The following is a 57,671-nucleotide window of genomic DNA, read 5'->3' as shown; positions in this document are numbered from 1 at the left end:
TGGGCCTCGGGCTGTACTTTGAGGAAGGCGAAGGCCCCAAATTCAAAAAGCCCGTGCGCACCAGTGCCGATATCGCTGCCTTGCAAGTGGTGAATACTGCCAAGGACCTGAGTTACGTCACCGACGCCGTCACCACCATTCGCCGGGAGCTGAACGGCCGGGTGCCCCTGATCGGTTTTTCCGGCAGTCCCTGGACTCTGGCCACTTACATGATTGAGGGGGGCTCCAGCCGGGATTTCGCCCGCGCCAAAGAGATGCTCTACAACCGCCCGCAGGATATGCACCAGCTGCTCACCGTCCTGGCAGACTCGGTGATTGATTACCTGAACGCTCAGATCCGTGCCGGTGCCCAGGCGGTGCAGATCTTCGATACCTGGGGAGGGGCATTGAGCCACAGTGCTTACAAAGAGTTCTCGCTGGATTACATGGCCCGCATTGTGCAGGGCCTGACCAAGGAGCACGATGGCCGCCAGGTGCCGGTTATCCTGTTTACCAAAGGTGGTGGGCAATGGCTGGAGGCGATGGCGGATACCGGCGCTACCGCGCTCGGTCTGGACTGGACCACGGATATCAGCAAGGCCCGCGCCCGGGTCGGTGATAAGGTGGCGCTGCAGGGCAATATGGATCCGTCCATCCTGCTGGCGAGCCCCGAGCGGATTCGCGAAGAAGTAAAAACCATTCTCGCGGCGTACGGCAAGGGCAGCGGACATATCTTCAATCTCGGCCACGGGGTTACCCCGAAGGTCGACCCCGCCCATGCCGGTGCCATGTTTGATGCGGTGGTGGAGTTTTCCGGGCAGTATCACAGCGAATAATCCCCGGCGAAAAAGGTCTATTCAGGGGGGGGCGAATATCCGGGCGTTGAATGTGGCGCCAGAAGAGGCGCCTGATCGAATAAAGTTCCCCACTGGCTGCTATTTGTTCAGCGGTGCGTGATGCGTGTCACAATTAAAGTGTCTACTGGGGAGTAGACTTGTGTGACAATTCACCCCGCCCGGGCTTTACTGGGTGGGGTAGGGTCTGTGCCCGGCAAGCATGGACACGGTTGTGAAGAATATTTAAAACAAAAACCATACGGTTAACTCGGCACTTATCTGGTGGCAATCCAACAGGCGAAGGTATTCGTTGAAGACCTGCAGCGAGGCATGTTTGTGTCTCGCCTGGATCGTCCGTGGACGCGCACCCCGTTTGCGTTACAGGGTTTCTATATCCGCGACCTGGAAGAGATCCGCCAATTGCAGAAGTACTGCCGATTTGTGTATGTGGACGTGATCAAAACTGTGGGTGATGTGGGCGTCAAGCTGCGTCAGATAACCCGTGCCGCTGCCGAATCCACGGCAAAAGATCCCCTCAACAAAAGTGTTCCTCGTCGTATACCGGTCGCCATCAACTGCAAGCCGGTCCAGGTTCGCCATAACAGCTATGCCGCCCCCGAGTCGGTGCGCAAAGAGGCGCCCAAAGCACGGCAGCTGCACCAGCGTATTATCGAAGGAATGCATCAGGTGATGGTGCAGTTACAATCCAATCAGCCGCTGCCGACGGCCCAGGTGAATCAAACTGTCTCGCGAATGGTCGACAGTGTGTTGCGCAGCCCGGATGCTTTCTCCTGGCTGGCGCGGGTGCGCGAGAAAGACGAACAGACCTACAGCCACTCGGTACGCGCCAGTGTGTGGGCGGTGGTATTTGGCCGGCATATCGGTTTGCGGCGGCAGGAATTGGTACAGCTGGGAGTTGCCACCCTGCTGAAGGACGTGGGTAAACTTTACCTGGCAGATGCGGTGTTGAAGGCTGAAAAACGGGATCCGCGTGCGGAGCTGGAATACCGGAAGTTTGTCGATTACAGCGTAAAGTTGCTCTCCAGTGACCCGAATATCGACCGCAATGTGTTGACCATCGTTCAGTGCCATAAAGAACAGTACGACGGTAGTGGCTACCCGAAGGGTTTGCGAGGGGGGCAAATCCCGGTGCTGGCCCGTATGTGCGGCATCGTGACTTTCTACGATGAAGCCACCAATCCCCGCGGAGCCGAATTCCCCGTACCCCCTTCCAAGGCGGTGGCGCAGCTTTACGATCTGCGTAATTCGGCTTTCCAGGAGCAGTTGGTGGTGGAATTTATCCAGTCTATCGGCCTCTACCCGACGGGCACACAGGTGGAACTGTCCACCGGTGAGATCGCTGTGGTGGTGGAGCAGAGTCACCAGCGCCGTTTGAAACCCAAGGTAATGCTGGTGACTGACGCGCAGAAAAAGTTGCTCCCCAAGCCGCGCCTGTTCGATATGGCTGCGGACGACGATCGCAAGTTGGCGCGGGTGAAAAAGGGTAAAAAATCCCTTGCCGAGGCGGGGCTGATTACCATCGTTCAGGATATGGATCCCAGCCGTTACCCGGCGATCGATGTAGCGCGGATACGCGATCAATATCTGTACGAACAACGTCTACCAGCATTTGTTGCGCGTTTTCTGCCAGCACGTCTGTCCAGCTGATATCTTATCTCGATCTATTTTTTTGCTGTGCGGTCAGCGGAGCGGCAAGTGTCAGCAGGCTTGCCAGCAGCACAATAAGCGCAAGCGATAGCGCCACACCCATCACATTTACTCCCCGATCCAGCATCATTCCGATCAGCAGCGGCGAAGCTGCCGTTGAAAACACCATGCTCGCCTGCGAAACCGACCGAATTGCCCCCAGATGCGTGCTGCCATAGCGCTCAGGCCACAGTGCACTGCCGGCGGTACCCGTACCCGCCTGGGCGATGCCAATCAGGGCCAGGTAAACATATGGCACCCATGGGGCATCACTGAATGCCAGCAGCACCAGTGCGGTAATCATTGGTATCAGCGCAATAGGCAAGCTGCGCTGTGCACCAAAGCGATCAACCAGGTTGCCTGCGAAAAACAGCGCAAGCAGGTGTCCTGCCGCATAGCCCCCAAAGGCACCGGCCAAAACCGACATTGACCAGTCCCGCTCATCGGCAATGGCGCCCTGGTGAAACAGCACGGCGGTGACCACAAACGGTGTCATCAGCGCGGCGGGCAGCAGGCACCAGAACCCGCGATCGCGGAGTACCTGTGCGCGGGTGTAGTCGCCTTCATTCTGCGAAATTGCTTGAGATGATTGCGGGCTATCCTCTCCGGCATTGCCGGCGAGCCAGAGCAGTGTGGGTAGAATTGCGAGCAGTAACAGTCCCGCAGACAGCAGCCATACACTGCGCCAGCCACTGTGTTGGATGATCAACGAGCCACTGGTTGGCAGCAACGCTTCGGCGATGGGAAATCCCAGTGCGGCCAGTGCAATCACCTTGCCGCGATTGGCGGTGAAGTATCGCCCCGCGGTTGTCATTCCCATATGGGTCATAAAGCCCTGGCCGGCGAAGCGCAGCAGGAAAAATCCCGGCAGCAGCATCCAGGCGGATTGTGCGAACGCCAGTACTAGGCAGCCTCCACACAGCAGCAAAACACCGAGCGCGGCCACGCGCTTCAGTGGCCAGCGATCCACCAGTGTGCCTGCGCCTAACAGAACGAATGCCGATAACAGTGTGGCACCGCTGTAGCTGGCGCCGTACCAGCTGTTGCTCAGATTAAATTCTTCCCGCAGTGCACCGCCAAAAATCGCGATAAAAAATGTCTGACCGAAGCCGGAGGCGGCGACGGCAAGCAAAGCGAAAAACGCGAGTTTTGGGTTGCTGCGGATAAAGGCGGGAACTGGAGGCATGGACACTTGCGAATGTGTTGGTGGTACGCGTGATCGACGTTATGTGGCGGTGCCGCTACCGGGTAGGTGTTTGCGAGACACGCCGTGAACCCATCCATGGGGGCTCTTCTAAAACGTCCCTGTTTTAGAAGGTCTCGCAAACACCTACCCGGTATCGACACCTTAGCGCTGGCTTATGCTCTTCGCGTCGGGGATTGGGGACGCGAATGTCCCTTAAGTAAGGTCTCCAAAATACTCGCCCATTTTCACCGGGGTTTCCGCAGCGAGGCTTTCGAGCCAATTTACCTTATCGGCACCAAATAGCAGCACCACGGTTGAGCCGAGTTTAAAGCGACCCATTTCCTCGCCTTTTTTCAGCGCGATGGGTTTCTGTTCGTCGTAGCGGGTGGTGCGGATCTGGCGTTTGATCGGCGCAACCTGTCCCGCCCAGACGGTTTCGATGGCGGCGACGATCATGGCGCCGACGAGGACCATGGCCATGGGGCCGGCGGCGGTGTCGAAGATACACACGAGACGTTCATTGCGGGCGAACAGGCGCGGGACATTTTCTGCAGTGGTGGTGTTTACCGAAAAGAGTTCGCCGGGGACGTAGATCATGCGCTGCAGTACGCCATCTAAAGGCATATGCACGCGGTGGTAGTCTTTTGGTGACAGGTAAACGGTTGCGAATTTGCCGCCGGTAAATTGTGCGGCCACTTCGGGGTCGCCGCCCACCAGTTCGAGCAGGCTGTAGTTCTGGCCTTTGGCCTGGAAGATTCTGCCATTGTGAATTTCGCCCAGCTGGCTGATGGCGCCATCGGCGCAGCCGGCGATGGTGTTTTCACCTTCGACGATGGGGCGGGCGCCGTCTTTTAGCGCGCGGGTGAAGAAGTCGTTGAAGCAGGTGTAGGCGGTGTAGTCTTCTTCGAGTGCTTCACTCATGTCGACTTGGTATTTTTCCACAAACCATTTGGTGAATGGGTTTTTGATACCGCCGATGCGGGTTTCTGCGAGCCAGCCAGCCGCGCGCGAGAGCAGGTGCTGGGGGGTGATGTATTGCAGGAAGATAAACAGTTTCGGGTGCATTTGGGTTTGGTGGTCCCGTTTATTTGAGTTTGGTGCCAGGCCCTTTGGGAGCTCTGGATATGTCGTGTGGCGGTCAGGCACCTGCCCTTCGCATCTAATCGTTTTACTTCGTTAGAAGGTATGAATCCGTCATTCCCGCGAAAGCGGGAATCCAGTGAACAGTGGCACTGAATCAACTCTCAACCGGCGTATCCGGTAAATTACCCCACTCACTCCAAGACCCAGGGTAGGCCTTGATCGGAAAGCCGAGTGATTTTCCCACCAGCCAGGTAAACGCCGAGCGGTGGTGACTCTGGCAGTGGGTGGCAATTTCTTTCTCACCATTGATGCCGAGTGCGGAGAGAAATTCTTTCGCATCGGTGCGAATACGCAAATCCCGCTGCGGGTCCATCAACTGCGTCCATTCACAATTAATCGCGCCCGGAATATGCCCGCCGCGCATGGCGACGATACGCTCGCCGGTATATTCCGCCGGTGAACGTGCATCCCAGACTTGCAGATCGTTTTGATTCAGGCGCTGCTGAATCTGTTCCGCGTCGATCATCGGCGCATCGTCGGCGATCTGAACGTTAATGTTACTGGGCGTGATAGTTGCGTCTTCGGTGGTCAGCGGCAGGCCGGCATTTTTCCACGCGATCATGCCGCCGTTGAGGTAACTGTACTTCTTGTGGCCGATCACTTCGAGGGTCCACAGCAATCGCCCAGCCCAGCCGCCGCCTTCGTCGTCGCAGGCGACGATGTGGGTTTCCGGGGAGAGACCGATGGCGCGCATGACTTCGGTGAGGCGCTCTACCGAGGGCAGTTTGCCCGGCGCGGGCGGGGTGCCGGCCATGAGGGCCTGGAACGGGAGGCCGATGGCGCCGGGGATGTGGCCGGCGTGGTAGTTGGCTGGGGCGCTCAGGTCGATTACGCGGATTTCCTCGTATTCGAGGAGGGGGGCCAGTTGCTCCGGTTCCAGGATCAGGGGGATTTGGCTCACTGGGGGTTCCTAATGTTCTGTGGCGGTTGCTTATTCACTTTCCAGGCTGTTGCGCAGGTGCAGGAAGCTGTCCATACGCCGCTGGCTGATGTCGCCACGCTCCAAGGCTTGCTGGATGGCGCAGCCGGGTTCGCCCTGGTGGTTGCAGTCGCGGAAGCGGCAGTGGCCGATAAACGGGCGGAATTCCACGTAGCCTTCCAGAAGCTCCTGTTCGCTCATGTGCCAGATGCCGAACTCGCGGATACCGGGGGAGTCTATCAGATCGCCGCCGCTGGGCAGATGAAACAGTTCCGCGGCGGTGGTGGTGTGGGTGCCTTTGCCGGTGGCTTCCGAAAGTGCGCCGGTGCGAGCGTCGGTGCCCGGTAGCAGGCCATTGATCAGGGAGGACTTGCCGACGCCGGATTGACCGACAAATACGCTGGTGCCCTGAGCGAGGGTTTCCAGTAGTCCGTCCAGGCCTTCGCCGGTCTTTGTGGATAACTCCAGTACTGGATAGCCCAAGTCGGGATAGGGGGCGAGCAGTTCCTCGAGCGCTGCACGATTGCTGTCGTCGATCAAGTCGATTTTGTTCAACAACAGCAGCGGCTGGATGCCGGTGGTTTCCGCGGCCACCAGGTAGCGATCGATGGCGTTGGCGAAGGGCTCGGGGTAGGGGGCGATAACGATCAGGATGCGGTCGATATTGGCGGCGACGGTCTTCATGTCACCGTAGCGGTCCGGGCGCTGCAGCTCGGAATGGCGCGGCAGGCGCGCGCCGACGACACCGAGGCCGCCGGTGGATTCGCCGGTGGCGGGGTTCCACGCGACCTTATCGCCGGTGACCAGTGTGTCGATATTGGCGCGAATATGGCAGCGCTGTCGCAACTCGCTGTCGGCATCGCTCTCTACAAGTACTTGGCTGCCGTAATTGGCGATGACCAGCCCGGTTTGCTCTGGCCCCAGGTCGCCCTCTTCGGCGGCCTGGTCGAGATTCTCTTCCCGTTTGCGCGCGCGAGCCTCCCGCTCCTGCTGGATTTTGGCGATACGCCACTGCTGGCGGCGGTTGAGTTTGCGCTTGCTCATGAGGGTTCGGTTTGTGGAAAGCGGCGGATTATAACTTGCATCGATAGGTGGTTGCGGTACCTTCCCCGCTATCCTCACTTTTACTCGTCATTCAAATGGCATTTCACCGCGAACAGCGGCTGTTAAGGAGACTATTGTGGATCAGAATAATCTGATCTGGATCGATCTGGAAATGACCGGCCTCGATCCCGAGAAGGAGCGCATCATCGAGATCGCGACGGTGGTGACGGATTCCCGCCTGAATGTGCTGGCGGAGGGGCCGGTAATGGCGATCCACCAGAGCGACGCGCTGCTGAATGCGATGGATGACTGGAATACGGAACAGCACGGCGGTTCTGGGCTGGTGGCCCGGGTGAAGGAGTCTAAGATCAGTGAGCACCAGGCGGAGCGGGAGACGATTGAGTTTCTCGGCCAGTGGGTGCCGGAGGGCGCCTCACCTATGTGTGGCAACTCCATCGGCCAGGATCGTCGTTTCCTGGTGAAATACATGCCGTTGCTGGAGCGCTACTTTCACTACCGTAATCTGGATGTGAGCTCGGTCAAGGAGTTGGCTCGGCGTTGGCGCCCGGATGTGCTGGATGGGGTGAAGAAGACTTCATCGCATCTGGCGCTGGATGATATTCACGATTCGATTAATGAGCTTAAGCACTATCGTGAGCACTTTTTTCGTATGAGTTGAGGTTTGGTGGTTTCTTAGTGCTCTGTTTTTGCTTTGGTGGCGGCGGAGCGCCGGGGATCTGTTTTCAAAACCGCTGCAAGTACATCCATGTAAGCTGTGTCGGCGACGTTCCTGTCGCCGACGCTTTTGAAAACAGATCCCCGTCACTCCACCTGCAATTCAAGTTTTTAGCTCAGTAAGCTTTTACGGAATCCCGCGCCGATATTCCTTGCGAAGCTTTGCAGCGAGATATGAAGGACAGGTGCCGGGGGCGGGTTTTCAGGAGCGTCGCAAACAGGATGTTTGCGCCGCAGCGCCCAGGGATGGGTTCACAGCGGTCCTGAAACCCCGCCCCCGGTGCCTGGCCGCCACCAAAGCAAAAACAGAGCACCCAATACCACCGAACCAGAAAGTTACTAAGAAGCCCGTTTGATCTTCCGTTTTCGCCGCCGCCCACTACGCAGGCGCTCCAAGGCCCACTCAATGTGTTCTGCGACCAGCGGCGTTGCAGATTCAATCGAACTCTCCAAAACCTCGAAAATCTCCGGCGCCGGATCGGCATTGCCCAAAGCAACGGCCAGATTCCGTTGCCAGCGCTCAAACCCGATCCGCCGAATCGCCGAACCTTCCGTTTTCTTTAGGAATTCTTCCTCGGTCCAGCGGAATAAATGCACAAGCGCACCGCTATCCAGCCCGTGTCGGGGGTGAAAATCCTGTTCGCTGGTGGGGGTGGCGAACTTGTTCCAGGGGCAGATGATCTGGCAGTCATCACAGCCGAACACCCGGTTGCCCATGGCCTCGCGGAATTCTTCCGGGATCGGGCCCTTGTTCTCAATGGTCAGGTAAGAAATACAACGGCGCGCATCCAGGGTGTAGGCATCGACAAAGGCATCGGTGGGGCAGACTTTCAGGCAGGCGGTACACTCGCCACATTGATTGGGCTGCTCGCTCACATCCACCGGCAGTGGCAGATTGGTGTAGATTTCACCGAGGAAAAACCAGCTGCCCGCCTGGCTGTTGATCACCATACAGTTCTTGCCAATCCAGCCAAGCCCCGCCTTTTCCGCCAGTGCGCGCTCCATCACCGGCGCGCTGTCGGTAAAGGCGCGACCCTTCGATGCGATACCGCGCTCCTCGCAATAGCGGTCAATCTGTTGCGCCAGTTGCGCGAGGCGCTTGCGAATCAATTTGTGGTAATCGCGGCCGTTGGCGTAGCGGGAGACGTACGCCTTGTTCGAGTCTTTCAGTACCTGCACCGGCTGGGTATCCGGTGGTAAATAGTCCAGGCGTGCGCTGATCACCCGAATAGTGCCTTCTTCCAGCAGCTCCGGTCGCCAGCGCTTTTCCCCGTGGGTGCCCATCCACTCCATATCTCCCTGATAACCCGCATCCAGCCAGGCCTGCAGGCGCTCGCCGTGCCGGGTCAATTCACAGTCGGTGATGCCCACCTGCTGAAAACCCAGTTCCCGCCCCCACTGGCGGATCTGCCCGACGAGATCGGCCATGGCTTCTTGGGAAGACTGTGAGTGGTCGGGATTGGTCATGGAGTGGTGCTTGTGCCGGGGTAATGTGAAATTGGCGGGGCCGCGTGCGGCGGTTCCGGGGTTGAGGCGGTATAATTGCCGGTATTTTGCCACAGTTTAAAATTTGACCACAGTCGGAAGCAGTACGGATTTATGGATAGCCAAAACTCTATCACCGCGGAAGGTGCGCGCGCGCAGAAACCCTCGCAGAAGTTAGCGCAGAAACTCTACAGCGCCGCGGCCGTGCGCCAGCTGGATCAGTTGGTGATCAGCCAGCAGCAGATCCCCGCTATTGCGCTGATGAAACGCGCCGGTCGCGCGGCCTTCGATTGCCTGCGCAGCCGCTGGCCGGAGGTGAGCGCGATTCAGGTGTTCTGTGGCGGTGGCAATAACGGTGGCGATGGCTATGTGATTGCCGGGCTGGCCGCCCAGCGTCAGATTCCGGTCACGGTGTTTGTGGGGGTGCCCGCGGACAAGCTCAAGGGCGAGGCCCTGGAAGCCTACGGATTTGCCGAGCGCGAGGGCGCGAAATTGGTGAACAGCCTGAATGAAATGCCCGCAGCGGAGAAAAACACCGTGTTGGTGGATGCCCTGCTGGGCACCGGTTTCAGCGGCGCGCTGCGCGCACCCATGGACGCGGCGGTTGCACATATCAATGGCTCCGGTGCGCCGGTGCTGGCGGTGGATCTGCCTTCCGGCCTGAATGCGGACAGCGGATTTGTCGAAAGTGACGATTGTGCGGTGCATGCGGACGCCACCGTTACCTTTATCGGCCGCAAGGCGGGCCTGTTCCTGGGGCGCGGCCCGGCGCTGACCGGAGAGGTGGTTTTTGAAGGCCTGGGTGCGGCCGCAGAGATTTATTCACAGGTGCCGTCCCTGCTCACTCGCCACACGGGCGAGAGCCTGAAGCGGCTGCCCGCGCGTGCGGTGGACAGTTACAAGAATCAGTTCGGCCATGTAATGATCGTCGGTGGCGACCACGGTTTTGGTGGCGCGGCGATGATGGCGGCGGAGGCGGCCGCTCGCGCTGGCAGTGGCCTCATCTCTCTGGCCACGCGTCCGGAACATGTAATGGCGTCGCTGACCCGCCGCCCGGAGGTGATGGCACACCCGGTAGTGTCCGGACAGGAGCTGGAGCCACTGCTGGAAACCCCGGATGTGATCGCCGTGGGCCCGGGCCTCGGTCAATCCCCGTGGAGCGAGCAGCTGCTGGCCCGCGCCGGTCGCGCCAAAGCTGCGCTGGTAGTGGACGCCGATGCACTGAATATCCTCGCCGGTGGCCGCGTGCTCGCCGGTGTTAAACGCGATGACTGGGTGTTGACCCCGCATATTGGCGAGGCCGCGCGATTGTTGGGTATTTCCAATGCCGAGGTCAGTGCTGACCCGGTGGCGGCAGCGGGTGCGATTCAGGAAAAATTCAGCGGTGTGGTGATATTAAAAGGCGCAGGCACCGTGATTGCCCACGCCGATGGGGTGGATGTGATCAACACCGGTAACCCGGGCATGGCATCCGGTGGTATGGGTGATTTGCTCACCGGGGTGATCGCCTCACTGATTGGCCAGGGTATGGATTTGCCGGCAGCGGCGCGTCTTGGTGTCTGGTTGCACGGCGAAGCTGGCAACCGCGCTGCAGCGGATGGCCTGCGCGGATTGCTGGCCACAGACCTGTTGCCGCATATTCGCGCCCTCGTCGATTGAGGGGGCGGCAGTGAACAACCAGCCTGTGGAAACAACACTGTACCTGGCCGACGAGGCGGCTACCGTCGCCGCCGGTGAGGCGCTGGGGCAGGCGTGCCTGGATACCGGTATGGCCGATGGCCTGGTATTTTTTCTCGGTGGCCAGCTGGGCGCTGGAAAAACCACCCTCAGCCGCGGTGTATTGCGTGCATTTGGGCATCGCGGCGCGGTAAAGAGCCCCACCTATACGCTGGTGGAACCCTACGAGTTTTCCACAGAGCGGGTGTATCACTTCGACCTGTACCGTCTGGGCGATGCGGAAGAACTGGAATACATGGGGGTGCGGGATTATTTCGGCCCCGGTAGCCTGAGCCTGGTGGAGTGGTCGGAGCGAGGTGCGGGCGTGTTGCCGGCGCCGGATCTGCAGATTGAGATTCGGCTGCAGGACACGGGTCGCGCGCTAAAATTGATTGCAGTCAGTGAGGCCGGTGTCTCGGTGCTGAGCAAGGCGGTGTTTGCAGAGAGCTGATCGCTGCACCAGGACTGAAACCAGGTCAGAATAAAACCGAAAGCGTGCAGACGATTTACAGGGCAATAAAAATGATCGGAGCAGGGTTGCCGGTGGGACACAAGCAGTATCTATTTTTATTCTCGCTGCTGGCGATGCTGGTTGTAATACCGGCAGTCGGCGCGGAAGTCGAGGGGGTACGCCTGTGGCGCGCCCCGGATCACACCCGCTTGGTGTTCGACCTGGACGGACCGGCGGAACACAAGCTGTTCACTTTACAGAACCCGGACCGGGTGGTTATTGACGTGAGTGGCGCCACGCTTTCTGCTGCTGTGGATAACTTACCGCTGACCGATACTCCTATTGCCGGCGTGCGCCACGCCACCAAAAACAAACGCGACCTGCGCGTGGTGCTGGATCTCAAACAGCCGGTCAACCCCCGCAGCTTTGCCCTGCGCCGCCACGAGGCCCTGCCTGACCGCCTGGTAATCGACCTGCACGATCGCGACAAGGTGGAAGAGAAAACCATCGAGCAGGTACAGGTCAGCGGCCAGAAAGACATCGTCATCGCCATCGATGCCGGTCACGGCGGCGAAGACCCCGGCGCCCTCGGTCCAGGTGGATTGCGGGAAAAAGATGTGGTGCTGGCGATCTCCAAATATCTGCAGAAATCCATCGACAGTAATCCGGGCTTTTCCGCCAAGCTGGTACGTACCGGTGACTACTACATTCCCCTGCGCGACCGCGTGAAAAAGGGCCGCCAGTTGCGCGCCGACCTGTTTGTTTCCATCCACGCGGATGCGTTCACGCGCAAAGACGCCCGCGGTGCCGGTGTCTATGCGGTCTCTTCCCGCGGCGCCACCAGTGAAACCGCGCGTTTCCTGGCCCAGCGGGAAAATGAGTCGGATCTGATTGGTGGTGCGGGTGACCTGAGTCTTAGTGACAAGGACGATACCCTGGCGGGGGTGTTACTGGATCTGGCGATGACGGCGACGATGAACGCGAGCCTGGATATCGGCACCAGTGTATTGAGTTCGTTGGGCAGTTTTACGCATCTGCACAAGAAGAAGGTGGAGCAGGCGAACTTCTCGGTACTGCGCAACCCGGATGTACCGTCGATTTTGGTGGAGACCGGCTTTATCACCAACCCCCAGGAAGCCCGTCGCCTGCGTGACCCGATGTTCCAGCGACGCATGGCGGAGAAGCTCAGCGAAGGTATCGTAGCCCACTTCACCTCCCGCCCACCGGCAGGCAGTTGGCTGGCGGCGAATGCCAGCCGTATCGATCGCAAGCACACCATTGCCCGAGGTGATACCCTGTCTGGCATTGCTGCTCGTTACAACATTTCCGTTGCAGATCTGAAGAAGGCCAATGGCATGCAGACTTCGATGATTCGGGTGGGGCAGACTTTGACTATCCCTTCGGGTTGAGCACCGTGGTCCCGGCCTGCAGTAGCTTTGCTTTAAAGGTCCTCCGGAGGCGCCAAAACACTGGGTATGGGTTTTCAAAACCGCTGTGAATACGTCCATGTACGCTGCGTCGGCGACGTCCCTGTCGCCGACGCTTTTGAAAACCCATCCCCAGCATTTTGGCTTCGCATATGCCCCGCAGGTAGCTTCATCCTTCCGCTAACGAAGTAGTGAGATTCGAATTTAGCGGGAGTGCCGGGGTGTTGTTTTTGGAAGCGTCGCAAACAGGATGTTTGCGACGCAGCGCCCAGGGATGGGTTCACAGGGGGGCGCCTAGCTCGGTTCCAAAAACAACACCCCGGTGCTCCGGCGCCACAAACTCCAATAGAACCCCGAAGAATGTGGCAAAGGGGTTAGCCGAAACACCAAGATCCAATGCCAGAAAATATCCAATTACTTTCCCCAAGACTTGCTAACCAGATCGCCGCCGGTGAGGTGGTGGAGCGGCCCGCGTCGGTGATTAAAGAGCTGTTGGAAAACAGCCTCGACGCCGGTGCAACACGGCTGGAAGTGGATCTGGATGCGGGGGGCACCAAGCGCATTATGGTGCGGGACAACGGCAAGGGGATTGAGAAAGACGATCTGCACCTGGCCCTGGCCCGCCACGCCACCTCGAAAATCCACGCCCTCGAAGACCTGGAAGCGGTAGCGACCCTGGGCTTCCGCGGCGAGGCCCTCGCCAGTATTTCATCCGTCGCCCGCCTCACATTGACCAGCAGCCGCGAGGAAAGCGGCAAGGGCTGGGTAGTGTCTGCAGAAGGCCGCGAGATGGAAACCCAGCTGGCGCCGGCCGCGCATCCCCGCGGAACCACGGTAGAAGTGCGGGACCTGTTTTTTAACACCCCCGCGCGGCGAAAATTTTTGCGCACGGAAAAAACCGAATTCAATCGCGTCGACGAAACCATCAAGCGCCTCGCACTCTCCCGTTTCGATGTTTCCATCAGCCTGCGCCACAACGGCAAGGGCGTGCACAACCTGCGCGGCGGGGCCAGCCGTGCAGAAATGGAGCGTCGCGTTGCGCAGTTGTGTGGTCCGGCGTTTATGCAGAATGCGCTGCATATCGAAATGGAGCGCAGCGGCCTGCGCCTGTGGGGGTGGGTGGCGGAGCCGGCGTTTTCCCGCTCCCAGGCTGATCTGCAGTTTTTCTATGTGAACGGCCGCGCGATTCGCGACCGGGTGGTGAGCCATGCGGTGCGCCGGGCGTTTGCCGATGTGCTGTACCACGGTCGCCATCCGGCGTTTGTACTCTATCTCGAACTGGATCCGGCCTCGGTGGATGTGAATGTCCACCCCACCAAGCACGAGGTGCGCTTCCGCGACAGCCGTCTGGTGCACGACTTTCTGTTCGGCTCCCTGCACCGGGCGCTGGCGGATGTGCGCCCGGGCGCCCGCGAAGAGGGCGAGGAGCAGGTTGCTTCGCCACAGGTTTCCGGCGTGGCCGCGGGAGAGTTCTCTGGGCAGGAGCGGATGCCATTATCCTCGGCGCCGCCCCAGCCAGCTCAGCAAGCTGGCGGGTTTTCTGGTCAGGGGTACGGTTCGCAATCGTCACCGCAGCGTATCCAGCAACAGATGCAGGGTTACGGTGAACTGCACAAGCCGTTCGAAGGGGGTGTGCAGGAAGCGCCGGCAACTGCCCCGGCCGCAGGTGCCTGGTCGCAACAGCTGCCCGCAGAGTCCGAAAGCGAAGCGCCACCGCTGGGTTTCGCCATCGCCCAGCTCCACGGCATCTATATTCTGTCCCAAAACGAGCACGGCATGGTGGTGGTGGATATGCACGCGGCCCACGAGCGTATCGTCTACGAAAAAATGAAAACCGCACACGCCGCTGGCGGCATTCAGGCACAGCCGCTGCTGGTGCCGGTAAGTCTGGCGGTGAGCGAGCGCGAGGCGGACTGCTTTGAAGAGCGCGAGGAAGTGTTCACTTCCCTCGGTTTTGTACTGCAGCGCGCGGGCCCGGAAACCCTGATGGTGCGCCAGGTGCCTACCATGCTGCACGGTGCCCCGGTGGAACAGCTGGTGCGGGATGTGCTCAGCGACCTGTTGGCGGAAGGCAGCAGTGACCGCATCGGCAACCAGATCAACGAGATTCTCTCTACCATGGCCTGTCACGGCTCCGTGCGCGCCAACCGCAAACTGACCATTCCGGAAATGAACGGCCTGCTGCGGGATATGGAGCGCACCGAGCGCAGCGGCCAGTGCAACCACGGCCGTCCCACATGGACTCAAATCAAATTAGGGGATATGGACAAGTGGTTTATGCGAGGTCAGTAAGTTGAACGCTTCGGCTGAACGCCGCCCCCGTGCCATTTTCCTGATGGGCCCGACCGCTTCCGGCAAGACCGATCTGGCCATGGCGATCAGTGATCAATTGCCGGTGGAGTTGATCAGTGTGGATTCCGCGCTGGTGTACCAGGGGCTGGACATCGGCTCCGCCAAGCCCACGCCGGAAGAATTGACCCGTTACCCTCACCGGCTGATCGATATTTGCGATCCCGCCGAGAGCTATTCTGCGGGTCGCTTTCGCGGCGACGCGCTGGCGGCGATGGAGGAAATCAGTGGACGCGGAAAAATTCCGCTGCTGGTTGGCGGAACCATGCTCTATTTCAAGGCTCTATTGCAGGGCATGGCGGAAATGCCGGAGGCCGATCCGCAGTTTCGTGCGGAGATAGAAGCGCGCGCTGCGCGCGAGGGCTGGCCGGCGCTGCATGCGGAATTGCAGCAGGTCGATCCAGAGCTTGCCGCCGAGTTGCACCCGAATCACTCGGTGCGAATCGAGCGCGCACTGGAGGTGTATCACCTGACCGGCAAGACCATGACCCAACTGCGCGTGGAGCAGGAGCAGACCTCGCCGGTGGCGCACTTCGATGTGCAACAGCTGGCGATCGTGCCGGAGGATCGCAGTATCCTGCACCGGCGCATTGCCGAGCGCTTCGAGCGCATGCTGGAGAATGGCTTTATCGACGAGGTGAAAGCACTGCGTGCTCGCGGTGATCTGCACAAGGACCTGCCGGCGATTCGCGCGGTGGGCTACCGCCAGGTATGGGAGTACCTGGATGGCGATACCGATTACGATAAGATGGTGGCGGCGGGTGTCGCAGCCACCCGGCAGCTGGCCAAGCGTCAGTTGACCTGGTTGCGGCGCTGGCCCGACTTGAACCGGATCGGCGCCCAGGAGCCTGGCGGGAAAGTCCGCAAAATCGATGAAATGTTGCCAGAGGCCTTGAAATTTCTTGGTTGAGCAGCCATAACGTGAGTGGGCCGGTGTATCCGTCCCAAATCAGTCAGTTATTCACAGAGCCTTGTTAATTTTTGGCTCTTTTTTATACGCCTCATTACCATGGCCGTTTCTTCAGTCCGCGGGATTCGCGGACGCGATCGTGCGTCATCTGGCGACTTATCTTTTGGCAAGGAGAACAAAGATGTCAAAAGGGCACAGCTTACAAGACCCTTACCTGAACGTTTTGCGTAAAGAGCGTATCCCGGTTTCTATCTATCTGGTCAACGGCATCAAGCTGCAGGGCCAGATCGAATCTTTTGACCAGTTCGTAGTACTGTTGAAAAACACCGTAAGCCAGATGGTTTACAAACATGCAATTTCCACCGTTGTTCCCTCCCGTGCCGTGCGTGTGCCGCTGATGAATCCGGCAGGCCAGGGTGGTGAAGGTGGTGCCCCGGAGGGCGGTGAGCGAGACAGCTTCGGCGGTTAATCCGTCAGTTGTTGAGATGCAATGTTCTGAAGAGCGCCGCGGTCAGCGGTGTCGGCTACAGTGCCTGCCATCCCGCAAAATTGCGTAAAGTTGTATTCAGCGCCCCGGCTCGTCCGGGGCGTCTGTTGTTCGGCGCCGGTGCATCCATCACCATGTGCGGCCCCAACTATTGATTCCAAGAGAATAATCCTTGTTTTTTGATCGCCCGGAATCCGGAGAGCTGGCTGTGCTGGTGCATCTGGAGCTTTCTGCTATCGACAGCCCCGACGACCCACGGGAGTTTGAAGAGCTGGCACTGTCTGCCGGTGCCGACCCGGTGGCATTCATCTTTGGCCAGCGGGCCACTCCCGACCCCAAGACATTTGTCGGCCGCGGCAAGCTTGAAGAGATCCGTGAGACGGTCACCAAGCACGACGCTGCGCTGGTGATTTTCGATCACACACTCTCTCCCAGTCAGGAGCGGAACATCGAGCGCGAGCTCAAATGCCGGGTGCTCGACCGCACCGGGCTGATTCTGGATATCTTCGCCCAGCGCGCGCGCACCCATGAAGGTAAGCTGCAGGTCGAGCTGGCGCAGCTGCGTCATATGTCCACTCGCCTGGTGCGGGGCTGGACCCACCTTGAGCGCCAGAAGGGCGGTATCGGTTTGCGCGGTCCCGGTGAGACCCAGCTGGAAACCGACCGCCGGCTGTTGCGTGCGCGTATCGACTCCATTGAGAAGCGCCTGGACAAGGTGCGTCGTCAGCGCGACCAGGGGCGCCGCGCCCGCTCCCGTGCAGAAGTGGCTACGGTCTCACTGGTGGGTTACACCAACGCCGGCAAATCCACCCTGTTCAATCGCATCACCGATGCGGATGTGTATGTGCAGGATCAGCTGTTCGCGACCCTGGACCCGACCATGCGCCGGGTGGACCTGCCAAATGTCGGCGCGATGATCCTCGCCGACACCGTAGGTTTCGTATCACACCTGCCACACCGGCTGGTAGAAGCCTTCCGCGCCACCCTGGAAGAGGCGGCCAATGCCACCCTGTTGTTGCACGTAGTGGATGCTGCGGCAGAGAACCGCCTGCATTTGATTGAAGAGGTTCAGACGGTACTCGAGGAAATTGGCGCGGCGGATTTGCCCCATCTGCTGGTGTACAACAAACTGGATCTACTGGCGGATGCCGAACCGCGTATCGATCGCGACGATCAGGGGGTGCCCCGTGCGGTTTGGCTGTCGGCAGTCACCGGTGCTGGTTGTGATTTACTGGTCGAGGCCATTGCCGAGCGGCTCGGTGAACAGATGGTGAGTGGCGCCATCGTTATTCCACCGCAGCACGCGCGCCTGCGCGCGCAGTTGTTTGAAGGGAACGCGGTTCAGGAAGAAAACTACCGCGATAATGGCGACGTAGAATTACAGGTACTGCTGCCGCGCGCGGAGTTGCAGCGCCTGATGGCACCTTTCCGCGAGGTGTCCAATCCACCCCAGTGGCTACCGGAAAAACCGGAAGATGAGCCAAAGCCAGAAGATTGGGAAGTGGACTGAACGGATCCCGCTGCTCGGCGCGACCTAGGCAATCAATGCTAGAATTTGCGTCAGCTAATGATTAATAAATTGCAGAGTTGGAGTTGATAAATGGCCTGGAACGAACCGGGTGGTAATAACAAGGACCCTTGGGGTGGCGGCAATCGCAACAACGATGGCCCGCCGGATCTGGATGAAGTGCTGCGTAAGATGCAGCAGAAGCTGAACGGCCTGTTCGGCGGCAAACCTTCCGGGGACGACGGTCGTCCCGGTGGCAGTGCCAGCTTCCCGTGGTCACTGGTACTGATTGTACTGGCCGTGGTCTACGGCCTGTGGGGTTTCTACCAGGTGGATGCGAATGAATCTGCGGTGGTCTTGCGCCTGGGTAAATACCACAGCACCGAAACCGCCGGTCTGCACTGGAACCCGCCGCTGATTGATAATGTCACCAAGGTCAACATGACCGAGGTGCGTACCGAGCGCACCAATGGTCAGATGCTCACCGAAGACGCGAGTATTGTCGATGTGGTGCTGCAGGTGCAGTGGCATATCGACGACGCCGAATCCTTCGTGCTGCGTGGAGCGGACCCGCTGAAAAGCCTGCAGGAAGCCACCGACAGCGCCCTGCGCCACGTGGTGGGTTCGCAGACTCTGAACGGGGTTATCTCCCAGAATCGTACTCAGGTGGCCGCCGACACCCAGGCGCGCCTGCAGGATTACCTGGATCTGTATAAAACCGGTATTCGCGTCGATGTGGTCAACCTCACCGATGCCAAGGCACCGCGGGAAGTGCAGGACGCGTTTGATGATGTGGTGCGTGCCCGCGAAGACGAGGTGCGCCTGCAGAATGAAGCCCAGGCCTATGCCAATCAGGTGATCCCGGTAGCTCGCGGTCAGGCCCAGCGGATGCTGGAAGAAGCGGAAGCCTACAAGTCCCGTGTGGTGGAAAGCGCCCGTGGTGAGGCTTCCCGTTTTACCGCGCTGTTGGCTGAATTCGAGCGTGCGCCGGAGGTGACTCGCGAGCGTATGTATCTGGACGCGGTGCAGGAAGTGATGCAGAACACCTCCAAAGTGATGGTGGATGTCGAGGGTGGCAACAATATGATGTACCTGCCACTGGACAAGCTGGCCGAAGGTAGCGCCACCAGTGCCAGCCAGCGTCCGCAGATCTCTCCCCAGGTGATCGACGAGATCTCCCAGCGGGTAATCAACCAGTTGCGCACTGAAGTGGCCAACAGCCGCCGCAGCCGTGAAGTGCGATAAGGAGAGAAACCATGAATAGCAACAAGTCTCTTTTTGTTATCGCCCTGGTGCTGCTGGCCGTGCTCGCGGTTTCCAGTAGTGCGTTTGTGGTAAAAGAAACCGAGAAGGCCGTATTACTGCGCTTCGGTGAAGTGGTGCGCACGGACTATAAGCCGGGCCTGTATTTCAAGATTCCACTGGTGAACGAGCTGCGCAAGTTCGATGCCCGTATCCAGACTGTGGACTCGCAACCGGTGCGGATGCTGAACAGCGAAAACAAGTTCATGATGGTGGACTCCTACGCGAAGTTCCGTATTGTTGATGTGGGTCGCTTTTACGTCGCAACGCGCGGCGATGAGCGCAACGCGGTGCGACTGCTGGCAGAGCAGATCAATAACCGCCTGCGTAACCAGTTTGGTGTGCGGGATCTGCACGAGGTGGTCAGTGGTGAGCGCGATGAGTTGATGGGCGATATCACGCGAAACCTGAACCAGACCGCGCAGAAAGATCTGGGTGTGGAAATCGTTGATGTGCGCGTCAAGCGCATCGACCTGCCACCGGAAGTGTCCGAGTCGGTATTCCAGCGTATGCGCGCCGGCCGTGAGCTGGAAGCCCGGGATCACCGTGCGAAAGGTCAGGAAGCTAGCGAGCGCATCCGCGCCAATGCCGACCGACAGAAGGTGGTGATTGAGTCGGAAGCCTACCGCAAGGCGGAAGAGTTGCGTGGTGAAGGGGATGCGGAAGCGGCCAAGATTTACGCCCAGGCCTTCAGCAAGGATCCGGAGTTCTATCGCTTCTCCCGCAGCCTTACCGCCTACAAGGAGTCCTTCAAGGACAAGAGCGACATTCTGCTGGTGGAGCCGGACAGCGAGTTCTTCCGTTACCTGAAGGATTCTTCAGGTAAGTAACGGCTATTTAGTGGCCACGGTGGTGGCCACACTTCCACAAATTAGTGGTAAAATCCTCGAAACCGGGCCGGCGCCCGGTTTTTTTGTGCCGGCCTGTTTGCTGGAATTGTAGGAACGCTGCTGGAGCCGCTACCGTGTGGGACGAGCTGGTCCGGGCCATTGGCCTGGTGCTGATCATCGAAGGCATATTGCCTTTTCTCTACCCCAAGCGCTGGCGCGCACTGGTGCAGCAGCTGGCATCTGTGGATAATCGCAGCCTGCGCACGGCGGGGCTGGTATCCATGCTCGCCGGCACAGCCCTGCTGATGCTCTTTGCATGATCTCCAGGACTGAGAATTCTTCCGGCCACTGCGGCCGCACTGTTAACTGTCGAATGCCCACATCATGACCCAAGCCGAACGCTGGATGCTACCGGATGGCATCGCCGAGATTTTGCCCGCGGACGCCAAGCGGGTGGAAACCCTGCGCAGAGATCTGCTGGACCTGTACCACCGCTGGGGCTACGAGATGATCATCCCACCGATGGTGGAATTCACCGATTCTCTGCTGATTGGTATGGGCCGCGATGTGGACCTGAGCACTTTCCGGGTGACCGACCAGTTGTCCGGGCGCAGCCTGGGCATCCGCGCGGATATCACCCCCCAGGCCGCGCGTATCGATTCCCACAGTTTCCCCAGAAGCGGTGCCAACCGCCTGTGTTACGCCGGCCAGGTGCTCTACACCCGACCGCGTGCGCCCATGGGCCCGCGGGCACCGATTCAGATTGGCGCTGAGCTGTACGGCGTCGAGAGTCTGCAGGGGGACATCGAGGTCATCAGCCTGATGGTGGAGACCCTGCGCACCGCGGGAATTCGCGAGATCCACCTGGATCTCGGCCATGTGGCAATTTTCCGCAGCCTGGCGGACGCCGCGCAGCTGAACGCGGATCAGCAGAGTGCACTGACCACGCTGTTACAGAGCAAGGCGGTGGCAGATATCGAGCGCTGGGTGGAAGCGAACATTGAAAACGCCCAAGCGGCGAAATGGCTGCGTAGTCTGCCTCGCCTTGCCGGGGGCAGTGAATGCCTGTCCCGCGCCAGCGAACTGTTTGCGGGCGGCCCCAAAGCACTGCTCAATGCGCTGGATGAATTACAGCGGGTGGCGGATGCGATCGCACGCCGTTATCCGCAGGTTGAGTTGTTTTTTGATCTCGGCGAAATGCGCGGTTACGACTACGAAACCGGGCTGGTTTTCGCCGCTTACTCTCCCGGCCATGGTCAGGCACTGGCCAATGGTGGCCGCTACAACGGCATCGGCGCCGTGTTTGGTCGCGACCGGGCGGCCACCGGCTTCAGTACCGACTTGGTAGCGATCAATACCCTGGGACAGAGCGCCAGTGACGAAGCCGGCGCTATCCTGGCTCCGGCCAGTGACAGTGAGCAGCTTTGGCAACTGATTGCCAGCCTGCGTGGGGATGGTGAGATAGTCATCAGCGCGATGCCCGAGGAGGGCAGCGACGATACCGAGACCCTGGCACGCTGCGACCGCGAACTGGTGCGCGAGGGCGACCAGTGGGTGGTGAAGGCGCGGGATTGAACCCTAAGCTATCCGATTGAATCGGACTTTTTATCGCAGTTTGTGTATTGCACTTGTTGGCCGCAGGACGGGCGCGGCCAGCAAATCCCTTCCGCCCGTCTAACGTTGAACTGACGACACGAGATTTACGCACATGGGCAAGAACGTAGTGGTGCTGGGCACCCAGTGGGGCGACGAAGGCAAGGGCAAGATTGTCGATCTGTTGACCGAGAAAGTCGCACTGGTAGTCCGCTTTCAGGGCGGTCACAACGCCGGCCACACCCTGGTGATCAATGGTGAGAAGACCGTACTGCACCTGATCCCTTCCGGTGTTCTGCGCCCGGACGTCACCTGCCTGATCGGTAACGGCGTGGTGCTGTCCCCGGAAGCCCTTGAGAAGGAAATGGGTGAGCTGGAAGCCGCTGGCGTTCCCGTACGCAAGCGCCTGCGTCTGTCGCCCGCCTGCCCGCTGATTCTGCCGGTGCACGTGGCCCTGGATCAGGCCCGCGAGAAAGCCCGAGGCGCCAAGGCCATCGGCACCACCGGTCGCGGCATCGGCCCGGCCTATGAAGACAAGGTCGCGCGTCGCGGTCTGCGTCTCGGCGATCTGTGCAATTGGGATAACTTCTGCGCGCAACTGAAAGAGTTGCTGGAATACCACAACTTCGCTCTGACCGAGTACTACAAGGCTGACCCGGTGAGCTATGAGGAAACCCTCAAGCTGGCGGAAACCTGGCGCAAGGACCTGGTGCCGATGATCGCGGATGTGGCGGATATCCTGCACAACGCCCGCGAAAATGGCGAGCACATCCTGTTCGAGGGTGCCCAGGGTTCCCTGCTGGATATCGATCACGGCACTTATCCGTATGTGACCTCTTCCAACACCACCGCCGGCGGTACCGCCACCGGCTCCGGTTTCGGCCCCCTGTACCTGGACTATGTACTGGGTATCACCAAGGCCTACACCACCCGTGTGGGCGGCGGTCCTTTCCCCACCGAGCTGGGCTGTGATGTGGGCCGACACCTGGGTGAAAAAGGCCACGAATTCGGTGCCACCACCGGCCGCCAACGCCGTACCGGCTGGTTCGATGCGGTAGCCGTGCGCCATGCGATCCGCATCAACAGCATCTCCGGCCTGTGTCTGACCAAGCTGGACGTGCTGGATGGCCTGGAAGAAGTGAAGATCTGTGTGGGCTACCGCAACAGCGCCGGCGAAGATGTGCCTGTACCGTTTGATGCCACAGGCTGGGAAGGCGTGGAGCCGGTGTACGAATCCATGCCCGGCTGGAGCGAAACCACCTTTGGCGTCGCCCGCGAAGCGGAGCTACCCAAGGCGGCCCGCGACTACATCGCGCGTATCGAAGAGCTGGTGGGTGCGCCCATCGATATCATCTCCACCGGTCCGGACCGCGTGCAGACTATTGTGCGCGAGTCCTCTGCCCTGTGCGAAATGGGCATTCACAACGCCAGCGTGTGATATCGCATAATTGAAGCCTAATGAGACCGGCGGTACCCGCCGGTCTCAAACAGCGCTTGCCTCATCCAGTGCATTTTCCGATCATGAGACCGCAATTAAATTTGTAGTCACATTTCTCTGCCATACTGGCAGGCAAACCTGGTCCACGGAAAACCGCACTACGGGTAAGCGCCATGTCCAATAGCCTGACCGCCAAGGTCGCCACTCGCTACAGCTTTGCCGAAGAAATCGCCAACAGCATCACCCACGGGGTGGGCGCGTTACTGGCTATTGCCGGGCTGGGGGTACTGTGTGCCTTTGCGGCACTGCGCGGAGATGCCTGGCATATTGTCAGCAGTAGTATCTACGCGGCGACTCTGATCCTGTGCTTCTCCGCCTCCACGCTGTATCACAGTGTCACGCACCCCACCGCCAAGCAGGTGCTGCGCACGCTGGACCACTCGGCAATTTTTCTGTTGATAGCGGGCACTTACACACCTTTTACCCTGGTTACCCTGCGCGGGCCCTGGGGATGGTCCCTGTTCGGGGTGATCTGGGGGTTGGCGTTGATCGGCCTGATTATTCAGTTCACGCCGCTGAAAAAAATTCGCGCTCTGTCGATTACCCTGAGTGCGCTGATGGGCTGGGTGGTGATTGCGGCGATCAAGCCGCTGATGGATAACCTGGCGCCCGGTGGCCTGTTGCTGCTGGTGCTGGGCGGCCTCTGTTACACCGGCGGTATCGCGTTTTACCTGTGGCGCAGCCTGCGCTTCCACCACGCCATCTGGCATCTGTTTGTGCTGGCGGGCGGCGTGCTGCATTTCTTTGCGGTGCTGTTCTACGTGATCCCTCCGGCGAGCTAGCCGTTTCCTCTAATTGATTAGAGCCTTCAGCGTATAGAGCAGAGCTTTAGCGTGCCTAGCTGAGCCCTCAGCACGTGGAATATAGTGTCGGGCCAGTCACAGCCTGAGTGACTGGCGTCAATCCTCCCTTTCCGTTGCCTGTCTTCCGTTCTACCCTTGTGCGAGCTGTTATTTGCCAAGGAGCTGTTATGGGCCAGGTTGCCTTTTTCCCGGTGCGTCGTGCCGGTCTTGTTTCCATTCTGTTTGCTTTTTTCTGTGCACTTCCCATGTTCGCGGGGGCTGCGGCCGATCCGGGCTTTGAAAAGTGGAAAAAAGAGTTCCGCGCGAAAGCGATGAAAGAAGGGATCACCGCGGAGACGTTTGATCGCGCTTTCAAGGGTATCGACTCTCCGGACCAGTGGGTGCTGGACAAGGCCAGCTACCAGCCGGAGTTCAAGGCACCGGTGTGGCAGTACTTCGACAACCGCATCACCAAGTTTGCGGTGCAGCGCGGTAAGGCGAAAAAGAAGGAGCTAAAGCCGTGGCTGGACAAGATCGAGCAGCAGTCCGGTGTGAACCCGAATATCCTGCTGGCGATCTGGTCGATGGAATCGAGCTTTGGGGCGATTCTGGACAACAAGACGGTGATGCGCAGTGTGGTGCGTTCGCTGGCGACGCTGGCCTATGCGGACCCGAAGCGTAAGAAGTTCGGCACCAGTCAGCTGTTGGCGGCGCTTAAAATTTTACAGAGTGGTGATATCGATGAGAGTCACCTGACCGGCTCCTGGGCGGGTGCGATGGGGCATACGCAGTTTATTCCTACCAGTTACCAGGCTTATGCGGTGGATATGGATGGCGACGGTAAGCGCGACATTTGGAATTCGGTGCCGGATGCGTTGGCGACGGCGGCGAATCTATTGAAGAAAAATGGTTGGGTCAGCGGGCAGACCTGGGGTTATGAGGTGACGATTCCGGAACGCAAGCTTCCTGGTGGAAAGCTGAAGATTTCGGAGTGGGAGAAGCTGGGTGTCAAGCGTGTTGGCGGCAAGAGTTTTCCACGCCCGGATGATATGGCGGAACTGAAGGTGCTGGCGGGCCGCAAGGGGCCGGCGTTCCTGATGCTGAAGAATTTCTTTGTGATCAAGCGCTACAATAATTCGGATCGCTATGCGGCGGCGGTGGGTATTCTGGCGGATCAGATTGGTGGTGCGGCACCGCTGAGTAAAGACTGGAAGCGTCCGTTTACCAAGCTGGAGGCCGATGAGGTAATGGAGCTGCAGACCAAGCTGAAGGAGAAGGGCTTCTACGATGGGGAGATCGACGGCAAGGCCGGTGGTGGTACCCGCAAGGCGATTCTGAAGTTTGAGGAAGAGGCTGGGGTTGAGTTGCAGGGCTTCCCGAGCAAAGAGGTTTTGGAGCTCCTGCGTAAAAACTGAGAATAGTGGTCCTGTTTGATCTCTCCCGGTGGCGGAAAGCTACCGGGTGGGAATTTTCAGGACCGAGCTAGGCGCCCCCCTGTGAACCCATCCCTGGGCGCTGCGGCGCAAACATCCTGTTTGCGACGCTCCTGAAAATTCCCACCCGCCATCTTTCCTTCTCATCAGGTTTTGAACTTCGTTAGGAACGAAGGAACACCTAGAAATTCTCTTCCGGTAGCAGCGTATCCTGCAATAACTCCAGATTTTCCAGTACCTCATTCGGCTCCTGAAAATAAGCCACGTGGTACATCGCCTCACCTTCCTGCACCAACGGAATATTCTGCTTTCCGATAATGATGCCATCGGCATCCGCCAGTACCTTGTCCAGTTCGTTGCCGTATAGATCGGCAATGGTGGCGAGGATTTCTCCTTTTTTTACGTGATCCCCAAGCTGTTTTTTGTGGTTGACGATGCCGCTGTCGCCGGCGCGCAACCAGCCGCTGCGTCGGGCCACAAAGGGTTCGATGCCCTGGCGGCCGCGTTTGACCGGAATCATTTCCAGTTTGCGCATGACGTTGAGTACGCCGCGCACGCCGGCGCGGATGCAGAGTTCATCGAAGCGGAGGGCTTCGCCGGCTTCGTATAAGAGTATGCGTACGCCGAGGTCGGCGGCGGCCTGGCGCAGGGAGCCGTCTCGCAGTGTGGCATTCAGCAGGACCGGGACGCCGAAGGCGGCGGCCATTTCTCGGGTTTGTTGGTCGTCGAGGTTGGCGCGGATTTGGGGAAGGTTGCTGCGGTGGATGGCGCCGGTGTGGAGGTCGATACCGTAGTCGCATTTGGCGACGATTTCTTCGAGGAAGATGTGTGCCATGCGCGCGGCGAGGGAGCCGCGGGCGGAGCCGGGGAAGGAGCGGTTGAGGTCGCGGCGGTCGGGTAGGTAGCGGGACTGGTGCAGTACGCCGTAGACGTTGACCACGGGTACGGCGATCAGGGTGCCGCGCAGGGACTTGAGCGCTTTGCTATTGATCAGGCGGCTGATGATTTCGATGCCGTTCAGTTCGTCGCCGTGAATGGCGGCGCTGACGAACATGGTGGGGCCGGGTTTTTTGCCGCGATGTACGTAAACCGGGATGGCCATTTCGGTGTCGGTGTACAGGCGTACGATGGGCAGTTCGATTTTTTTGGTTTCGCCCCGGGCGACGGTGACACCGGCGATGACGAAGGGCTCTTGTGCGTTGTGTGGCATGGAATCGGGTTCGGTAAAAAATGACTTGTCGGTTATTGTAGTTGTGACCCTGCGATTGGTGGAAGTCAGTTCTTGTCGGTGACTATTTGGGCTTGGACTGACACAAACGGCTGTTAGAATCAGCGCAGGTTCGGGCATTCATTCGTCCGGCAATTTTTCCGGATATCGATATTTATGAAACCCGATTTATTGAAGATGGCACTGATCCTGGGCTTGCTCAGTTGCGTTGGACCATTTGCCATTGATATGTACCTGCCTGCCATGCCAGCGATGGCTGAGGATTATGGTGTGCCGGCGGCCGTGTCCCAGTACACGCTGATTTCCTTTTTTATCGCCTTCGGTGTCTGCCAGCTGTTTTACGGGCCGGCGGCGGATATGTTCGGGCGCAAGCCGCCACTGTATTTCGGCCTGGTGCTGTTTCTGTTCGCCTCCATCGGCTGTGCCCTGGCACCGACCATCGAGTGGCTGATCGCGCTGCGTTTTGTGCAGGGGGTGGGCGCGGCATCGGTAATGTCGATTCCGCGGGCGATCATTCGCGATCGTTACACCGGTACTGAGGCGACCCGCCTGATGACTACTGTGATGCTGGTGATTTCCATTTCGCCGATGCTGGCACCGCTGGCGGGCAGTCTGCTGATGGCGCCGTTCGGCTGGCCATCGGTGTTTTATGCGGTGGCGGCGGCAACGGTGGTCAGTCTGCTGTTGATCCGTTTCGCACTTCCGGAGACTCTGAGCGAGGAGAGTCGAGTGCCGCTCAAAGTCGGTGCCATGTTCGATGCGTTCAGGGTGCTGTTCCGGGATCCAACATTCATGGGGATGACCCTGATTGGCGGCATGGGTATGGCCAGCTTCTTCTCTTTCCTTTCTATCGCCGCGTTTTTGTATACGGACTACTACGGGCTGACACCGACTCAGTTCAGTCTTGCCTTTGCGCTGAATGCGCTGGGTTTTTTTGTGGCCAGCCAGTTTGCCGCGAATCTGTGTGAGCGGTTTGGCGGCGTCGCGGTGGTGAAGTGGGCGGTGAGCGGCTTTGCCCTGGTTGCCGGGTTTAATCTGATGCTGAACCTGGCGGGCGTGGATGACTTTGTGGTGCTGGTGGCTCTGCTGTTAATTGCCAACGCATTCCTGGGGCTGGTGGTACCGACCACCATGGTGCTGTCGCTGGATGATCACGGTCCCATTGCGGGAACGGCTGCGGCCCTTGGCGGCACTCTGCAGATGATGCTGGGCGCTGCGGCAATCGCTATTGTCAGTGCAGTGTTCGATGGTTCTCCGCTCACCCTGGTCGCAGCCATTGCTACCTGTGGAGGGATAGCGACGCTGTTGTTTATGTTTACGCTGCGTCAGTCGCCCCACTCTGTCGCAACCTGAGTTAGAAATTAAAAAGCCCGGCATTGCCGGGCTTTTTTGTGGATGGAAAGTTCGGGGTATTCAGAGTTGTGTCCAGGCGTCGGACCAGTTCGAGCCGCTACCGGGCGCATAGTGGTAGGCACTGTTGATATTGCACCATTGCCCCTCAGGGAAGGGGCGGCACAGATAGCGGTTGTTGTCGCTGCCGAGCACTATTGTTTCTCCGGGCACATAATTGCCGATGCCATCGGGATACACGTAATCGTAGTCGTCGCCACCGGTGGATTGCGGGTTGTGCTGAATATTGACGACAGCACTACTGCTCGCCTGCCCATCGTTTACGGTCAGCTGCACAGTGACTGTCTGAGCCTGTGTGGGTTCGCTCAGGCTCAGGGCCACATCCACACTGTCCGTACTGCTAAAGGTCGCTCCGTCGCCAGCAAGAAGGGTCCAGGCGTAGGTCAGCGGGTCGGAATCCGGGTCGCTCGACTGACTGGCGGACAGATTGATCACACCGGCACCAGTGAGGCTCTCCGGCGACAGGGTTATCACCGCAGTCGGGTCGCCGTTGCCTCCTGCCGGCTGGATATCCACCTCGTGGCTCAGGTTGAGATCCGCCTGGGTGTAGACGCGGTTTTCCGAGGCGCTCACTACCGGAGTGACAGTGTCGTTTGCCGGATCAAGCACGCCGATACGGGCATACTGGGACTGACTGTTGATGGCATTGGCAAAGTCAAAGGCCCAGTCGGCGGCACTGGCATCCTGGCCCAGGGTGTAGCCGACCGTTTCCAGATCATTGCCGCTACTGTTGAACAGGCGCAGGGTAACCTGACTGCCGGCTGCGAGATCCGAATAGGCTTGCAGCGCGCCCTCATCTGCCCATTGGCTCGGTGTGCCACCATCCCCAAGAATCACATCGGTACAGGTGTAGAAGGCCTCCGGGCTATCAGCCCGTTGCCAGGTCGTGTAAATCACGTGCTTACCGGTCAGCTGCGGCAGGGGGCAGTTGAGGGTATAGCGTTTGTCTGCCCCCACCGGCACATTGCCCAGCCGACAGAACTCAAACATGTCACTCCATTTCAGAGGCTCGGAGCCGGTGTAACCGGATCGGGTGATGTAAAACACCCAGTCATCGGTAGCGTGGGGTGCGGTGCCCCAGAAAATAAAGTCGAAAGTGCCATCGGCCTTTGGAGTAATCGGTGTGGCCTGCCAATCGCTGCGGGCCAGGTTCATGCCCGCATATTTACTGCGGCCACCGGCACAGAGCTCGCCATCTGGTACCAGTGCGCGGTGATTACCTGCGGCGTTGGCCTGATTGATTTCATTCCAGTCGTAAAAGGGTTGGGTGCCTCCCACCGCTTTGGCCGCTGCGCACGCCGGATCAGAGGGATTTTCGGGGTTATTGAGAAAACAGTTGTAGATACGACTCTCTGGTACCTCCATGGTGCCGTGACTATGGGCGTCGATTGCGGTCAGGGTAGTGAGTGTCAGTATCAGACTAGTGACTCCCTTGCGGGTGGTGTGATTCATTGCCATTTCCTTGAATTATTGTTGGTTGTCTCAAGTGCAAAGGTGCGGCTGTCACAGCTGCAGGCGGTAAATTCGCGCCGAGATGACAGCGTTGTCTTGCATGGCTCATGCTATAGGATCAGGCGAGCAGGCGAAGGCAAATGGGCGCCGACGGGTTTAGTGCGGCGACAGTGTCGCCGCAGTTTGTGAACCGTTACTCCGTAGTCCGCTCCGATGCGACGGGATGGGCGCGGTCGGAGCAGGCAATATCGTTGTTGGTTCGCCTGAGATAGGGTGGGTGCTGATAGCCAACGTCCAGAGGTGGCAGTGGCGGCTCATCAGGTAATTCCATGGCGGTAACATGGAAATAGTGGCCGTTGCGATAGATCAGACGGGTTTCCACATCAAAGATCCCTCGATGCCCCTGATAGCTGCCTGGGCACCATTCTGACGATTGCCCATCGAAGGTCCACAGTACGGGATCAGCCGTTGCTGCAGCGGTATTCTCGCCGAGCAGCGCGATCAGGTGGCCGTGCTGCTCGCTCAGGAAAAACTCTCTCTGCCCCTGGTCTGGACTGATACCGCATTGAGACGAGGGTGAAGCTTCGCTATCCAGAGACAGGCGTGCAACCGCGATTCCTTCGGTGGGATCATGCAGGTAGTGCGTGGCCCGGACAAGGGGGCCTACCTGGTGGCTCTCGTTCCAGAGGCCGGTGGCACACCAGTGACTGGCAACACGCCTTTGCCGGCGCGAGCGACGGTGGATGCTCGATTTGCTCAGCCGGCGACCAAACGGGTCGTAGCGCAACCAGGTTTTGAAGTCGCCACATTCGACACATTGCAGGAGTCCCCAGCCGTCGTACTGGTATTGGTAGCGGGCAATGCCATTGTCTGCCGCGCGCTGCTCAGAAATCAGGTTACCGCGGCTGTCCCATTGACCTTCTGTCGCTGCAGGGGCTGCAATCAGTGCTGCCGTAAAGCCGGTTGCGGATTTAGTGCGTTTCCACAGCGGCGCCTCGTTTCTGTGAATACTGACAAGTATGCCATTCTGGTAGCTGTGCTGCAGTTGATGGTTGCCCAGAGAAATAATTTTTCCCGTGAGAAGGTCCCCACTACGTTGTGCATCAATGCGCAGCACCATAGAGCCATTGGCATCAATACCATAGAGGCTGCCCGCGGCGGAAAACGTATAGGCAATATTCAGCTGATCGGAGGCGGAGCGTTTGAGCCATCCACGTTTGTCGTGACTGTGATTCACGCTAAGGCTGTTGTCACCAACAGAGCCTTGATTTCCGTCGCCGGCTTCGCTGTTGAGATCCTGGTGCTCGGCAACGAGCAGACCCCGAGCATCGTATCGGTAGCGTAGAGTGCAATGCTCATTGGCAGCCTGAACCAGTTGGCCCAGTGTATCGAAATGAAAACTGCACAGTTGACCGCTGTTATTGCGGATCTGGGCCAACTGACCCTGATCGTTATAATGTAGATACCAGTGGCTGTCGCTGTCGTGAAACTCAGAGAGACGGCCACACTGATCGTACAGCCACTCCCTTTGTGTATCTTTTCCTGTACCGAAAGCTGTCAGTTGTCCGTGACCGTTGTAGTGCCAGGAGTAGTAGATTGGACTGTGGGTACTGCACTCGATCTGGAGCGAGGTTAGATGACCGCGCAGCGTATAGTTGAGGCTCTGGCGATTACCCGCACAGTCCTGCAGGTGGCGAACCCGGCTATAGCCATCGTACTGCCACTGCAGCAGTGGTTCGTCATTTGCGTGAATCCCACACAGGCGACCGTATTCGTCGCGACTGAGTAAATAAGAGTGCTGAGCAACCGAGGCTTCGCTGAGTTTTCCATCGCTATGGTATTGCCAGCTTCTCGGCGCTATTTCAGAACCTTTACAGGCAGTAATACGACCTGCTGTATCGTACTCCCAGCTGTAGACATCGTCACCACGGCTCAGGCGGACGAGTTGCCCGTGGGCATCCCAGTCGAGACAAAGTACACCGCCTTCGGGGTCGGTTAGCCGGCGAAGCTGGCCTCGATCGTCATGTTCGCATTGCCAGCAGTGTCCAGCTGGATCCACAACTTCTTTCGGGTAACTGTTACCGTTCTGGTAGCGATAATGCCAGTGCTGGACGTTACAGGGTGTATCCGTGCTGTTGCCGGAAGATTGATTTGGGTTTTCAAAAATCGACCCCGCCGCGATAAGGCGACCGTTCTCGTCGTAAATGTATCGGTGGGTCAAGTCACCACAGGTCCGGCGCAGCAGCCGACCAAAGGTATCGTGGCGAAATAATGTTTCGACGCCTTGTTGGTCCACATGCCGACACAGGTTACGGTAATGATCATAGCGTCGGGTAGAAGTACGTGTACCCTGGCGGATCTCTAGCAGATCGCCTCGCTTATCAAACTGCCAGTGCAGGTCGTGTTGGTCCGGAGTGGATAGGGTGCAGTTCAGCCTGCCGTTGTAAGTACCGGTTTTCCATCGCAGCCGGTAGTACATCGAGGGCGCAGACGCCTGTCCCTGGACTTCCGGACATGATTGTCCCGCGGGCGTCGGGTCTTCGAGTACGCGAATGTGGTCGACCCGCTGCAGCGAATCATAGTTCAGCAAAATGTGGCCCAGTGTCAGGCTGGTAATACTGGCCATCATCCCGTCATCATAAAAGCCATAACGTTCCTGCTGCTGGCTGTTGCGGCAATCGTTGAGCCGGCCTGATGCATCAAAACCGTATTCACACAGGTGCGATGCATCGCCCTGGGAATGGTTAATTCGCACCAATTTTCCCTCTTGATAATCAAGCTCAAGAGTGCGACCCCATGACGTCACAACTTTTACCGGTTTTCCATCCCGATAATCCACACTCAGTGTATTGCCACTGGTATCGCGCATTTCACTGAGAGGGACAGAGACTCCGGTTCCGTCAGCACGAAATACTTTGTCTGGTTGGTCGAAAGAGATCAGACGGAAACTGTGCAGGCTCTGGCGTAAGAGAAAAAGGCGCTCGCAACGATTAAAGCAACCGTGACCAATCGCGGGAAGGTCAAAAACGATTACGCGGCCTTCCGCTGTATGTAGCAATACTTTTTTTTCGACGCCGCCCTGAGGATCGGGCAACTGCAGGCTTTCGCTCAAACTATGGCGCCAGCCAGGGCCAAGGCCGCAATCAGCGTACTCATCCTCATCCTTCAGAAGTGATTGGCGATAAAAGCGTTGCCACCGAAAGAAAAAGGGGCCGGACAGCTCAAAATCCGTGCGTGAGAAAGCCAGCTCTCCGTTACTGGCGATGACATGCCCTGCCACTTGTTGGCATCGCGGCAGCTCGGGTAACAGATCGCCCGCGCGGTTGTAGCCCGGGTAATTACAAAAATTTACTGGCACCGAGGCCGGCGTAAAAATCTGTGGGGGGCGTTGCGCGGTTACGATGCTGTAGGTGTTCGCATTAATAGTTGGTAGCGTCGGCCAGATATCTGCGGGAAAACGGCTGCCAACAGGCTCAAATTGCGGCGCGAAAGATAGATCGCTATTCTCGCGGACGGTGGACTCAAACCATTTGCAAATTGCTATGGCGTCAGCCGATGAGCAGGGCATTTTGTGCGGGTGCAATTTGGCGAGGGTCGAGGGGATAAACTCGACCAGACGATCCGGTGTCATGTCGCGTACTCGGGATAGGTTTGGCAGGAATTTTGTGTAGTTAGAAAGATTCGCAACGTTAACGCTGTGATTTTCGCACAGTAATATCCTCTTCCACCTTAACCTTGGGTTGCAGGGTGATCGGGTCACCGGAAAATTCCACCACGGCATCGGTGCGATGGCAGAATTCGATTATTCCAGCACTGATATTGTCGCGTCCTCCGCACTGGTTTGCATCGTCGATGAAGTGGTAGACGCTTTCCAGTGCCGGGCGGTATGTGGCCAGCACCCGCTCGATAGTATGGTCGTCCAGATATTCGGTAAGGCCGTCGCTGCAGAGCAGCAACAGCGCGCTTTCCTTCAGCGTCCAGCTATTGACTGTTGCCTCTACTGGTTCGGAAATTCCCAGTGCGCGGGTTATATGATTTCTTACTTGGGACGATTGTGCCTGTTCTGCGGTCAGCTGCCCGGAGTCAATCATTTCCTGTACAACACTGTGATCTTTGGTCAGACGTTGCAGGCCATAGTTGTTCCAGAGGTAAGCGCGCGAATCACCAATGTGTGCAACGATCAGAAAGTCTCGCCAGATAGCGGCCACCACCAGCGTGGTACCCATCTGAGAAAATTGCGGGCGCGATTGTTTTGTGTGAAGTATCTCCCGATTCGCCACACCAATACCTTCAACCAGCGTGGCGCGTAACATCAACTGTTGTTGTGCGGGAGAGCATGACAGGAAGGTCGAATTCAACAGGCCCTCGAACTGGTTCTGCAGGGTATCTGCGGCGATACGGCTGGCTGTAGCCCCGCCGCTGTATCCGCCCATACCATCAGCCACCACCACATAGGCAAACGGGTGGTCGGGGCTACTGTGACAGCGAATGCTGTCTTCGTTTTCTTCCCGCACCTGTCCGATATCGGTGCGGCCATTGACTGCCAGCCTGATTGGCTCCATGTCAGTCACAGCTCCATGACAATTTCCTGAAAGTAGCGGAACCGAAACCCATGCAGCGGTTCCCTCTCCATGACTTTCTTCCGTTTTAGCGCAGCAATGTTAACTTGCTTGTGCATCAGGTTTGAATTTTTTTTCAATCATTTGCCATAATGCCAACCCCTTCCGCTTAGTGGATGCGCAGTTGGTACGCCTGTGCAAGTTAAAAAGGATTTTTTGGCACGATGCCCCGTCTTCCGAGACTTAATCTAATCGACATTCCGCAACATATTGTGCAGGTGGGCCACAATAACCTGCCGTGCTTTTTTGACGATGAAGATTACCAGTTTTATCTGGATAGTCTGCGCAATGCCGCGGATCAGTACCGGGTCGATGTACATGCGTATGTGCTGCTGCCTAATATGATCCAGATCATTGCGACGCCAAGAGTGCCGGAAGGTATTCCATCCATGATGCAATCTCTCGGGCGTCGTTATGTACAGTTTATCAATCACCGTTACCGTCGCTCCGGAACGCTCTGGGCCGGGCGCTACAAATCCAGCCTGATCGACTCTGATGCCTACCTGCTGACCTGCTATCGCTACGTGGAGTCACGGCCGATCTATCTGGGGTTGGCTGACTCGATGGCTGACTACGCCTGGTCCAGTTTTCAGCATCACGCCAATCTCGCGCTCAGCACGGTCATCAAGGATCACCGCTTGTATATGGCCCTGGGGGATACTGCTGCTGCGCGCGCGGATGCGTATAGAGAGCTTTTTCGCTACCGCTTCGACAGGCGCCTGCTTGAGTATATTGCGGAGACCATCAAGCTCGGGCAGATCCTTGGTGGCGACGTATTCAAAGACAAGATTGAGCAGATTTCCAATCAGCGAGTGCGGCCGCTTAAGCGCGGGCGTCCACGCAAATCTGCGGAGAAAAAATCGGTAGCCAAGCCCGCGGTCAAGGGGCACGACAAATCGTCATCTGGTAATCAAGCGGTCAAAACCCTTTGTGATGCTTCGAATGAAAGCGCGACGGATAAACACACCACCACCCTGGAGACAGGAGTATGAGTAGAGCGAGCATGCAAACCGGCGCTGCCATTTTTTCCCCAGGGAAGGAGTCCGGAAATAATCGCAATCGGCACCATGGTGCCACTTACAGGGTGGCAATCGTCGGCGATTTCAGTGGTCGCAGCAGTCGCTCGGTAAGCGAGCCCGACACTCTGGCGCAGCGCCAGGCATTTCGGCTGGGGAAGGATAATTTCGAGCAGCTGTTCGAACGACTTCAGGTGGGAATCAGAATTCCGGGTATGGATGATCCATTACAGTTACTGGAATTTGACGATCTGCATCCGGATTTTCTGTATCAGCGTGTACCACTGTTCAAGCAGTTCATTGAACTCGAAAAGCAGCTGTTGAGTGCGAAAGGTTATGCCAGTGCCGTGGATGAAATCCGGCAATGGGGTACGGAAGTCCCGTCTCCTGGTGCTGGTGCATCCGCCCCGACGAGTTTAGAGGCCTGTGATGGCGGGCAATCCATGCTAGACCGGATACTCTCCGGTGAGCACTATCAGGCTGTGTATCAGGAGCATGTGCGTAATTCGGCGGCGGGGCAGGTTGACCTGTTGATTAAGGATATCGTCGCGCCCTATATGCAGAAAAAGCCCGATAAAAATCAGGCTGCGTATCTTGATGCGGTGACTGAGGCGGCCTCAGAAGCCATGCGAAAAATCATGCACCACAGTGATTTCCGCCAACTGGAGGCCAGTTGGCGAAGCCTGCACATGTTGCTGCGCCGGCTGGAAGATCACCCGGGGCTGGAGTTGCATCTACTCGATATCAGCAAGGAAGAAATACTTGCCGACCTTGCCCGCGCCCAGGATGATCTTGAAGAGGCCGGGATATTCAAGTGCCTTGTAGAGCGGCACACCGTTGCAGGAAGTAAACCCTACGACCTGGTTGTGGGAGATTTTTTCGTCTCTGACGAAGAGAGAGACCTGCACATGTTGATTGATCTGGCGACGATCGCTGAGGCAGCGGGTAGCACATTACTGCTGGGTGGCGATTGTCGACTGGCCGGCTGCCCGAGCATGGCAGGTTCCATGGATCCTGATGACTGGTGTTATCCGCTGTCGGAGGCGTTTTCCGATGGTTGGCGGGCACTGCGTGCCTACCCCGCCTGTGAGCACGTCGCGTTGGCCGCACCGCGCTTTCTTCTGCGCATGCCGTTTGGTGCCGACGCCTCCCGCACGGAGACCTTTGCGTTCGAAGAGCTGAGTCCGGAGCTTGGCCACCGGTATTACCTGTGGGGTAACAGTGCTTACCTGCTAGCGCTGTCGATCTGTTCTGCGTTTTCGGCCCAAGGTGCGCCCACCGCAGTGCCCGCCGACCAGTACACCGGGTTGCCTGTGCATCTGCGTAAGTTGCCACACGGTGAATGGCTCACTCCCTGTGCGGAGGCCTGGATGACCGATAGGGCGGCCGCACGATTCACTGCGGCCGGCTTGAGCGCGCTGCGATCTGTACAGGGGCGTGATGAAATCCTATTGCCACGACTGCAGTCACTGGCGGGTACCGCTCTGCGAGGCGCTTGGCAATGATACCTGGTCTGTTCTGTGCTGGTTTTGCCGCGCACCTTTCCGCTGGCATTCCTCATTCTCAAGCATTGCGGCAGTGCAAACAGCCGTGGTTAACCAACCTGCGAGCCTGAACGTCATGGATCTTTTGCTTTCTGTTGTCGCCGACCCCGAAGGGGCCAACATGCTCAAGCACACCAAGTTGTTCACCCGCGAGGGTGGCAGTTTCGGTCGTGCAGACAGTAATGATTGGGTGCTGCCCGATCCGCAGCGTGTTGTTTCCTCCCGTCACGGTGAAATCCAGTTTGCAGACAACCGCTATTTCCTGGTTGACCAGAGCACAAACGGAACCTACCACAATCAATCTGCGGATCCTCTCGGCAAGGGTAATCGGACTCCCCTGGCGGATGGCGATGTGATCAGTCTGGGAGACTACCAGCTGAAAGTCTCTGTACGGCAGCCCAAGCCGGACAGCAGTCTGCCGAAAGGTCTCGGTGACGCGGATTTTCTGGATAACGCAGACCGCACCACTTTCAGCCCCGCCGCTGCGGCAAAAATGCAAAGCAACAAGGAAGCCGAGGAGCTGGACAGTTGGCTGGAGCCCGGTGCCAGCGCGCAGAGCAATCAGAGCGGTGAATGGGGATACCTGACAGGCGCAGGTACGGATACGCCGGCTAGTGGGCTTGGTGGCGACGGATTTGATAGCCTTCTCGGGCAAAACACACCGACCGATCCGCTCCAAGTACTTAACCGCGGCAATAGCAGCGCTGCGGATGGTTTGACCGGTGGTATCAGTAACAATGGCTTCGACCCGTTAAGTGACTTTGCGGCTTCGCCGAGTCCGGCGCCAGCCAGTCAATGGGGTGACGACGACGCCTGGTGGAAAGACGGCAGCGAACAGGATCATGCTCCTGCACACAGTCATGCCATGCAGTTCCCTGCGCAGCAGGAGGCAGTGCAAGCCCCTCAGTCGCCGCCATCACGGGAACGGATAGCCCCGCAGCCTGCGCGGCCAGTGCCGCAGCGGGCACCGGAAAGCGTGCCGCAGGTCCCCGTACCGCCGGCGCAACCGCCCGCGGACAACCCCTTCGCCGAATCCTTTTCGGAGGTAGCCGGAGATCAGGTGAGCGGCGCTCCCGGTTTCGGTGGTCTGGACACTGCCCCGGTATCTGTTGCCGCAGCTAACCCGCAACATGCACCGCCCGATTTCCCGGGGCTGGAGGTGGCTGGCGCTACGCCGGTGCCGCCGACACACGGCTTTGCCCAGGGCTCGCAGCAATTCAGTCAGCCGGCGGTTGCCCCTGCCGCGACGACGCCTGGTGGCGCTATCGCTCCAGCTGCTCCGCAGGCCCAGTCGACACAGGCAACCACGGCCTCCTCTTTGGCGCAGCAACTGGGATTGCAATTACAGGGGGAGCAGCTGGCGCAATTGGATGCGCAGGCGGCGGCGATTGTCGAAGAGTCTGTGGCGCGGCTTATCGATCTATTGCGTGCGCGCACCAGTATCAAAAATGAGCTGCGCGTACAGCGCACCATGATTCAGACTGAAGCAAATAACCCGCTGAAATTCAGTGCCACCGCAAAAGATGCTCTGGGGGCCATGTTTACGGGCACCGGTGCCTTTATGACTCCGGTGGAAGCCGTGCGCGATAGTTTTGATGATCTGTCCGATCACCAGGTGGCGGTACTTTCAGGAATGCGAGCGGGTTACGAAGCCATGCTGAAATATTTCAGCCCGGAAAATATCGAGCGCCGGGGTGGCAAACAGAGTGGTGTTTTTTCGAGTAAAAGCGCCCGCAACTGGGAAAATTATGTCGACGCATATCGTCAGCTGGTCGGCGACCCCGAGAACTGTTACCGGCGCTTGTTCGGCGAAGAGTTTGCCTCGACCTATGAAAGCCAGCTCTCCGAACTGAAGAATGCGCGGAGCCTCAATAAATAACTTTATTTCAACTGAAGTATCTGTTGTCGATATATGTCGGGAAGCGATATTCCCGGAAAATTTTTGCGAAAAAAAACGGAGTAAGCCGTGAAAGCCCAGAAAATCATACAGTTTTTGCTAGTGGCTCTGCTTGCAGTAGCAGTGTCTTCCTGTCAAACCACTCGTCGCACCCTGAATTTCGATACCAGTGTCGCTCTAAATCTGGATGTACAGTCTGACGTCAATCCGGATAGCGATGGTCGCGCGTCACCTGTGGTGGTGCGTGTGTTTATGCTCGCGGATGATCGCCAGTTCTCTCGGGAGGAATTTCTGAACCTGTATGAGAGCGCGGAGTCCCGTCTCGGCAAGGACCTGATTGATACCGTTATTCTCAAAGAGTTCGCACCCGGTGAGCAGCGTATTGAGGAGCTGCCTCTCACGCCGGAGGTCAAGTACGTGGGTCTGCTTGCCGAGTTTGTCCAATACCAGCGTGCGGACGCTCTGATGCTATTGCCGATTACCGATCACCGTAAAAACGATTATGCGATTACCCTTGCCGGAACAAGCATCGCATCAACGGAAGCACTGAATATGCGCCAGCGCGCCGCTGCCAGCCGGGACGAAAAAGGAAAGACCGTAACCATCTCCAGCGCGGAGTACGAAAAGCTGCGGGAATTACAGCAGTCAGGCAAGCGTTGATTTTTTTAATTGATCATATCGCGAGGCACACGCTTCGCGCCGCAACAGGGAAAATGTATGTCGGCGAATAATAAGGTGATCTGGAGCGAGGGGATGTTTCTGCGTCCCCAGCACTTCCAGCAACAGGACCGCTACCTGGAACAGATGCTGGAAGCGCGTACCAGTGCCCTGGGCCCTTATACCTGGGGTCTGATTGAACTGGCGATTGATAGCGAGCCTATGGCGATGGGCAAGTTGTCACTGTCCCGTGTCAGCGCGATTTTCCCGGATGGTACGCCGATGCTGGCGCCAGAGAATGAGCACCTACCCGATGTACTGGATGTTCCGGTCAATACGCGGGACGAAGTGGTTTATCTGTGTATTCCATTGAAGCGGCCAGGTAGCCAGGAGTCTGTGAGAGATCAGGAGGATTTTCCTCAAGCCCGCTATCAGGCCTGTAACTTCGATGCACGTAACAGCGCCTCTACTTCCGGTGAGGCTGCGCGTATTCAGGTGGGCAAGTTGCGTACCTGTCTCAAGCTCGGCAGTGAAGATCTGAGTGGCTATGCGGCGATTGGTATTGCGCGCATTCGCGAGCGACAGCCGGAAAAACCGGTAGAGCTGGATGCGGAATATATCCCGCCGCTTTTGAATGCCGATGCATCCCCAGTGATCAAAGCGTATATCGAAGAAGTAAAAGGCCTCCTGGACCATCGGGGAAGCGCTCTGGGGCATCGCTTAAGCGACAGTGGGCGCAGTGGGTCTGCCGAGATCGCTGACTACCTGCTGCTGCAGGTGATCAACCGCTTTGAGCCGTTGTTGAAACAGATTACCGGGCAGCCGCGCCTACACCCACACACGTTATTTCTGGAGCTGCTACAGCTGGCTGGCGAGCTTTCCACCTTTACCGCTGGTAATAAACGCCCGCCGGAAATTCCCCGCTACCTGCACGACAATCTGCAGCAGAGTTATACCGGTCTTTTTTCCGCATTGCGTCAGTCCCTTTCCACTGTATTGGAACAAACCGCCATCCCCATGGACCTGGTGCAGCGCAAGTTTGGTATTTATGTAGCGCCAATCACCGATCCGTCACTGGTGAAGACGGCAAGCTTTATTCTCGCAGCCAAGGCAGATATGCCCGGAGACCTATTGCGCAGTCGTTTCCCGGGGCAGGCCAAAGTGGCTCCCGTGGAGGCCATTCGCGAGTTGATCTCGGCACAGCTGCCGGGGCTCACCGTGCGTGCGCTCCCGGTGGCACCGCGCCAGATTCCGTACCATGCGGGTTTTACCTACTTTGAACTGGAACGTACCGGTGAGCTCTGGCAGACAATGCAGCGCTCCGGCGGTTTTGCGGTACACCTGGGGGCGGAATTCCCAGGCATGACCATGGAACTCTGGGCAATCAGGAATAACTGACATGAGTAACGACGCTTATTCAACCCCCGGTGCTGCTGATCGTACGGTAATGGTCCCCACGCCAGGTGCCGCTGCTCCCGCCAGCCCCCGTCCGCGCGCGCAAGACTTTTCCGCTGCAGACGCGCCTGCGGACCTGCGTATCCGCAATAGTCTCAATCCGCTGATTTCGGCAGCGTCGAAACTTCTCGGTGCAATCATCAGATTGCGCACCACCATGAATCACAACAATGTGCCGGATCTGCACAAACGTCTGACGCGGGAGATTCAGTCGTTTGAGCGAGAGGCAAAACAGCTGTCGTTGCCGCAGGAGACCGTGCTCACCGCCCGCTACCTGTTATGTACCGTGGTGGATGAAGTGGTACTGACAACACCCTGGGGTACCGCCAGTGGCTGGAGCCAGCACTCGTTGCTCAGCCTGTTTCACAAAGAGACTTTTGGTGGCGAGAAATGTTTTCTGATCTTGCAGCGCACGCTGGAAACACCGGGATCGCATATCGAGCTGCTGGAATTGTTTTACCTCTGCCTGAGCCTTGGTTTTCAGGGTAAATACCGTCTTGCTCCCCGTGGCTATGAACAGCTCGATCAGATTCGCGACAATCTGTATCGCACTATCGAGAGTCACCGTCCCCCCATGGAGCGTGACCTTTCTCCCCGCTGGCAGGGATGCGTTGAGCGCAAGACGCGGCTGATCCAGTACGTTCCGCTGTGGGTGATTGCCAGTGTGGTGCTCGGTGCGCTCGCGGTCACCTTCAGTGGTTACCGCTGGTGGCTGTATCAGAGTGCAACGCCGGTGGCTGTAGAAATACAGGCGCTGACTTCGGACACCACGGCATCGCCGTTGATTGAGCAGAAATAAGGAAAGCTGGAAATTACCATGAAACGTCTGGCCAATTTTTTTGCCAATAAATGGGTGCTCGGCCTGATCGGCCTTATCGCGCTGTCTCTATTGATCTGGTTTGGTGCGGAATACATCAAGTTCGGTAGTGAAAACGCGACCCTGTCAAAAGGTGTGCGCATTGCCATTATCGTCTTTATGTTCGCGCTCTGGATCGTGTGGAATCTGGCCCAGTGGCTGGTTGAGCGGCGTCAGAATCAGGCGCTGATCGAGGGTATCGAAGCGTCGCAGGACGAGGCTCCTGGCGATCCGGACCAGGAGCGCAGTCAGGAGGAGCTGCAGGCACTCTCCGAACGTTTTCGTGACGCCATGCAGGTGCTGCGCAAAGCACGATTCCGTTCGGCTCAGGGTCAGGTCTCTCTGTATCAATTGCCTTGGTACATCATTATCGGGCCGCCGGGGTCCGGTAAAACCACTGCGTTGGTGAATTCCGGCCTGGAGTTCCCCCTGGCTCAGAGTCACGGCAAAGAGGCTCTTGGCGGTGTGGGGGGCACCCGGAATTGCGATTGGTGGTTTACCAATGATGCCGTGTTGATCGACACCGCTGGCCGTTACACTACACAGGATAGTCATCGGGTATATGACAACAGCGCCTGGCAGGCATTTCTGAGTCTGCTGCAGAAGTATCGTCGTCGCCGCCCGATTAACGGTGTGCTGGTTGCAATCAGTCTGCAGGACCTGATGGTGCAGACTGCGGAACAGCGTACGCATCAGGCGAAAACCATTCGAGCCCGAGTTAACGAATTACAGCAGCAGCTGGGAGTTCGCTTTCCCATTTATCTGACCTTTACCAAGTGCGACCTTGTGGCGGGTTTCAGTGAATTTTTTGACAACCTGTCGCAGGCGGAGCGTGAGCAGGTCTGGGGCATCAGTTTTCCGGAAGAAGCCCGCGTAGGCGACGGAGCGCCGCTGGACGAGTTTGTCGGTGAGTTCCGCGCATTGATTGGCCGGCTCAATCAGCGTGTCTTGTGGCGTGTGAATCAGGAGCGCAATATTGAAAAGCGTGCACTGTTGCAAGGGTTTCCCGCGCGTATGGAAAGCCTGCAGAGCGTGCTCTCGGACTTTGTGCGCCAGGCATTCAGCCCCAATCGTTACGACACCGTACCGTTGGTGCGCGGAATTTACTTTACCAGTGGCACTCAGGAAGGTAGCCCGATTGACCGTATGATGGCCTCGGTCAGTGCTGACTTTGGTCTGGAGCGAGATGTAGGGCAGAAACATCAGGGTAATGGTAAGAGCTACTTTCTGCATCGCCTGCTGAAAGATGTTGTTTTTCCGGAGGCGGAGCTTGTCGGGGTAAACCGGAAGTTCGAGCGTGCTACCCGCTGGTTACGGGGGGCAGTTTATGTCGGTTCAGCCGCGGTATTTATCGGTGCACTATTTTTATGGACCGGCAGCGTCGCTCAGAACAAGCTGTATATGAATGAGGTACGGAACCATATTCGCAGTTTTGAAACGCTGCAGGCCGAAACGCGCGGTCGCCGTCTTTCACCAGCGGAAGCGCTGGACCAGCTGGAGCATCTCCATTCAGCTTCCCGCGTATATCAGAAAGAAGAGCACCCTTGGTTGAATAACCTGGGCCTGTATGACGATCGCGTAGATCACGCCGCGGATCTACTGTATGAACAGCAGCTGGATACCCTTTTCCTGCCCGCACTGAAGACCGCCATTGAACGTGACTTGTCACGGATGGATAGTACCGACCCGGCTCTGGTATCGACCCTGAAAACCTATCTGATGTTCTTTGAGAAAGACAAGCGCGATATAGAAACGCTGAAGGGGTATTTCTCTGAGGATTGGTCAAAGCGTATGAGTGGCGAGGCGGCCAAACAGGAACAGTTGCTTGCCCACCTTGAACGCCTGTTTTCCCGTCCGCTGCCGGAAGGACGAGCACCGAACGAGCGTGTCGTCGCCAGTGCCCGGCAGCAACTGCGCCGGATTCCGGTGCCTCAGCGCCTCTACGGTCAGCTGCAGCGCAGTGATCTGGGGCAGGCGCGGGTTGACCTGTACGGGGAAGTCGGTGGGGATACCCGGCAATTATTTGGTGTCGATCCGGCGGACCCCCGGTTCCAGATTCCCTATCTGTATACCAAGGCTGGGTACAAGGAAGTGGATTTCAGTGCGGACTCCCCATTGCTGCAGAAGCTGGCAGAAGAGCGGTGGATCTACGGAAGTGACCTGGACGGTGAAGACTTCAGTGAAGAAGACCGTGAACAACTCGGTGAGGATGTAAAACGCATTTATCTTGCGGAGTACCAACAGCGCTGGCAGCAATTTCTGACCGGGTTCTCGCTGACGGGCTTCAGCTCCACCTCTCAGGCTTTTGACGTTCTGTCCAAGCTCGCTGATCCGGTGTACTCGCCGTTGCTCGCAGTCTCTGAGATTACCGCGGACAATACTCGACTGACGTTGCGTCCGGAGCTGCCGGCGGATGCCAATGGCGTGCCATTGCCAGTATCGAGCACTACACGCCGGTTGGGTGGTGCCGCGGTTAGCGGCGCCGCAAATGCGATTGCGGAACAGTATCAGCCCACGGTCGTTGATATACGTTTTGAGGAGCTGCACAGGCTTACCCGCAGTGAGAAGGGCCGCCCGGCGAGGGTTCAGGAATACCTTACTGCAATCGGTAAAGTGCAGGAGTATCTCGCTGAAATCGACGGCGGTGTGGACGCCAATGAAGTGGCCTTCAACAAGGCCAAAGCGCGTTTTTCCGGTGCGAGTGACGCGATCAAGCAATTGCGCATCAAGGCCACCAATGCGCCGGCGCCCTTCGACCGCTGGCTGACACAGGTAGCCGACAATACCTGGGCACTGGTTATGGCAAAGGCAAAAGGTCATGTCGATCGTGCCTGGCGTGAGCAGGTTTACACTGTATATAGCCGCAGCCTTGCCAACCGCTTCCCATTGCAAAGTCGCAGTGAACAGGAAGTGCCAGTGTTGCTGTTTAATGAGTACTTCAAACCCGGCGGCATCGAGCAACAGTTTGTTCAGCAGTATCTGAAACCCTTTATTGATACGCGCAACTGGAAGGCGCGCGCTCTGGAAGGGCGTACGCTTGGTATTTCCTCGAGTTCTCTTACTCAGTTGAAACGCGCGGAGATTATCCGCAAAACCCTGTTTGCTCAGGGGGAGCAGGCTGGTTACGGATTCCGCATAGAGCCGACAAAGCTCGACTCCGGTGTGCGCCTGTTCGCACTCGAGTTGGGCGATCAGCGGGTGCCGTACTCGCATGGCCCGCGTACCAGTCGCAATCTTGACTGGCGCGGTGGTGAGTCCAATCGTGTGCGTATTATTTTCGAAGATCTGAATCAGACGATACATCGGCAGCACTTCGAAGGGGATTGGGCCTGGTATCGTCTGCTGGGTAATTCGGAGATGATTCGTGGGCGCAGTAGTAATGAGTATCTGCTTACCTTTAGCGAAGAAGGGCGCTCGGCGCAATTCCGGGTGCGATCGTCCAGTGCCTATAACCCATTTGATAAAAACCTGTTGGCGGCTTATCGCTGCCCGCAGGTCCTGTAAGCGCGGGTTTCGTTTATGGCGAATAGAGGCATATTCGGCAAACTGCCTGCGCACGGCGACTTCGTACAGAGGGATCTACCTGGCTCTTTTGTGACGCCGTGGGACGAATGGCTTCAGCGGGCGGTACATGGCGCTCGGGAAATAATCGGCGAGGGTTGGCTGGATTATTATCTTACCAGCCCGATCTGGCGCTTCGCATTTTCACCGGGTGTGCTCGACGGCCACAGCTGGGTCGGCGTTCTGGTTCCGAGTGTCGACAGTGTGGGGCGTTACTTCCCCCTCACTTTGGCGGCTGCGCAACCCAGTTCGGTGAACCCTTTTACATTGATGACGGATGATCACGCCTGGTTTCAGGCGTTATCGGATCTTTCTGTCGACGCGCTTCAGAATGGACTTCTCGTGGATCAGGTTCTCGAGGGTTTTCCCGTCTGGTCTGGAGAAAGTGTCTCGCAGGCCCACGGGGGTATTACGTTGCAATCCTCTGGTGACAGCCAAGGGTTGATTTCAGTGAGCGGTGGCAATGATGTTGAGGACAGCTATCCCCTGCTTCTGGAAACCCTGATGAAATCCCATGCCAGCAGTTATAGCCTGTGGTGGTGTGCGGGCTCACAGCACCTGAATACTACTTCCATGTTATGCGCCGGTTTGCCCGACCCGTCTACCTACTGCTCGATGCTGGGGGCGCCCGAGTATCACTGGTAGGAAGCGCGTGGGGGTAAAGTTGCCGAGTGGGGAGAGCGTTCTGATAAGGATCCACTTGGCAGCAAATGTAATCAATCGCGGTAAATTACACCGATGAAATATCGTGTAATTATGCGCCGCACAAAAACTGAAGTAATTTTTGCATTACTTGGTATGAGCGTACCAATATAAATGCGCATTTTCGGGAAATTGCTTTCCCGATGCGCTTCTTTGCCGATTCAATTTCGATAGAATAATGGTTTGTAATTTACTTAATCGGTACGTGTGTACCGACTGGCCTGGCCCCGATTTTCTGGGCTCAGGTTGCTGCATTCGCTGCGGTAATTCCTGGCTGGGTTGAGAGCCGCCGCATTTGTATAGCCTCCATGGACTGGGAGGCAAAAACTCAGGGAAGAGAAATGTCAGTAAATGACTTTCAGGTTGTGTTTACCGGGCGCCTGCTTGACGGCTATTCCCGACGTGAGGGCATAGCGCACCTGGCCAGCCGGTTTGGTCTCGAATTTCATCAGATCAAACGTTTACTTTCCGCCGGGGTATCGGTGGTAAAGCGGTACGAGCATTCGGTGGATGCCGAGCGACTCGCGAAAGCCTTTGCCGCCGCCGGCTGGCATGCAGAAGTTCGTGGCACTGAACAGCAGGACGGCAATACCAGTCACGCAGTGGCAGGTGTGGAAAATTCCAGCGAGTGGGCCGCTGGCGTAACGGGAGAGAAGCTGGCTGCCAGTGATGGTAGTTGTTCACTGCAGTTGCCAGCCCATTGGCAGGCCCTGCCGGGCCTTAATCAGAGTGCGGTAATTGAAGCCGGGAATCTCGAAAATAACGAGTTTTGTGTGGTGCTCTGGCAGTCTGTGCAGCAATTTGATTCCTCTGCTGCAATGAAAGATTACTGTAGTGCACAACTGCAACAATGCGCACGTCAGATTATTTGTGGAAAAGTGATTCGTCCCGCGGCGCCGTTTGCGCAAGGTCGGTTTGAGGGATTTGTAGGCGAGATCAGCGCACGCATCGATGCGATTCCGGTGCGTTACCTGGTGGCTTGCAGTCGGTGCGATGGCCGGGTGTTTACACAGTTTTTCTGGTGTGAAGCGCAAAAGTTCGAGGAAAAGCGCTCCTTGATTGTGAGTGTTTTGGGCAGCTTCAACACTGTCAGATCGTCCGCGAGACCTGCAGAAAGGGTGGGTCGGATGTCACGCCGTAAGCGGCGTATGCGGGCATGATTGTGCCTTCAACTGAATATTGAGTTTTCTTTGATCTGCGCCTATCTGGCCAGATTGGGTATTGCGAGAAAAGGGAATTTCTATGGCATTCGCCAATGTGATCGAAATTGACGGTTTACTGCAGGAGATCAGTGTAGACAGCCCGCAAGGGGAGGATATCCGTGAGGATCGCTCACCCACTTCCGATTACTACACCATCAAAGATGCGCGCAATAGCGCCCGGGCGGCCGAACGCTCGGCAATGTTTGATGACAGCGATACCGACCTGCTGGCACCGTGGCGGGATGTCGCCAGAACCGCAGAAAAGATTTTGCGAGAAAAAAGCAAAGATCTCGAAGTGGCAAGTTGGTACACCGAGGCACTCATCCGTTTGCACGGGTTTGCCGGCCTGCGCGATGGTGTGGTGTTGATCAGTGGCCTGGTAGAGCAGTTTTGGGATGGCCTCTATCCCGAGCCCGATGAAGATGGTCTTGAAACCAAGGTTGCTCCGCTGACCGGCCTGAATGGCGATGGCGCGGACGGTACGCTCTTGCTACCTATCCGTAGTGCGGAAATTACCCCGGAAGGGGATTTCGGTGGTTTCTCATTCTTCCAGTATCAACAGGCAAGAGACGCGGACAAGATCGCCGATCCGGATGCAAAAGCGGCCCGCGTTGAAACGCTTGGTTACGGTCTCGGGGAATTTGAACAGTGCTCGAAAAGCGCTGCCCCCCAGTGGGCTCAGGATCTGGTGGAGACACTGGAAGAAACGCTGACAACCTACAAACAGATCAATGAAACATTGCGTGGGCACTGTGCCCACGATGCGCCCCCCTTTTCCAACATCAGCAGCCTGCTGGATGAGGTGCTGCGTACAACGCGCTTCATCTATCAGGAACAGCTGGAATCCCTGGCGGCGGTTGCCGAAGCCGCGGAGATTCCTGATGGTGAAGCACCACAGGAGCCGGGAATGCAGCAAGTGACCGCGATGGTGCAGCAGATCGCGGCGCCTAACGGCGCCATTACTTCTCGTGAAGATGCACTGGTGCTGCTGGAGAAGGCCGCCCGTTATTTTCGCACCTACGAACCCCACACGCCCCTGGCCCCCGGGCTTGAGCGGTTAATCAACTGGGGGCGCATGACGGTGGCCGAGTTGATGACCGAACTTCTTCCGGATGACCAGTCCCGTGCGATCTATTCACAGCTGACCGGCGTCATGTTGGATGGCAGTGACAGCCAGCGTTACGTTGCGCCTCCGGCAGCAGCGGTGCGCTCCGATCAGGCGGCGGCGCCTGAGGAGCAAGCGCCGGCCCCTGACAGTCAGAGTGGCGATAGCTGGTCCGACCAATCTGAATCTGAGCCGGCTTCTACCGGCGCCCCAAGCTGGTAACCCCGACTAATCCCACGATTTCCAAATTGAGGAAAGGAGACCCCGATGTCCGAGAGCATTCACAACAAACTCAAGCGTGTGCGCAAGCCGCGTGTCCATATTACCTACGATGTGGAGACCAATGGCGCGGAGGTAAAAAAAGAGCTTCCATTCGTCACCGGGGTGATGGGGGACTATTCCGGTGATAACACCGAAAATCGTCGACCACTGAAAGAGCGTAAGTTTGTTCAGATTGACCGCGATAATTTCAATGACGTCATGGCCAAGGTGAATCCAAAGCTGAATCTTCAGGTTGAAAACACGCTTGCTGGCGACGGCAGCAAGATGGCAGTAGACCTGGATTTCAACCATATGGATGACTTCTCCCCGGAGCAGATCGTCGACCAGGTTGAACCTCTGAAACAGCTTCTGGAAGCACGCAGCAAACTGCGTGACCTGCTGAGCAAGGCCGATCGCTCAGAGGAGTTAGAGAAAGTCCTTGAGGATATTCTGAAGAGCACAGACAACGTCAGCGCTATCTCTGAGCAGCTTGGCCTCGGTGAAGAAAAAGGAGAGGATGCGTAATGAGCACCGAAGTTGAAAACGTAGCAGAACAGGAAGTTGAAGAGCAGTCCGTCAGTCTGCTGGAGCAAGCCATTTCGGCCACCAAGCAGACCCAGCCGGATGAAGCTCAGGACCTGATTGCCAACCTCACCAAGCAGGCATTGCAGGGCACCCTGACCTGGGATCGCAACCTGACCCAGACCATCAATAAGGCTGTGCAGGCAATTGATCAGGCGATGTCGCGCCAGCTTTCCGCTATTCTTCATGATGAGAAATTCCAGAAACTGGAAGGCTCCTGGCGTGGTCTCAACCACTTGGTGATGAATTCTGAAACCGGTGCAACGTTGAAAATCCGGATGATGAATATCAGCAAGCGCGAACTGTTTCGCGACCTGGACAAGGCTGTGGAGTTCGATCAGAGCCAGACTTTCAAAAAAATCTATGAAGAAGAGTTTGGTACTGCAGGTGGTGAGCCGTTCGGTTGTATGATCGGTGATTTCGAATTCACCAGTCACCCGGAAGATATCGAGTTACTCAGCAAGATGTCTAACGTGGCAGCTGCTGGTTTCTGTCCGTTTATTTCTGCTGCCGGTGCCGGCATGTTTGGCTTTAACGATTTTACCGAGTTGTCGAAACCCCGTGATCTCGGTGGTATCTTCGAGTCCGGTGAATACATCAAATGGCGCAGCTTCCGCGACAGTGACGACTCCCGCTTTGTCACCCTGGTGATGCCCCGTACTCTGGCTCGTACCCCTTACGGCGCGAACACCAAGCCTGTGGAATCCTTCAACTTTGAAGAATTTGAAGTGGACGAAACGGGTCTTTCAAAACCGGCGGAGCACGACCAGTACTGCTGGATGAACGCGTCCTATGTCATGGGTACCACCATGACAAAAGCATTTGCAGAGAACTCCTGGTGTACTGCGATTCGCGGTGCAGAAGGGGGTGGTAAGGTAGAAGGCTTGCCGACCCACGTGTTCAAAAGCGATGACGGCGATCTCGATCAAAAGTGCCCGACGGAAATTGGGATTACCGACCGCCGTGAAGCTGAACTCAGTGCCCAGGGCTTCCTGCCGCTGTGCCACTACAAGAATACCGACTACTCCGTTTTCTTCGGTTCCCAGAGTGCACAGAAGCCTAAGGTCTTCGACAATCCGGATGCCACTGCGAATGCATCCATTTCCGCCCGTCTGCCATATCTCATGGCGACTTCCCGTATCGCTCACTACCTGAAAGTGATGGCACGGGATAAGGTCGGCTCCTTCATGGAAGCCGGTGACTGCGAGCGCTGGTTGAACAAGTGGATTTCTCAATACACCAATTCCAACCCGGATGCGAGTGCTGAGATGAAGGCCAAGTATCCGCTGGCGGAAGCCCGTGTTGAAGTGAAGGAAATCCCCGGACAGCCTGGTTGCTACAGCGCTGTGGCCTATCTGAAACCGTGGCTGCAGATGGAAGAGCTCACCACTTCCATGCGCATGGTCGCCAATATCCCTTCAGCGGGCTAAAGGTAGGGGGCCGGCATTTCTGCCGGCCCTGCTGTGCCCGTTCGGCGTGTTTGTTTTTTGTCAATTCTGTCCCAAGGATCCCGGGGAGCTCTCGCCTTGTCTGCCGTCAATTCCAGCCCAACTACCGGCAGCGCGTCCGTACATTGCAATGAAAGTGCGCTTGAGGCCAACTGGCTAAAGGAGTTTCTTGACGAACCTGATGATCTTTTTGCTTTCGAGCTGTGGGTAAGTGCCCGTGGTGCCGGTGATACACAGCGCAGCACCAGTGTTCGGCAATGGATCAGTGGCGTCATCAGTGAGCTGGATATGCTGATCAGTGATCAGCTCAACCACATTATCCATGCGCCGAAATTCCAGCGGCTTGAAGCGAGCTGGAGAGGGCTTTCCCTGCTAATCCAGCAGACGCCGAGTGCTGACAATATCAAGATCAAACTGCTGGATCTGAGTTGGAAAGATTTGTCACGGGATATCGAGCGCGCACCGGATTTTGATCAGTCGGGCTTCTTCCATCTTATCTACAACGAAGAATTCGGTACGCCGGGTGGAGAGCCTTATGGGCTGTTGCTGGGTGACTACTATATTTCTCATCGTCCGTTTGACGGTCACCCCTACGATGATGTTTTCACGCTACAGGGAATCGCCCATACAGCGGCTGCCGCCTTCGCGCCGTTTATCTGCAGCGCCACGCCGCAGCTGTTTGGTGTGGATAGCTATGACGATCTTGCGAAACCCATGGATTACGGCGAGATTTTCCGTGAAAAACAGTACATCCGCTGGAACAGTTTACGCGATCTTGAGGATAGCCGCTTTATCGGGATCACCCTACCGCAGGTGCTGATACGGGAACCGCACACTGAGGGCTTTTCCGCATACCGCGGGCTGCGTTTTCGGGAGGATGTAGCGGCGACAGATAGTAAAAACTATCTATGGGGAAATAGTGTCTTCGCGCTCGGTGCTGTGCTGGTGCGGGAATTTGATGAGGTAGGTTGGTTCTCCCATATTCGGGGTGTCGCTCGGGATCACCTGGGGGGCGGTCTGGTGACCCAGCTGCCGGCTCTTGGCTACGGAGTGGACAGTCAACCACAGTTCCTCAAGATGTCGACCTCGATTCTGGTTACGGATTTCGTTGAGCGTGAACTGAGTGATCTCGGCTTTATATGCCTGTGTCACTGCTACGACACACCTTATAGCGCCTTTAACAGTGTACCTTCACTACAGAAGACCAAGCAGTACAGTTCCAAAGCTGCTCAGGCTAACGCTCGGATAAGCAGTATGCTACAGCAGATACTCTGTGCCTCCCGGTTTGCGCACTACATCAAAGTCATGATTCGCGACAAGGTTGGAGCCTATATGAACGCTGCCGATTGCGAGCGTCAGCTGCAACACTGGATGGATCGATATACCACGGGCCGCGAAGACCTGTCCTGGGAGATGCTTGCTCGCTACCCATTGAGAGAAGCCCGTGTGCGGGTGGTCGATGAGCCGGGCAAGGCGGGGAGCTATCAAAGTATTATTCACCTGAAGAGCCATTATACCGTCGACCACCTTGTATCCGAGTTGAAATTGACCACCGCACTTTCGCAAATCGGCGTGGGGGCTGCGAATTGATGGCCAGAGAAAAGCGCCTGATTGCGCCACTGCTGGACCGGTTGTTGGAGTCCTCGGAGCGGGTAGATCTGCATCGTCCCCATCAGGTGCTACGTCAGTTGCGCGAAGGGGTGAGACGGGATCTTGAATACCTGTTCAATACCCGGTATCGCTGCATTTCAGCCCCGGAAGAGCACGAACATCTGGAGGCATCGAATATCAATTATGGTTTGCCGGACCTCTCTACGGTAAACCTGACCTCTGCAGACAGCCGTAAACGATTCTGCCGGGACATTGAGCGCACGATACTCGATTTCGAGCCACGTATTCGCTCGGTCAAGGTATCCACTCAGGAAAAGATCGATGTGGAAGACCCCAGTATCCGCTTTCGTGTAGAAGCCGTATTGCATGTAAATCCCGCTGCCGAGGTGATCGTGTTCGACTCCACGCTGAACCCGGTAACCCAACTCGTGGATGTTTCGGAGATCCTGTAGTGAGTGAAAAGCTGATTGATTTATACGAGCGGGAACTGGCATTTGTACAGCAGAGTGCCGGTGAATTTGCGCGCCTGCACCCCGCCGCCGCTTCCCGACTGCAGCTCGATGCGGAAACAGTCGACGATCCCTTGGTCGGTCGGTTGCTGTCCGGATTCGCCTATATGAACGCGCGGGTGCAGCAAAAGCTCAACGACGATTTCCCTGAACTTACCGATGCAGTACTGGAAACCCTTTATCCACATTATCTGCGCCCAATACCCTCCTGTGCCATCGTCCAGTTTGAGGCAGAACCGGACCTGGATGCCATCGTGCATCTGGAAAAGGAGCTGGTGTTAGAAACAGAGAGCTTCCAGGGGCAGACCTGTCGTTTTAGCAGTTGCTATCCGGTTGATGTATCGCCGTTTCGCGTTGAATCTGCAACCTTGATGCCGCGGCCATTTATCGCGCCGGGGTGCAATGATATCCAGGGTGCCAACGGTGTTCTCAAGCTATCCCTGAAAACGTTTAGCAGCGAAGTGCATTTTTCCGAACTTGCGCCGGACTCGTTGCGCTTTTTTCTGCGGGGACTTCCCAGCCATATCTGCGAGCTCTATGACCTGCTGCTGACGAAGTGCGTTAAATTGGTGGTCGCAAATGGGGAAGGTGATCCCTCGCCGGTAATGCTTGAGGCCAACCGAATTGAACAGGTTGGGCTCGATAGCGATGAAGGATTGCTGCCTTATCCGGAAACCGCCTTCCTGGGCTATCGCCTGCTAACGGAATATTTCACCTTTCCGGAGAAATTCCAGTTTATTGATATCACCGGCGTGGCGGACGCCATTGATAGTCGCTATGGCGATACCCTGAACCTGTATTTCTATTTGTCGGAAACCCACGACGAACTGGAAAAACAGATGACCCAGGAGATGTTCGCGCTTGGCTGCACACCCGTCATCAATCTGTTTGAACAAAGTGCGGATCCGATCCCCGTGGATCACCGCCAGTACCAGTACCATGTGGTTGCGGATGTCCGCCGTACCGACGGTCTGGAAATTTATTCCATTGATGAGGTCAATGGCACTGATACCTCTGGGAATACAACGCGCTATCGCCCTTTCTACGGACTACAGCACAGCCAGTCGGGTAGTGCACAAAGTGCGTTCTGGTACGCGCGGCGTCGCGATGTGATTGAAGGGGAACACGGGAACGAACTGGCATCTGAGCTTGATATCAGCCTCGTGGATCTTGATTTCCGCCCTCTTGAGACCGCTGGCCAGACGCTGGATCTGAAGCTCACCTGCAGCAACCGAAACCTGCCAAAAAAGCTACCTACCGGCAATGCCCAGCCCTATCTAACCATTGTGGATGGCGATGCGCCAGCGCAACGGATCAGCTGTGTGGTGCCGCCTAGTGAAACCCTTCGACCACCGCGACGGGAGCGTAGCTATTGGCGTCTGATTTCGCACCTGAATCTCAATCATCTATCGCTGAGTGGAGAGGGTGGTTGCGACGCCTTCAAGGAAATACTTCGGCTTTACGATTTCCGCAATAGCGGAAGTACACGCAATCTGATTGAAGCTCTGCTTAAGATGGAAACCCGGCCGATTACCGCGCCCATACAGATTGATGGCAGCGTCGTGCTCTGTCGAGGCACAGAGGTCACGATTGTTCTGGATTCCATGATGCTCAAGGGTACCAGTGCGTTACTGTTTGCCAGTGTGATTGAACGATTCCTTGGACTTTACTGTTCGATTAATTCATTTACCCGGTTGATTGCAAAATTGAGTGGCCGGGATGGAGAGCTTAAGAGATGGCCACCGCGCGCAGGCGACAAAGCACTGGTGTAATAGAGCAGCTGCGCTCCGAACCTTACCGATTCGAGTTTTATCAGGCGGTGCGGCTTCTCGAGTCTGCGATTCTCGCACCGGGTAAGGATTCACCCTACGGCTCTGGTCGGCTTGGTACAGCCACACCACCTTCACGAGAATTTCTGCGCTTCAAGTCGCAGTCATCACTGTCTTTTATCAGTGCCGATATTCTGAAGCTACATCGTCGATCGGCGTCGGGTGGTGCAAAGGGTAGTGATACCGACGCTGAAAAGTGGGAGATGGAAGTCGGTTTTACGGGCCTGATCGGCAGTCAGGGCGTACTGCCGTACTTTATGACCGAGGTAGTGCAGCAGGAGTTAAAAGAGAAGAATGCTGCTCTAAAAGATTTTCTCGATATCTTCAATCATCGACATGTGTCGCTGCTATATCGTGCCTGGCAGAAATATCAGCTGCCCGTGAACTACGAGCAATCGCGCCTGCGGCGTGACAAAGAGCCGGATCTGTTCTCTCAGGTCATCGCGTCGGTTGCGGGCCTGGGTACCAGTGAAATGCGGTACCGTCTGCCTATTCCAGACGACGCACTGCTGGGCCTGGCCGGACACTTGGGCCGTCAACAGTGTTCCGCCACGGGGCTTGCGCAGATGATACGGCAGTTTTTTGCTCTCAATGTGTCCATCGAGCAGTTCCAGGGGCAATGGGATGAGTTACCCGAGGATGTACTTACGCGACTGCCGTGTGCGGAGCAACCTCTTGGGGTTAATAACCGCCTGGGTGTTGATACCATCATGGGGACACGCTGTTTCCAGGCGCAGAATAAATTTCGTGTAGTGATCGAACCGATGGATTACGACACGCACATGGCCATGGCTCCCGGTGGGCGTAAGCTGGAAGCGTTGAAGTCTTTCATCCAGCTAAGTGCAGGCGTAGAGATGGATTTTGAAATCTCTGCGACCCTATTCACCGACGATGTCGCACCGGTGCAGTTGTCCGATCAGGCGGCAACACAGCCTCTGCTCGGCTGGAATACACATATGTCCACAGAGCCCGAGACCAGTGAGCCGGTATATATCAGTTTGAGTGCCGATCAGATGTCGCCTGATGAAGCGCTGCCGTCGGCATGATTCATAGCTGTTTGTAGTCAGTACATCCAAGTCTGAAAGGAAACCGCCGTTACGCAGAAGCGTGATTACTTGTCGCTTTCGAAACGGATTACCAAAAAAGGGAAAACTCTATGATCAACATCGATCTTAAGCGCCTGGTAGAAACCATGACGCCGCACATGCGCGAGTCGCTGGAAGGAGCGGCTGGTCTTTGCCTGGCGCAAAGCCAATACAACGTGGAAATCGAGCATTGGTTGTTGAAGTTGCTGGATCAATCCGACACCGATCTGTTTCACCTACTCGAAAAGCACGATGTAAATCCTTCCCAGTTCGCCAAACAATTGGCAACTGCTATTGCAGCCTTCAAATCCGGAAGCAGTCGCCCCGCAGCACTTTCTCCCGCGATCGTTGAAGCTGCGAAAAACAGCTGGATGCTCGCATCTATTGATTTCGGGCACCGGGTGGTGAGTTCCGGGCATCTGCTGGCTGCGCTGCTACTGGAGGAAACGGCCCGTCGCCAGGTGCTGGAAAGTTGTCCGGTACTGAAAAGCATCGCACCAGAGTCAATTCGCGAGACCGCCCGTGCGATGTTCGGACAGAGCGCTGAATCCCATCACCTGAGTGTCGCCGCAGAAGGCGGTGAAGCGGCTGCAGCGGCGGTTATGGCCAGCAAAGCGCCGGCCCTGGATAAATATACCGTCAACCTCACCGAGCGCGCGCGCAACGGCGAAATTGATCCGGTATTGGGGCGTGACGAAGAGATACGTCAGTGTGTCGATGTCCTGACTCGCCGCCGGCAAAACAACCCGATCCTCACTGGCGAGGCCGGTGTCGGAAAGACCGCAGTGGTCGAGGGCTTCGCCCTGCGTATTGCCAATGGTGATGTGCCAACACCGCTGCGTGATGTTGCAGTGCGCACCCTGGACCTGGGTCTGTTACAGGCTGGCGCCAGTGTAAAAGGCGAGTTTGAAAATCGCCTGAAGTCCGTGATTGAAGAAGTGCGCGCGTCAACCACCCCGATTATTCTGTTTATCGATGAAGCACACACCATGATCGGTGCGGGCGGCAAGGAGGGGCAGGGGGATGCAGCCAATCTGTTGAAGCCTGCATTGGCGCGGGGTGAACTGCGCACCATCGCGGCAACAACCTGGGCCGAGTACAAGAAGTACTTCGAGCGGGATCCGGCGTTAACCCGTCGATTCCAGGTCGTAAAGGTGGAAGAGCCAGACGAAATCAAGGCTATCGATATGATGCGGGGCATTGCGTCCAGCTTGGAGTCCCACCATAAAGTCCGAATTCTGGATGAGGCAATTGTTGCGTCGGTAAAATTGTCTCACCGTTATATTCCGGGCCGACAGTTGCCAGACAAATCCGTCAGCCTGCTGGATACCGCTTGTGCGCGGGTTGCGCTGAGCCAGTCGGCAACACCGGGCGCTATCGAGGATGCTCAACGAATTATCGCTGGCGCCGAGCGCACTATGGAAAAGCTGCGTCGGGAAAATGCCGCCACTGGTAGCCATGAAGATTCATTGGCCGCGCTGCAGGCAGATAAAGAAGCGGCAGAGCAGCGTCTTGCGCAGCTCCAGAATCAACATCAGCAGGAACTAGAGCTGATCACGCAGATCCGCGCCCTGCGGGACCAGATTGACGAAGCGTTTGCTGTGGAGGCCACATCAGATGAATCGCTGCTTGCCGATCTCAAACAGCAGCTGCAGGAGCTGACAGCCCAGTTACAGAGTATTCAGGGCGACACGCCTTTGATGCAGCCGGAGGTCGATGAACAGGCTATTGCCGCGGTAATCGCCAACTGGACCGGAATTCCCGTCGGGAAAATGGTCGCCGATGAAATTCACGCAGTACAGAGCCTGGCAGAGCGTTTGAATCAACGTGTCATCGGTCAGCCACACGCGCTGGAAGCTGTCGCGCAAGCGATCCGAACATCCCGCGCCGGACTCACCGACCCGCGCAAGCCGGTCGGTGTCTTTCTGTTCTGTGGTACCAGTGGTGTGGGAAAAACCGAAACCGCCCTGGCGCTCGCGGATACACTGTTTGGGGGCGAGCAGAATATTACTACCATCAATATGTCTGAGTTTAAGGAAGAGCACAAAGTATCCATGTTGCTCGGCTCTCCTCCCGGTTATGTGGGGTATGGCGAGGGTGGTGTCCTGACAGAAGCAGCGCGGCGTAAACCCTACTCCGTGATCCTTTTGGATGAGATGGAAAAAGCACATCCCGGTGTGCAGGATATCTTTTATAACCTGTTCGATAAGGGCACCATTAAAGATGGTGAAGGGCGTGATATCGATTTTAAAAACACCGTCATCATCATGACTTCCAATGCCGGAGAAGACGCAATTCGCGCGATCTTTAATCAGGTGGAAGA

The 57,671-nt window shown here is 57.2% G+C and carries 44 protein-coding genes (2 of these 44 cut by a window edge); 35 read left to right on the top strand and 9 right to left on the bottom strand.

The features are described from left to right. Together hemE and AU11_RS12660 are read left to right on the top strand one after the other, a co-directional pair. Nucleotides 1-815 carry the 3' portion of a uroporphyrinogen decarboxylase gene (gene hemE, locus AU11_RS12665; RefSeq protein WP_043319707.1) on the top strand. It extends 268 nt beyond the left edge of the window, so 815 of the gene's 1,083 nt are visible here — the last part of the coding sequence; its start codon lies beyond the left edge, outside the window; its stop codon occupies nucleotides 813-815. 282 nt (nucleotides 816-1,097) lie between these two features. Beyond that, a complete protein-coding gene (locus AU11_RS12660; protein WP_043319706.1) occupies nucleotides 1,098-2,483 on the top strand; it encodes an HD-GYP domain-containing protein in 1,386 nt (461 codons plus the stop codon). Nucleotides 2,484-2,487: 4 nt separating this feature from the next. On the opposite strand, the gene AU11_RS12655 is transcribed toward AU11_RS12660, so the two are convergent. From AU11_RS12655 to rsgA, 4 genes are all read right to left on the bottom strand, one after another. After that, nucleotides 2,488-3,708, bottom strand: coding sequence for an MFS transporter (locus AU11_RS12655; protein WP_043319705.1), 1,221 nt, complete (start codon nucleotides 3,706-3,708; stop codon nucleotides 2,488-2,490). A 213-nt stretch (nucleotides 3,709-3,921) separates the two neighbouring features. Further along, on the bottom strand, nucleotides 3,922-4,773 hold the full coding sequence (gene asd / locus AU11_RS12650; protein WP_043319704.1) for an archaetidylserine decarboxylase: 852 nt from the start codon (nucleotides 4,771-4,773) through the stop codon (nucleotides 3,922-3,924). Nucleotides 4,774-4,945: 172 nt separating this feature from the next. Next, nucleotides 4,946-5,752, bottom strand: coding sequence for a sulfurtransferase (locus AU11_RS12645; protein ID WP_043319703.1), 807 nt, complete (start codon nucleotides 5,750-5,752; stop codon nucleotides 4,946-4,948). 30 nt (nucleotides 5,753-5,782) lie between these two features. Beyond that, entirely contained in the window at nucleotides 5,783-6,814 is a 1,032-nt protein-coding gene (gene rsgA, locus AU11_RS12640) for a small ribosomal subunit biogenesis GTPase RsgA (protein ID WP_043319702.1), read from the bottom strand. 136 nt (nucleotides 6,815-6,950) lie between these two features. Here rsgA and orn point away from each other — a divergent pair, with 136 nt between their 5' ends. Further along, the gene (orn, locus tag AU11_RS12635) at nucleotides 6,951-7,493 is read left to right on the top strand and encodes an oligoribonuclease (protein ID WP_197023837.1); all 543 of its coding nucleotides are present in this window, start codon (nucleotides 6,951-6,953) and stop codon (nucleotides 7,491-7,493) included. A 395-nt stretch (nucleotides 7,494-7,888) separates the two neighbouring features. Here orn and queG read toward each other — a convergent pair whose 3' ends face one another. Then, nucleotides 7,889-9,016, bottom strand: a complete 1,128-nt coding sequence (gene queG, locus AU11_RS12630) for a tRNA epoxyqueuosine(34) reductase QueG (protein ID WP_051687236.1) — start codon at nucleotides 9,014-9,016, stop codon at nucleotides 7,889-7,891. A gap of 132 nt (nucleotides 9,017-9,148) precedes the next feature. Here queG and AU11_RS12625 point away from each other — a divergent pair, with 132 nt between their 5' ends. The 14 genes from AU11_RS12625 (at nucleotide 9,149) to AU11_RS12560 (ending at nucleotide 25,301) form a co-directional block, all read left to right on the top strand. Then, nucleotides 9,149-10,693: an NAD(P)H-hydrate dehydratase gene (locus AU11_RS12625; protein ID WP_081848101.1), complete on the top strand. Its 1,545-nt coding sequence runs from the start codon at nucleotides 9,149-9,151 to the stop codon at nucleotides 10,691-10,693. Nucleotides 10,694-10,703: 10 nt separating this feature from the next. Next, entirely contained in the window at nucleotides 10,704-11,201 is a 498-nt protein-coding gene (gene tsaE, locus AU11_RS12620) for a tRNA (adenosine(37)-N6)-threonylcarbamoyltransferase complex ATPase subunit type 1 TsaE (RefSeq protein WP_043319700.1), read from the top strand. A gap of 71 nt (nucleotides 11,202-11,272) precedes the next feature. Continuing rightward, on the top strand, nucleotides 11,273-12,610 hold the full coding sequence (locus AU11_RS12615; protein WP_043319699.1) for an N-acetylmuramoyl-L-alanine amidase: 1,338 nt from the start codon (nucleotides 11,273-11,275) through the stop codon (nucleotides 12,608-12,610). A gap of 414 nt (nucleotides 12,611-13,024) precedes the next feature. Then, nucleotides 13,025-14,920 (top strand): DNA mismatch repair endonuclease MutL, encoded by a 1,896-nt coding sequence (gene mutL / locus AU11_RS12610; protein ID WP_043319698.1) that lies wholly within the window; start codon nucleotides 13,025-13,027, stop codon nucleotides 14,918-14,920. A 43-nt stretch (nucleotides 14,921-14,963) separates the two neighbouring features. Continuing rightward, nucleotides 14,964-15,887 carry a tRNA (adenosine(37)-N6)-dimethylallyltransferase MiaA gene (gene miaA, locus AU11_RS12605; protein WP_051687354.1) on the top strand — a complete coding sequence of 308 codons (924 nt, stop codon included), beginning with the start codon at nucleotides 14,964-14,966 and terminating at the stop codon, nucleotides 15,885-15,887. 181 nt (nucleotides 15,888-16,068) lie between these two features. Beyond that, a complete protein-coding gene (hfq, locus tag AU11_RS12600; RefSeq protein ID WP_043319697.1) occupies nucleotides 16,069-16,356 on the top strand; it encodes an RNA chaperone Hfq in 288 nt (95 codons plus the stop codon). A 190-nt stretch (nucleotides 16,357-16,546) separates the two neighbouring features. Then, complete coding sequence (hflX, locus tag AU11_RS12595) at nucleotides 16,547-17,884, top strand: ribosome rescue GTPase HflX (RefSeq protein WP_043319696.1); 1,338 nt, start codon at nucleotides 16,547-16,549, stop codon at nucleotides 17,882-17,884. A 90-nt stretch (nucleotides 17,885-17,974) separates the two neighbouring features. After that, entirely contained in the window at nucleotides 17,975-19,126 is a 1,152-nt protein-coding gene (gene hflK, locus AU11_RS12590; RefSeq protein WP_043319695.1) for an FtsH protease activity modulator HflK, read from the top strand. An 11-nt stretch (nucleotides 19,127-19,137) separates the two neighbouring features. After that, a complete protein-coding gene (gene hflC / locus AU11_RS12585; protein WP_043319694.1) occupies nucleotides 19,138-20,013 on the top strand; it encodes a protease modulator HflC in 876 nt (291 codons plus the stop codon). A 134-nt stretch (nucleotides 20,014-20,147) separates the two neighbouring features. Next, nucleotides 20,148-20,333: a DUF2065 domain-containing protein gene (locus AU11_RS12580; protein WP_043319693.1), complete on the top strand. Its 186-nt coding sequence runs from the start codon at nucleotides 20,148-20,150 to the stop codon at nucleotides 20,331-20,333. Between the two features lie 64 nt (nucleotides 20,334-20,397). After that, complete coding sequence (locus AU11_RS12575; RefSeq protein WP_043319692.1) at nucleotides 20,398-21,588, top strand: ATP phosphoribosyltransferase regulatory subunit; 1,191 nt, start codon at nucleotides 20,398-20,400, stop codon at nucleotides 21,586-21,588. A 133-nt stretch (nucleotides 21,589-21,721) separates the two neighbouring features. Then, nucleotides 21,722-23,044, top strand: coding sequence for an adenylosuccinate synthase (locus tag AU11_RS12570; protein ID WP_043319691.1), 1,323 nt, complete (start codon nucleotides 21,722-21,724; stop codon nucleotides 23,042-23,044). 173 nt (nucleotides 23,045-23,217) lie between these two features. After that, nucleotides 23,218-23,886: a hemolysin III family protein gene (locus AU11_RS12565; protein WP_043319690.1), complete on the top strand. Its 669-nt coding sequence runs from the start codon at nucleotides 23,218-23,220 to the stop codon at nucleotides 23,884-23,886. 188 nt (nucleotides 23,887-24,074) lie between these two features. Continuing rightward, nucleotides 24,075-25,301, top strand: a complete 1,227-nt coding sequence (locus AU11_RS12560) for a lytic murein transglycosylase (RefSeq protein WP_043319689.1) — start codon at nucleotides 24,075-24,077, stop codon at nucleotides 25,299-25,301. 199 nt (nucleotides 25,302-25,500) lie between these two features. On the opposite strand, the gene AU11_RS12555 is transcribed toward AU11_RS12560, so the two are convergent. Further along, nucleotides 25,501-26,529, bottom strand: coding sequence for a succinylglutamate desuccinylase/aspartoacylase family protein (locus tag AU11_RS12555; RefSeq protein WP_043319688.1), 1,029 nt, complete (start codon nucleotides 26,527-26,529; stop codon nucleotides 25,501-25,503). 174 nt (nucleotides 26,530-26,703) lie between these two features. On the opposite strand from AU11_RS12555, the gene AU11_RS12550 reads away from it, so the two are divergent. Then, a complete protein-coding gene (locus tag AU11_RS12550) occupies nucleotides 26,704-27,900 on the top strand; it encodes a multidrug effflux MFS transporter (RefSeq protein ID WP_043319687.1) in 1,197 nt (398 codons plus the stop codon). 60 nt (nucleotides 27,901-27,960) lie between these two features. On the opposite strand, the gene AU11_RS17810 is transcribed toward AU11_RS12550, so the two are convergent. From AU11_RS17810 to AU11_RS12535, 3 genes are all read right to left on the bottom strand, one after another. After that, nucleotides 27,961-29,409: a lytic polysaccharide monooxygenase gene (locus AU11_RS17810; protein WP_051687235.1), complete on the bottom strand. Its 1,449-nt coding sequence runs from the start codon at nucleotides 29,407-29,409 to the stop codon at nucleotides 27,961-27,963. Nucleotides 29,410-29,602: 193 nt separating this feature from the next. After that, nucleotides 29,603-33,040 carry a DUF6531 domain-containing protein gene (locus tag AU11_RS12540; RefSeq protein ID WP_043319686.1) on the bottom strand — a complete coding sequence of 1,146 codons (3,438 nt, stop codon included), beginning with the start codon at nucleotides 33,038-33,040 and terminating at the stop codon, nucleotides 29,603-29,605. 58 nt (nucleotides 33,041-33,098) lie between these two features. Further along, nucleotides 33,099-33,971, bottom strand: a complete 873-nt coding sequence (locus tag AU11_RS12535) for a Stp1/IreP family PP2C-type Ser/Thr phosphatase (RefSeq protein WP_043319685.1) — start codon at nucleotides 33,969-33,971, stop codon at nucleotides 33,099-33,101. A 221-nt stretch (nucleotides 33,972-34,192) separates the two neighbouring features. Between AU11_RS12535 and AU11_RS12530 the strand changes: the two genes are divergently transcribed. The 17 genes from AU11_RS12530 to tssH form a co-directional block, all read left to right on the top strand. Next, nucleotides 34,193-35,020 (top strand): transposase, encoded by an 828-nt coding sequence (locus AU11_RS12530; protein WP_231491894.1) that lies wholly within the window; start codon nucleotides 34,193-34,195, stop codon nucleotides 35,018-35,020. Next, the gene (locus tag AU11_RS12525; protein ID WP_081848098.1) at nucleotides 35,017-36,549 is read left to right on the top strand and encodes a type VI secretion system contractile sheath domain-containing protein; all 1,533 of its coding nucleotides are present in this window, start codon (nucleotides 35,017-35,019) and stop codon (nucleotides 36,547-36,549) included. Before AU11_RS12530 ends, AU11_RS12525 begins: the two co-directional genes overlap by 4 nt. Nucleotides 36,550-36,634: 85 nt before the next feature. Further along, nucleotides 36,635-38,467 (top strand): type VI secretion system-associated FHA domain protein TagH, encoded by a 1,833-nt coding sequence (gene tagH / locus AU11_RS12520; protein WP_197023836.1) that lies wholly within the window; start codon nucleotides 36,635-36,637, stop codon nucleotides 38,465-38,467. A 141-nt stretch (nucleotides 38,468-38,608) separates the two neighbouring features. Beyond that, nucleotides 38,609-39,145 carry a type VI secretion system lipoprotein TssJ gene (gene tssJ, locus AU11_RS12515; RefSeq protein WP_231491892.1) on the top strand — a complete coding sequence of 179 codons (537 nt, stop codon included), beginning with the start codon at nucleotides 38,609-38,611 and terminating at the stop codon, nucleotides 39,143-39,145. 57 nt (nucleotides 39,146-39,202) lie between these two features. Beyond that, entirely contained in the window at nucleotides 39,203-40,540 is a 1,338-nt protein-coding gene (tssK, locus tag AU11_RS12510; RefSeq protein ID WP_043319682.1) for a type VI secretion system baseplate subunit TssK, read from the top strand. 1 nt (nucleotide 40,541) lies between these two features. After that, nucleotides 40,542-41,396 carry a type IVB secretion system protein IcmH/DotU gene (gene icmH / locus AU11_RS12505; RefSeq protein WP_043319681.1) on the top strand — a complete coding sequence of 285 codons (855 nt, stop codon included), beginning with the start codon at nucleotides 40,542-40,544 and terminating at the stop codon, nucleotides 41,394-41,396. 18 nt (nucleotides 41,397-41,414) lie between these two features. Continuing rightward, a complete protein-coding gene (gene tssM / locus AU11_RS12500; RefSeq protein ID WP_043319680.1) occupies nucleotides 41,415-44,957 on the top strand; it encodes a type VI secretion system membrane subunit TssM in 3,543 nt (1,180 codons plus the stop codon). Nucleotides 44,958-44,972: 15 nt separating this feature from the next. Then, nucleotides 44,973-45,659 (top strand): type VI secretion system-associated protein TagF, encoded by a 687-nt coding sequence (gene tagF, locus AU11_RS17805; protein ID WP_051687233.1) that lies wholly within the window; start codon nucleotides 44,973-44,975, stop codon nucleotides 45,657-45,659. Nucleotides 45,660-46,057: 398 nt separating this feature from the next. Beyond that, a complete protein-coding gene (locus tag AU11_RS12490) occupies nucleotides 46,058-46,876 on the top strand; it encodes a hypothetical protein (protein WP_043319679.1) in 819 nt (272 codons plus the stop codon). Between the two features lie 82 nt (nucleotides 46,877-46,958). Further along, entirely contained in the window at nucleotides 46,959-48,245 is a 1,287-nt protein-coding gene (tssA, locus tag AU11_RS12485) for a type VI secretion system protein TssA (RefSeq protein ID WP_043319678.1), read from the top strand. Nucleotides 48,246-48,290: 45 nt separating this feature from the next. Next, nucleotides 48,291-48,809, top strand: coding sequence for a type VI secretion system contractile sheath small subunit (gene tssB, locus AU11_RS12480; protein ID WP_043319677.1), 519 nt, complete (start codon nucleotides 48,291-48,293; stop codon nucleotides 48,807-48,809). Continuing rightward, complete coding sequence (tssC, locus tag AU11_RS12475; protein WP_043319676.1) at nucleotides 48,809-50,296, top strand: type VI secretion system contractile sheath large subunit; 1,488 nt, start codon at nucleotides 48,809-48,811, stop codon at nucleotides 50,294-50,296. The genes tssB and tssC (AU11_RS12475) overlap by 1 nt, the downstream gene beginning before the upstream one ends. Nucleotides 50,297-50,392: 96 nt before the next feature. Continuing rightward, entirely contained in the window at nucleotides 50,393-51,904 is a 1,512-nt protein-coding gene (gene tssC / locus AU11_RS12470) for a type VI secretion system contractile sheath large subunit (RefSeq protein WP_081848096.1), read from the top strand. Beyond that, a complete protein-coding gene (tssE, locus tag AU11_RS12465; RefSeq protein WP_043319675.1) occupies nucleotides 51,904-52,377 on the top strand; it encodes a type VI secretion system baseplate subunit TssE in 474 nt (157 codons plus the stop codon). The genes tssC (AU11_RS12470) and tssE overlap by 1 nt, the downstream gene beginning before the upstream one ends. Beyond that, nucleotides 52,377-54,206 (top strand): type VI secretion system baseplate subunit TssF, encoded by a 1,830-nt coding sequence (gene tssF / locus AU11_RS12460; protein WP_043319673.1) that lies wholly within the window; start codon nucleotides 52,377-52,379, stop codon nucleotides 54,204-54,206. The genes tssE and tssF overlap by 1 nt, the downstream gene beginning before the upstream one ends. Then, on the top strand, nucleotides 54,170-55,309 hold the full coding sequence (gene tssG / locus AU11_RS12455) for a type VI secretion system baseplate subunit TssG (RefSeq protein ID WP_043319672.1): 1,140 nt from the start codon (nucleotides 54,170-54,172) through the stop codon (nucleotides 55,307-55,309). The genes tssF and tssG overlap by 37 nt, the downstream gene beginning before the upstream one ends. Before the next feature lie 110 nt (nucleotides 55,310-55,419). Then, nucleotides 55,420-57,671 carry the 5' portion of a type VI secretion system ATPase TssH gene (gene tssH, locus AU11_RS12450; RefSeq protein ID WP_081848095.1) on the top strand. The gene runs 397 nt beyond the window's last position, so the window shows 2,252 of its 2,649 coding nt (coding positions 1-2,252); it begins with the start codon at nucleotides 55,420-55,422; the stop codon falls past the right edge of the window.

It is taken from the genome of Microbulbifer sp. HZ11, assembly GCF_000708675.1.
GTDB lineage: Bacteria > Pseudomonadota > Gammaproteobacteria > Pseudomonadales > Cellvibrionaceae > Microbulbifer.
This window is presented reverse-complemented; position numbering and strand designations above follow the sequence as displayed.

Coding starts and splice junctions, on each gene's coding strand:
- AU11_RS12655 (WP_043319705.1), bottom strand. CDS start 3,708: ATGCCTCCAGTTCCCGCCTTTATCCGCAGCAACCCAAAACTCGCGTTT.
- asd (WP_043319704.1), bottom strand. CDS start 4,773: ATGCACCCGAAACTGTTTATCTTCCTGCAATACATCACCCCCCAGCAC.
- rsgA (WP_043319702.1), bottom strand. CDS start 6,814: ATGAGCAAGCGCAAACTCAACCGCCGCCAGCAGTGGCGTATCGCCAAA.
- queG (WP_051687236.1), bottom strand. CDS start 9,016: ATGACCAATCCCGACCACTCACAGTCTTCCCAAGAAGCCATGGCCGAT.
- AU11_RS12625 (WP_081848101.1), top strand. CDS start 9,149: ATGGATAGCCAAAACTCTATCACCGCGGAAGGTGCGCGCGCGCAGAAA.
- AU11_RS12615 (WP_043319699.1), top strand. CDS start 11,273: ATGATCGGAGCAGGGTTGCCGGTGGGACACAAGCAGTATCTATTTTTA.
- mutL (WP_043319698.1), top strand. CDS start 13,025: ATGCCAGAAAATATCCAATTACTTTCCCCAAGACTTGCTAACCAGATC.
- miaA (WP_051687354.1), top strand. CDS start 14,964: ATGGGCCCGACCGCTTCCGGCAAGACCGATCTGGCCATGGCGATCAGT.
- hfq (WP_043319697.1), top strand. CDS start 16,069: ATGTCAAAAGGGCACAGCTTACAAGACCCTTACCTGAACGTTTTGCGT.
- hflK (WP_043319695.1), top strand. CDS start 17,975: ATGGCCTGGAACGAACCGGGTGGTAATAACAAGGACCCTTGGGGTGGC.
- hflC (WP_043319694.1), top strand. CDS start 19,138: ATGAATAGCAACAAGTCTCTTTTTGTTATCGCCCTGGTGCTGCTGGCC.
- AU11_RS12575 (WP_043319692.1), top strand. CDS start 20,398: ATGACCCAAGCCGAACGCTGGATGCTACCGGATGGCATCGCCGAGATT.
- AU11_RS12570 (WP_043319691.1), top strand. CDS start 21,722: ATGGGCAAGAACGTAGTGGTGCTGGGCACCCAGTGGGGCGACGAAGGC.
- AU11_RS12565 (WP_043319690.1), top strand. CDS start 23,218: ATGTCCAATAGCCTGACCGCCAAGGTCGCCACTCGCTACAGCTTTGCC.
- AU11_RS12560 (WP_043319689.1), top strand. CDS start 24,075: ATGGGCCAGGTTGCCTTTTTCCCGGTGCGTCGTGCCGGTCTTGTTTCC.
- AU11_RS12555 (WP_043319688.1), bottom strand. CDS start 26,529: ATGCCACACAACGCACAAGAGCCCTTCGTCATCGCCGGTGTCACCGTC.
- AU11_RS12550 (WP_043319687.1), top strand. CDS start 26,704: ATGAAACCCGATTTATTGAAGATGGCACTGATCCTGGGCTTGCTCAGT.
- AU11_RS17810 (WP_051687235.1), bottom strand. CDS start 29,409: ATGAATCACACCACCCGCAAGGGAGTCACTAGTCTGATACTGACACTC.
- AU11_RS12540 (WP_043319686.1), bottom strand. CDS start 33,040: ATGACACCGGATCGTCTGGTCGAGTTTATCCCCTCGACCCTCGCCAAA.
- AU11_RS12535 (WP_043319685.1), bottom strand. CDS start 33,971: ATGGAGCCAATCAGGCTGGCAGTCAATGGCCGCACCGATATCGGACAG.
- AU11_RS12530 (WP_231491894.1), top strand. CDS start 34,193: ATGCCCCGTCTTCCGAGACTTAATCTAATCGACATTCCGCAACATATT.
- AU11_RS12525 (WP_081848098.1), top strand. CDS start 35,017: ATGAGTAGAGCGAGCATGCAAACCGGCGCTGCCATTTTTTCCCCAGGG.
- tssK (WP_043319682.1), top strand. CDS start 39,203: ATGTCGGCGAATAATAAGGTGATCTGGAGCGAGGGGATGTTTCTGCGT.
- icmH (WP_043319681.1), top strand. CDS start 40,542: ATGAGTAACGACGCTTATTCAACCCCCGGTGCTGCTGATCGTACGGTA.
- tssM (WP_043319680.1), top strand. CDS start 41,415: ATGAAACGTCTGGCCAATTTTTTTGCCAATAAATGGGTGCTCGGCCTG.
- tagF (WP_051687233.1), top strand. CDS start 44,973: ATGGCGAATAGAGGCATATTCGGCAAACTGCCTGCGCACGGCGACTTC.
- AU11_RS12490 (WP_043319679.1), top strand. CDS start 46,058: ATGTCAGTAAATGACTTTCAGGTTGTGTTTACCGGGCGCCTGCTTGAC.
- tssA (WP_043319678.1), top strand. CDS start 46,959: ATGGCATTCGCCAATGTGATCGAAATTGACGGTTTACTGCAGGAGATC.
- tssB (WP_043319677.1), top strand. CDS start 48,291: ATGTCCGAGAGCATTCACAACAAACTCAAGCGTGTGCGCAAGCCGCGT.
- tssC (WP_043319676.1), top strand. CDS start 48,809: ATGAGCACCGAAGTTGAAAACGTAGCAGAACAGGAAGTTGAAGAGCAG.
- tssE (WP_043319675.1), top strand. CDS start 51,904: ATGGCCAGAGAAAAGCGCCTGATTGCGCCACTGCTGGACCGGTTGTTG.
- tssG (WP_043319672.1), top strand. CDS start 54,170: ATGGCCACCGCGCGCAGGCGACAAAGCACTGGTGTAATAGAGCAGCTG.